The 54,751-nt window shown below is 71.8% G+C and carries 49 protein-coding genes, 1 pseudogene and 1 riboswitch; of the genes and pseudogenes, 28 read left to right on the top strand and 22 right to left on the bottom strand.

All coding sequences use genetic code 11. The features are described 5' to 3' along the window. Nucleotides 1-9 precede the first annotated feature (9 nt). From FV218_RS08565 to FV218_RS08545, 5 genes are all read left to right on the top strand, one after another. Nucleotides 10-2,355, top strand: coding sequence for a PAS domain S-box protein (locus tag FV218_RS08565; RefSeq protein WP_147709411.1), 2,346 nt, complete (start codon nucleotides 10-12; stop codon nucleotides 2,353-2,355). Between the two features lie 139 nt (nucleotides 2,356-2,494). Further along, complete coding sequence (locus FV218_RS08560; RefSeq protein WP_147709410.1) at nucleotides 2,495-3,256, top strand: heme ABC transporter permease; 762 nt, start codon at nucleotides 2,495-2,497, stop codon at nucleotides 3,254-3,256. 5 nt (nucleotides 3,257-3,261) lie between these two features. Then, on the top strand, nucleotides 3,262-3,453 hold the full coding sequence (gene ccmD, locus FV218_RS08555; protein ID WP_147709409.1) for a heme exporter protein CcmD: 192 nt from the start codon (nucleotides 3,262-3,264) through the stop codon (nucleotides 3,451-3,453). Further along, nucleotides 3,450-4,040 carry a DsbE family thiol:disulfide interchange protein gene (locus tag FV218_RS08550; protein WP_147709408.1) on the top strand — a complete coding sequence of 197 codons (591 nt, stop codon included), beginning with the start codon at nucleotides 3,450-3,452 and terminating at the stop codon, nucleotides 4,038-4,040. The genes ccmD and FV218_RS08550 overlap by 4 nt, the downstream gene beginning before the upstream one ends. 696 nt (nucleotides 4,041-4,736) lie before the next feature. Further along, on the top strand, nucleotides 4,737-5,276 hold the full coding sequence (locus FV218_RS08545; protein WP_244474982.1) for a Crp/Fnr family transcriptional regulator: 540 nt from the start codon (nucleotides 4,737-4,739) through the stop codon (nucleotides 5,274-5,276). Nucleotides 5,277-5,303: 27 nt separating this feature from the next. On the opposite strand, the gene FV218_RS08540 is transcribed toward FV218_RS08545, so the two are convergent. Beyond that, nucleotides 5,304-5,921, bottom strand: coding sequence for a septation protein A (locus FV218_RS08540; RefSeq protein ID WP_147709407.1), 618 nt, complete (start codon nucleotides 5,919-5,921; stop codon nucleotides 5,304-5,306). A gap of 75 nt (nucleotides 5,922-5,996) precedes the next feature. Next, nucleotides 5,997-7,457, bottom strand: coding sequence for a signal recognition particle-docking protein FtsY (gene ftsY, locus FV218_RS08535; RefSeq protein WP_147709406.1), 1,461 nt, complete (start codon nucleotides 7,455-7,457; stop codon nucleotides 5,997-5,999). A 24-nt stretch (nucleotides 7,458-7,481) separates the two neighbouring features. Between ftsY and FV218_RS08530 the strand changes: the two genes are divergently transcribed. Further along, entirely contained in the window at nucleotides 7,482-8,207 is a 726-nt protein-coding gene (locus FV218_RS08530; protein WP_246685041.1) for an RluA family pseudouridine synthase, read from the top strand. Nucleotides 8,208-8,946: 739 nt separating this feature from the next. Here the strand turns inward: FV218_RS08530 and cbiE are convergent. Next, nucleotides 8,947-10,173: a precorrin-6y C5,15-methyltransferase (decarboxylating) subunit CbiE gene (gene cbiE / locus FV218_RS08525; protein ID WP_147709405.1), complete on the bottom strand. Its 1,227-nt coding sequence runs from the start codon at nucleotides 10,171-10,173 to the stop codon at nucleotides 8,947-8,949. 14 nt (nucleotides 10,174-10,187) lie between these two features. Here cbiE and FV218_RS08520 point away from each other — a divergent pair, with 14 nt between their 5' ends. Beyond that, nucleotides 10,188-10,916: a cobalt-precorrin-6A reductase gene (locus FV218_RS08520; protein ID WP_147709404.1), complete on the top strand. Its 729-nt coding sequence runs from the start codon at nucleotides 10,188-10,190 to the stop codon at nucleotides 10,914-10,916. A 458-nt stretch (nucleotides 10,917-11,374) separates the two neighbouring features. On the opposite strand, the gene cobJ is transcribed toward FV218_RS08520, so the two are convergent. From cobJ to FV218_RS08470, 10 genes are all read right to left on the bottom strand, one after another. After that, nucleotides 11,375-12,130: a precorrin-3B C(17)-methyltransferase gene (cobJ, locus tag FV218_RS08515; protein WP_147709403.1), complete on the bottom strand. Its 756-nt coding sequence runs from the start codon at nucleotides 12,128-12,130 to the stop codon at nucleotides 11,375-11,377. Continuing rightward, on the bottom strand, nucleotides 12,127-12,921 hold the full coding sequence (locus tag FV218_RS08510; RefSeq protein ID WP_147709402.1) for a precorrin-2 C(20)-methyltransferase: 795 nt from the start codon (nucleotides 12,919-12,921) through the stop codon (nucleotides 12,127-12,129). The genes cobJ and FV218_RS08510 overlap by 4 nt, the downstream gene beginning before the upstream one ends. Further along, nucleotides 12,921-13,553 carry a precorrin-8X methylmutase gene (locus tag FV218_RS08505; RefSeq protein WP_056088990.1) on the bottom strand — a complete coding sequence of 211 codons (633 nt, stop codon included), beginning with the start codon at nucleotides 13,551-13,553 and terminating at the stop codon, nucleotides 12,921-12,923. The genes FV218_RS08510 and FV218_RS08505 overlap by 1 nt, the downstream gene beginning before the upstream one ends. Beyond that, complete coding sequence (locus FV218_RS08500; RefSeq protein ID WP_246685040.1) at nucleotides 13,550-14,797, bottom strand: hypothetical protein; 1,248 nt, start codon at nucleotides 14,795-14,797, stop codon at nucleotides 13,550-13,552. The genes FV218_RS08505 and FV218_RS08500 overlap by 4 nt, the downstream gene beginning before the upstream one ends. Beyond that, complete coding sequence (gene cobN / locus FV218_RS08495) at nucleotides 14,794-18,360, bottom strand: cobaltochelatase subunit CobN (protein ID WP_147709401.1); 3,567 nt, start codon at nucleotides 18,358-18,360, stop codon at nucleotides 14,794-14,796. Before cobN ends, FV218_RS08500 begins: the two co-directional genes overlap by 4 nt. A gap of 16 nt (nucleotides 18,361-18,376) precedes the next feature. Next, the gene (locus FV218_RS08490; protein WP_147709400.1) at nucleotides 18,377-19,138 is read right to left on the bottom strand and encodes a DUF4349 domain-containing protein; all 762 of its coding nucleotides are present in this window, start codon (nucleotides 19,136-19,138) and stop codon (nucleotides 18,377-18,379) included. 117 nt (nucleotides 19,139-19,255) lie between these two features. After that, a complete protein-coding gene (cobW, locus tag FV218_RS08485; RefSeq protein ID WP_147709399.1) occupies nucleotides 19,256-20,290 on the bottom strand; it encodes a cobalamin biosynthesis protein CobW in 1,035 nt (344 codons plus the stop codon). Next, on the bottom strand, nucleotides 20,287-20,679 hold the full coding sequence (locus FV218_RS08480; RefSeq protein WP_147709398.1) for a DUF1636 domain-containing protein: 393 nt from the start codon (nucleotides 20,677-20,679) through the stop codon (nucleotides 20,287-20,289). The genes cobW and FV218_RS08480 overlap by 4 nt, the downstream gene beginning before the upstream one ends. Beyond that, a complete protein-coding gene (locus FV218_RS08475) occupies nucleotides 20,672-21,421 on the bottom strand; it encodes a CbtA family protein (RefSeq protein WP_147709397.1) in 750 nt (249 codons plus the stop codon). Before FV218_RS08475 ends, FV218_RS08480 begins: the two co-directional genes overlap by 8 nt. A 26-nt stretch (nucleotides 21,422-21,447) precedes the next feature. Beyond that, nucleotides 21,448-21,624 carry a CbtB-domain containing protein gene (locus tag FV218_RS08470; RefSeq protein WP_056088970.1) on the bottom strand — a complete coding sequence of 59 codons (177 nt, stop codon included), beginning with the start codon at nucleotides 21,622-21,624 and terminating at the stop codon, nucleotides 21,448-21,450. Between the two features lie 52 nt (nucleotides 21,625-21,676). Further along, nucleotides 21,677-21,874: riboswitch (cobalamin riboswitch) on the bottom strand. 88 nt (nucleotides 21,875-21,962) lie between these two features. Between FV218_RS08470 and cobU the strand changes: the two genes are divergently transcribed. The 5 genes from cobU (at nucleotide 21,963) to FV218_RS08445 (ending at nucleotide 26,532) form a co-directional block, all read left to right on the top strand. Continuing rightward, on the top strand, nucleotides 21,963-22,511 hold the full coding sequence (cobU, locus tag FV218_RS08465; RefSeq protein WP_147709396.1) for a bifunctional adenosylcobinamide kinase/adenosylcobinamide-phosphate guanylyltransferase: 549 nt from the start codon (nucleotides 21,963-21,965) through the stop codon (nucleotides 22,509-22,511). Then, nucleotides 22,508-23,107 carry a cob(I)yrinic acid a,c-diamide adenosyltransferase gene (cobO, locus tag FV218_RS08460; protein ID WP_056088965.1) on the top strand — a complete coding sequence of 200 codons (600 nt, stop codon included), beginning with the start codon at nucleotides 22,508-22,510 and terminating at the stop codon, nucleotides 23,105-23,107. The genes cobU and cobO overlap by 4 nt, the downstream gene beginning before the upstream one ends. A 150-nt stretch (nucleotides 23,108-23,257) precedes the next feature. After that, nucleotides 23,258-23,596, top strand: coding sequence for a hypothetical protein (locus FV218_RS08455; protein ID WP_147709395.1), 339 nt, complete (start codon nucleotides 23,258-23,260; stop codon nucleotides 23,594-23,596). 53 nt (nucleotides 23,597-23,649) lie between these two features. After that, nucleotides 23,650-25,104, top strand: a complete 1,455-nt coding sequence (locus tag FV218_RS08450; RefSeq protein ID WP_187273002.1) for a cobyric acid synthase — start codon at nucleotides 23,650-23,652, stop codon at nucleotides 25,102-25,104. Between the two features lie 63 nt (nucleotides 25,105-25,167). After that, nucleotides 25,168-26,532: an MFS transporter gene (locus tag FV218_RS08445; RefSeq protein ID WP_147709394.1), complete on the top strand. Its 1,365-nt coding sequence runs from the start codon at nucleotides 25,168-25,170 to the stop codon at nucleotides 26,530-26,532. A gap of 9 nt (nucleotides 26,533-26,541) precedes the next feature. Here the strand turns inward: FV218_RS08445 and FV218_RS08440 are convergent, their stop codons facing one another. Together FV218_RS08440 and cbiB are read right to left on the bottom strand one after the other, a co-directional pair. Next, complete coding sequence (locus FV218_RS08440) at nucleotides 26,542-27,609, bottom strand: DUF3616 domain-containing protein (protein ID WP_147709393.1); 1,068 nt, start codon at nucleotides 27,607-27,609, stop codon at nucleotides 26,542-26,544. Between the two features lie 35 nt (nucleotides 27,610-27,644). Beyond that, nucleotides 27,645-28,646 carry an adenosylcobinamide-phosphate synthase CbiB gene (gene cbiB, locus FV218_RS08435; protein WP_147709392.1) on the bottom strand — a complete coding sequence of 334 codons (1,002 nt, stop codon included), beginning with the start codon at nucleotides 28,644-28,646 and terminating at the stop codon, nucleotides 27,645-27,647. Between cbiB and cobD the strand changes: the two genes are divergently transcribed. Beyond that, nucleotides 28,623-29,642 carry a threonine-phosphate decarboxylase CobD gene (gene cobD / locus FV218_RS08430; protein WP_147709391.1) on the top strand — a complete coding sequence of 340 codons (1,020 nt, stop codon included), beginning with the start codon at nucleotides 28,623-28,625 and terminating at the stop codon, nucleotides 29,640-29,642. The genes cbiB and cobD overlap by 24 nt on opposite strands. On the opposite strand, the gene FV218_RS08425 is transcribed toward cobD, so the two are convergent. Next, entirely contained in the window at nucleotides 29,635-30,819 is a 1,185-nt protein-coding gene (locus FV218_RS08425) for an MFS transporter (protein ID WP_147709390.1), read from the bottom strand. The genes cobD and FV218_RS08425 overlap by 8 nt on opposite strands. 367 nt (nucleotides 30,820-31,186) lie before the next feature. Here FV218_RS08425 and FV218_RS08420 point away from each other — a divergent pair, with 367 nt between their 5' ends. The 12 genes from FV218_RS08420 (at nucleotide 31,187) to metH (ending at nucleotide 46,229) form a co-directional block, all read left to right on the top strand. Next, nucleotides 31,187-31,387, top strand: a complete 201-nt coding sequence (locus tag FV218_RS08420) for a hypothetical protein (protein ID WP_056088951.1) — start codon at nucleotides 31,187-31,189, stop codon at nucleotides 31,385-31,387. Nucleotides 31,388-31,624: 237 nt separating this feature from the next. After that, a complete protein-coding gene (locus FV218_RS08415; RefSeq protein WP_147709389.1) occupies nucleotides 31,625-33,031 on the top strand; it encodes a malonyl-CoA decarboxylase in 1,407 nt (468 codons plus the stop codon). Nucleotides 33,032-33,049: 18 nt separating this feature from the next. Beyond that, nucleotides 33,050-34,570: a malonyl-CoA synthase gene (locus FV218_RS08410; RefSeq protein WP_147709388.1), complete on the top strand. Its 1,521-nt coding sequence runs from the start codon at nucleotides 33,050-33,052 to the stop codon at nucleotides 34,568-34,570. 108 nt (nucleotides 34,571-34,678) lie between these two features. Further along, nucleotides 34,679-35,833, top strand: coding sequence for a YihY/virulence factor BrkB family protein (locus FV218_RS08405; protein WP_147709387.1), 1,155 nt, complete (start codon nucleotides 34,679-34,681; stop codon nucleotides 35,831-35,833). Nucleotides 35,834-35,941: 108 nt separating this feature from the next. Further along, nucleotides 35,942-36,343 (top strand): peptide-methionine (R)-S-oxide reductase MsrB, encoded by a 402-nt coding sequence (gene msrB, locus FV218_RS08400; RefSeq protein ID WP_056088937.1) that lies wholly within the window; start codon nucleotides 35,942-35,944, stop codon nucleotides 36,341-36,343. A 294-nt stretch (nucleotides 36,344-36,637) separates the two neighbouring features. Next, nucleotides 36,638-37,519: a hypothetical protein gene (locus tag FV218_RS08395; RefSeq protein ID WP_056088934.1), complete on the top strand. Its 882-nt coding sequence runs from the start codon at nucleotides 36,638-36,640 to the stop codon at nucleotides 37,517-37,519. Nucleotides 37,520-37,669: 150 nt separating this feature from the next. Then, on the top strand, nucleotides 37,670-39,070 hold the full coding sequence (locus FV218_RS08390) for a dicarboxylate/amino acid:cation symporter (RefSeq protein WP_246685039.1): 1,401 nt from the start codon (nucleotides 37,670-37,672) through the stop codon (nucleotides 39,068-39,070). 9 nt (nucleotides 39,071-39,079) lie between these two features. Then, on the top strand, nucleotides 39,080-39,985 hold the full coding sequence (locus FV218_RS08385; protein WP_147709386.1) for an ROK family protein: 906 nt from the start codon (nucleotides 39,080-39,082) through the stop codon (nucleotides 39,983-39,985). Between the two features lie 59 nt (nucleotides 39,986-40,044). After that, nucleotides 40,045-41,052, top strand: a complete 1,008-nt coding sequence (locus FV218_RS08380) for a metalloregulator ArsR/SmtB family transcription factor (RefSeq protein WP_056088924.1) — start codon at nucleotides 40,045-40,047, stop codon at nucleotides 41,050-41,052. Between the two features lie 56 nt (nucleotides 41,053-41,108). Beyond that, nucleotides 41,109-42,032, top strand: a complete 924-nt coding sequence (metF, locus tag FV218_RS08375; RefSeq protein ID WP_056088921.1) for a methylenetetrahydrofolate reductase [NAD(P)H] — start codon at nucleotides 41,109-41,111, stop codon at nucleotides 42,030-42,032. A gap of 29 nt (nucleotides 42,033-42,061) precedes the next feature. Then, on the top strand, nucleotides 42,062-42,313 hold the full coding sequence (locus FV218_RS08370; RefSeq protein WP_147709385.1) for a hypothetical protein: 252 nt from the start codon (nucleotides 42,062-42,064) through the stop codon (nucleotides 42,311-42,313). Between the two features lie 163 nt (nucleotides 42,314-42,476). Then, nucleotides 42,477-46,229, top strand: a complete 3,753-nt coding sequence (gene metH, locus FV218_RS08365; RefSeq protein ID WP_147709384.1) for a methionine synthase — start codon at nucleotides 42,477-42,479, stop codon at nucleotides 46,227-46,229. A 56-nt stretch (nucleotides 46,230-46,285) separates the two neighbouring features. On the opposite strand, the gene FV218_RS08360 is transcribed toward metH, so the two are convergent. Then, nucleotides 46,286-47,068: a VOC family protein gene (locus FV218_RS08360; protein WP_147709383.1), complete on the bottom strand. Its 783-nt coding sequence runs from the start codon at nucleotides 47,066-47,068 to the stop codon at nucleotides 46,286-46,288. Nucleotides 47,069-47,152: 84 nt separating this feature from the next. Between FV218_RS08360 and FV218_RS08355 the strand changes: the two genes are divergently transcribed. Then, nucleotides 47,153-47,608: a MarR family winged helix-turn-helix transcriptional regulator gene (locus FV218_RS08355; RefSeq protein ID WP_056088912.1), complete on the top strand. Its 456-nt coding sequence runs from the start codon at nucleotides 47,153-47,155 to the stop codon at nucleotides 47,606-47,608. Nucleotides 47,609-47,741: 133 nt separating this feature from the next. After that, on the top strand, nucleotides 47,742-48,191 hold the full coding sequence (locus tag FV218_RS08350; RefSeq protein ID WP_056088909.1) for a hypothetical protein: 450 nt from the start codon (nucleotides 47,742-47,744) through the stop codon (nucleotides 48,189-48,191). Nucleotides 48,192-48,209: 18 nt separating this feature from the next. On the opposite strand, the gene FV218_RS08345 is transcribed toward FV218_RS08350, so the two are convergent. Continuing rightward, on the bottom strand, nucleotides 48,210-48,425 hold the full coding sequence (locus FV218_RS08345; RefSeq protein WP_147709382.1) for a hypothetical protein: 216 nt from the start codon (nucleotides 48,423-48,425) through the stop codon (nucleotides 48,210-48,212). 189 nt (nucleotides 48,426-48,614) lie between these two features. Here FV218_RS08345 and fae point away from each other — a divergent pair, with 189 nt between their 5' ends. Further along, a complete protein-coding gene (fae, locus tag FV218_RS08340; RefSeq protein WP_056088899.1) occupies nucleotides 48,615-49,154 on the top strand; it encodes a formaldehyde-activating enzyme in 540 nt (179 codons plus the stop codon). On the opposite strand, the gene FV218_RS08335 is transcribed toward fae, so the two are convergent. The 4 genes and pseudogenes from FV218_RS08335 to FV218_RS22700 form a co-directional block, all read right to left on the bottom strand. Beyond that, nucleotides 49,155-49,781, bottom strand: a complete 627-nt coding sequence (locus tag FV218_RS08335) for a Uma2 family endonuclease (RefSeq protein WP_147709381.1) — start codon at nucleotides 49,779-49,781, stop codon at nucleotides 49,155-49,157. 68 nt (nucleotides 49,782-49,849) lie between these two features. Then, nucleotides 49,850-50,287, bottom strand: coding sequence for a hypothetical protein (locus tag FV218_RS08330; RefSeq protein WP_147709380.1), 438 nt, complete (start codon nucleotides 50,285-50,287; stop codon nucleotides 49,850-49,852). Between the two features lie 45 nt (nucleotides 50,288-50,332). Continuing rightward, on the bottom strand, nucleotides 50,333-53,650 hold the full coding sequence (locus tag FV218_RS08325; protein ID WP_147709379.1) for an error-prone DNA polymerase: 3,318 nt from the start codon (nucleotides 53,648-53,650) through the stop codon (nucleotides 50,333-50,335). 25 nt (nucleotides 53,651-53,675) lie between these two features. Beyond that, nucleotides 53,676-54,751 (bottom strand): annotated as a pseudogene (locus tag FV218_RS22700) (DNA polymerase Y family protein); the annotation flags it as partial.

Raw genomic sequence — 54,751 nt, 5'->3', positions numbered from 1 at the left:
CCCCCGACGATGACGAACCCCGCCGCCCATCCTTCGCCGCCGTCGCGCGCGACCGAACACCGGACGGGACCGGTCTCGACCGCCGTGGCGCCGCCGGACGGGACGGTGCCCGAAATGGCGGACCCGACCGAGAGCGCCGTCCTCCTGCGCCTGGCCGTCGAGGCCACGGGCATCGGCATCTTCGACTACGACCTCGCCACCACGACCCTGCGCTGGGATGCCCGCACCCGTGCCCTGTTCGGCGTGGCGCCCGACGGTGCGGTCACCTATGCGGAGACCTTCCTGCAGGGACTGCACCCCGAGGATCGCCAACGGGTCGACGCCGCCCTGCAGGCCGCCCTCGACCCGGCCGGGACCGGCCTGTTCGACAGCGAGTACCGCGTCCTCCCGGCCGGGGGCGGCCCCTTGCGCTGGATCGCGGCACGGGGCCAGCTCATCGTCAGCGGGGGCTACGCCAGCCGGATGGTCGGCACCGTGCGCGACGTCACGCAGGCCAAGCGGGCCGAGATCGCCCTGCGGGCCACGGAGGAGCGCTATCGCCTCGTCACCCGCGCCACCAACGACGCCATCTGGGACTGGGACCTGACCACCGACACGGTCCTGTGGAACGAGGCCCTGGCCACCGCCTACGGATGGACGCCCGACCGCGTCGTGCCGAGCGGGGCGTGGTGGATCGATCATGTCCACCCGGACGACCGGGCCGCCGTCGAGGCCGACATCCACGCGGTGATCGCGGGCGAGGCCGGCGACTGGGACCACGAGTACCGGTTCCAGCGCGCCGACGGCACCTACGCCGAGGTGCTCGACCGCGGCTACATGGTCCGCGATGCCGCCGGCGCGCCCCAGCGGATGATCGGCGCCATGCTCGACGTGACCGAGCGCAACCGGGCTTCCGCCCAGTTCCGCGCGGTGTTCCAGGGCGCCAATATCGGCATCGTCCAGTTCGATCCGCGCAGCGTCCGGGCCCTCGCGGTCAATGCCAAGCTGTGCGAGATCTGGGGCGCGCCGGAATCCGAGATTCTCGGCCATTCCCTGGCGCGCTGGACACCCCCCGAGGACGATGCCGAGCGCGCCGACCTGCACCGGCGCCTCGCCAAGGGGGAGACCATGCAGGAGCGCCTGGAGAAGCGCTACCGCCGCCTCGACGGGCGCATCATCTGGGCCCGGGTCAACCTCGTGTCGCAGACCCTGGGCGACAGCGTCCATGCCACGGCGATGATCGAGGACATCACCAACGAGAAGCTCGCCGACACCCGGCGCGAGGCTCTGATCGCCCTGGGCGACCGCCTGCGCGACCTCAACACCAATGCGGCGGTGGTGCGGGCCACGGCCGAGAGCCTCGGGCGCACCCTGAGGGTGGCTCGGGCCGGCTACGCCCTCGTCGATCCCGCCGGGAACCTGTCGGCGGTCGCGCCGGACTGGATCGCCGCCGGCCTCGGACCGCAGGCCGGAACGCAGACCCTGGCCACCGTGGCGGCGAGCGTCGTCCGCCTGCAGCGCGGCGAGACCCTGGCGGTGGCCGACATCGCCGCGACCCCCGAGCGGGTCGATGACGCGGCCGGCTATGCCCAGATCGGCATGCGGGCCGTGGTCAAGGTGCCGATCCTTCAGCGCGGGCGCCTCGTCGGCATCCTCTACGTCCTCGACGCGGTCGCCCACGACTGGACGCCGGGGGAAATCGCGTTCGCCCGCGAGGTCGCCGAGCGCGCCTGGGGCGGCCTCACCCGGATCGAGGCCGACGAGCAGCAGCGCATTCTCAACCGCGAACTCAGCCACCGGCTCAAGAACACCCTCGCGGTGGTCCAGGCCATCGTGTCGCAGACCCTGAGGAACGTCACCGACGTCGAGGCCGCCAAGGAGGCCCTGGCGGCGCGCCTCATCGCCCTCGGCAAGGCCCACGACATCCTGCTCTCCGGCGAGGGGGAGAGCGCGGATTTCGAGGCGGTGCTCGCCAGCGCCCTCGCCATCCACGACGACCGCCAGCCCGACCGGTTCCGTATTTCCGGGCCCCCCATCGAACTCGGCGCCAAGGCGGCCCTGTCCCTCGCCCTCATGCTGCACGAACTCGCCACCAACGCGGCGAAGTACGGCGCCCTGTCGGTGCCCGACGGCCGCGTCGCCGTGACGTGGGATGTCACCGCCCCGATGGGCGGCGAGCCCATGGTGCGGATGACCTGGCGGGAATCCGGCGGCCCGACGGTCGCGATACCCTCGCGAAAGGGATTCGGCTCGCGGCTGATCGAGCGCGGTCTCGTCGGGGCCGTCGGCGGCACCGTCGGTCTCGATTACGATCCCGCCGGCGTGGTCTGCCGCGTCACCGCCCCCCTGGCGGGGTTCCAGGCCGGAAGCGTGTAGGCGGAGCGGTGCCGTGGCGCACCGGGCGCCGCCCCGCGCGCCCTGCCGGATCCTCGGCGAACCCTTCGGAACTCTTCGGGACCCTTGCGCGCAACGCCCGCATTGCCGCTGCACCGCACCCTGGGCTAAATCCCGGCTCATGTGGACACGCCTCGCCCATCCCGGCCATTTCCTGCGCTGGACCGCCCCCCTGATGCCCTGGCTCGCCGGGCTCTCCGGGGTGCTCCTGGCCTTCGGCCTCTACCTGACCTGGTTCACGGTGCCGCCCGACTACCAGCAGGGCGAGACCGTGCGGATCATGTACATCCACGTGCCGGCGGCCTGGCTCGGGGTGTTCTTCTACGGGGCCATGGCGGTCTCGGCCCTCGGCACCCTGGTCTGGCGCCATCCCCTGGCGGATGTCGCCCAGCGCGCCGCCGCCCCCATCGGCGCGGCCTTCACTCTGATCTGCCTCGTCACCGGTTCCCTGTGGGGCAAGCCCATGTGGGGCACCTACTGGGTCTGGGACGCGCGCCTGACCTCCATGCTGGTGCTGTTCCTCATCTACTGCGGCATCATCGCCCTGTGGCGCACCATCGAGGACCCGAACCGGGCCGCGCGCGCCATCGCGATCCTCACCCTGGTCGGCGCCGTGAACCTGCCGATCATCAAGTTCTCGGTGAACTGGTGGTCGACCCTGCACCAGCCGGCCTCGATCATGCGCATGGGCGGCTCGTCCATCGATCCCTCCATGCTCTACCCGCTCCTCGAGATGATTCTCGCCTTCACCCTGCTGGGGATCACCCTGCATCTGAACGCCATGCGCACGGAGATCCTGCGCCGCCGCGTGCGGGCGCTGACGATCCGCGAAGCCGAGCGCCTCGATGCCGGCCTCCCCCTCGGGGCGGTCCAGGGTCTGTGACGATCATGACTCTCGGACCCCTTGATCTCGGGCCCCATGCGGGCTTCATCCTCGGCGCCTACGCCTTCACGGCCCTCGTCATCGCCGGCCTGATCGGACATGCGATGCGTGACCGGCGGGCACAGACGCGGGCCCTGGCCGCGCTGCAGGATCCGTCCCAACCGGCGTCCCGGTCTTCGGCGGAACGGCGCGCGTGAGCACCTCCGAGCCGGCCCGGCGCTCCCTCCTCCTCATCGTCCCCCTCGTCGCCTTCGTGGCGCTCGCTGGATTGTTCTTCGTGCGCCTGCGTTCGGGCGCCGACCCGTCGGCCATCCCCTCCGCGCTGATCGGGCGGCCGGCCCCGGCCTTCGATCTGGCCGCCCTCCCCGGCCTCGCGGCCGATGGCGCGCCCCTCCCCGGCCTGTCCCGCGACGACTTCAAGGGGCGGGTCACCCTCGTCAATTTCTGGGCGTCGTGGTGCGCGCCGTGCCAGATCGAGCACCCGCAGCTCATGCGGCTCGCCCGCGAGCCCGGCCTGCGCCTCGTGGGCATCGCCTACAAGGATGCGCCCGAGAACGCCCGCCGCTTCCTGGCCCGCAACGGCGTGCCGTTCCGGGCGGTGGGAATGGATTCCACCGGCCGCACCGCCATCGATTTCGGAGTCTACGGCGTGCCCGAAAGCTTCATCATCGGGCCGGACGGCACCATCCGCGACAAGCTGGTCGGGATCGTAACCCCGGAGAACTACAGGGCCGTCCTCGACAAGATCCGCGCCGCCGGTGCCGTGGCGGACGCCGCGCAGTGAGGCCGGGGCAACGCCCGGGGGCCTGCCGCCGGGCCGCGTCGTCCAGGCCGCGTCGTTCCTGATCGCCACCATCGCGACCTGCAGGTTCCGAGGGGCGCTTTTCCATTCCTGGCCGGCTGAGGCCGGGGTTCCTGTAGGCGCACGTCATCCTGCGAAGCCCGTTCGACCGCGCTGCCGATCGGCGTCGGACTCGGGCGCCGATACCCGAGGCGGATGGAACTCTCATTCCCGTGTGATCCAAGGACAGCATCCGGGTGGGTCCGTCGGAAGTTTTTCATCCCCATTAAATTTAAGTCGAGTTCATCATTGCAGAGAATGGGACAGGAGGACTTTTTGTAAATAAAAGATCAGAGTCCTTGATGGATTCTCGATATTCTATAAATTGTACGGTAGCGTACTTAGATGCGCAAAGATATTCCATTCACAGCTTTGTCTATCGGTGATATAGATGTCTGATCGCTCATTGGTGACAATGAGTCTCAGGTGTCGAGTTTCAGTTGCTCATGCCTGCAGATCGGCAGGGTCGTGGCGTCGTTCATCGTTCAACATGGAATTCGCAACCGCATCCTCGGGTTGCTGCCGCCGGATGAGTTCGCTCGCCTTCAGCCAGGACTGGAGCGATGCTCGTTCGAGCAGGGCGTCATCTTGGAGTCGCCCGAAACCGCGATCACGAAGGTCTGCTTTCCCGAGCCCGGAATGATCTCCGTGATGGCGCGCACGGCCGACGGGATGCAGGCCGAGGCCGGCATCATCGGTCCCGAAGGGATGACGGGCATCCCCCTCCTCCACGGAATCGACAGCTGGCCGCACGTGACCATCGTCCAGATCCCGTGCCGGGCCCTGTGCATCGGCGCGGATGCCTTCCGGACCGTGCTGCACGAGTGCCGCCCCCTGCACGACCGCCTGCTGCGCTACGCCCAGGTCTTCGCCGTCCAACTGGCGCAGGGCAGCCTGTGCAGCGGCCGCTTCACCATCGAGCAGCGTCTCGCGCGCTGGCTGCTCATGTGCCACGACCGCACCGACCGCGAAGATCTGCCGCTGACGCACGAGCTCCTGTCGATGATGCTCGGCGTCCGCCGGGCGGGCATCACCACGGCCCTGCGCAGCCTCGAGGATGCGGGGGCCGTCAAGACGCGGCGTGGCGGCATCGGCATCCGCGATCGGGACCGGATGCGCGACATCGCCGGCGATGCCTACGGCGTGCCGGAGGCCGAGTACGCCCGCGTCCTGGCCTGACCTCGGCGTTCGCTCGGGCCGCGCCTGTCAGGCGCGGCCGGCATCCTCGCCCTTGCGCTCGTGGCGCAGGAGCAAGGGCGTCTGCGCCAGGGCGAACAGGATCGTCAGCGGCATGATGCCGAACACCTTGAAGCTCACCCAGAAATCCTCCGTCTGCGTGCGCCAGACCACCTCGTTGATCACCGCGAGGAGGAGGAAGAACATCCCCCAGCGGAAGGTGAGCTTGCGCCAGCCCTCCTCGGTCAGGGTGAACATGCTGTCGAGCACCACCGAGAGCAGGGATTTGCCGAAGGCGAGGCCGCCGAGCAGCACGAGCCCGAACAGGGTGTTCACGATGGTGGGCTTCATCATGATGAAGGTCTTGTCCTGCAGGGCCAGGGTCAGGCCGCCGAACACCACCACCACCACGCCCGAGACCAGGGGCATGATCGGCAGGCGCCGCACCAGGGCGAAGTGGATGGCCAGCGCCACCACCGTCGCGGCGATGAACACGCCGGTGGCCACGAACAGCTTCTGCTCGGGGGCGACCCCGAACCGCTCGGCATAGGCGTTGCCGAGGAAGAAGATCACCAGGGGCCCGAGTTCGAGGGCGAGCTTGAGCAGGGGCGGCAGGTGGCGGCGTGGGGGAACGGCTTCGATCTGCATGGTGTCCGTCATAGAGGGCCGCGCGCGGCGCGTCGCGGTCTTTGAGGGGAGGGCTCGGTTCCGGCGGACGCGCCCCTAGTCCTTGTCCAGGCCCGCGATGGCGCGGGCGAAGTCGCGGGCCTCGAACGGCTCGAGGTCCTCGACGCCCTCGCCGACGCCGATGAAGTGCACCGGCAGGCCGAATTTCGCGGCGAGCGCCACGAGGATGCCGCCGCGCGCGGTGCCGTCGAGCTTGGTCATCACCAGGCCGGTGACCTGGGCGGCCTTCGAGAACAGCTCGACCTGGCTGAGGGCGTTCTGGCCAACGGTGGCGTCGAGGACGAGGAGCACCGCGTGGGGCGCCTCAGGGTCGATCTTGCGGATCACCCGCAGGATCTTCTCCAGCTCGGCCATGAGCCCGGCCTTGTTCTGGAGCCGGCCGGCCGTGTCGATGAGCAGCACGTCGGTGCCCTGCTGCTTCGCCGCCTCGTAGGCGTCGTAGGCGAGGCCCGCCGCGTCGGCGCCCTGCGCCCGGGCGATGACCGGCGTGCCCGTGCGCTGGCCCCAGACCTTGAGCTGCTCGATGGCCGCCGCCCGGAAGGTGTCGCCGGCCGCCAGCATCAGGGAATGGCCCTCCGCCTTCAGCTTCATGGCGAGCTTGCCGATGGTGGTGGTCTTGCCGGCGCCGTTGACGCCGATCATCAGGATGACGAACGGCTTCTTCGTGGTGTCGATGGTGAAGGGGATCGCCACCGGGGCGAGCGCGCGCTCGACTTCCGTCGCCAGGATTTCCCGGACGGCGTCGGGCGAGAGGCCCTTCTCGTAGCGGCCCTTGCCGACGGCCTCCGAGATGCGCGTGGCGGTCTCGATGCCGAAATCGGCCTGGATCAGGGCGTCCTCCAGCTCCTCCAGGGTGTCGGCGTCGAGCTTGCGCTTGGTGAACAGGCCGGTGACGCGCTCGGTGAGCGCCGAGGAGGTGCGCTTCATGCCCCCCGTGAGCCGGCTCCACCAGCCGCGCTTCTCGCCCTCGGGTTCGGCCTCCGGCTCCGGCATGAAGATCTGGGTCGCGACCTCCGGCTCCGGCGCCACGTCGGGCGTGAAGGCCCGGGAGGTGGTGTCGGCCGCCTCGGCGCCGCGCGTCGGATCATCGCCCGCCGTGCCGGCGGGCGGGCGCTCCTCGGCCCCCTCGACGGGCTGGAGGTCGGCGCCCTCGATCGCGTCCGGGACCGCGTTCTTGCCGGGCGTCCCCTCCCCGGGCTCAGCCGGGGGGGCCGGCACGTGGGACACGTCCGTCGCGGCGGTGGCGAAATCCGGCTGGCCCTCGGAGAACGAGGCCGGGGATTCCGGCGGCGGGGCCACGGGCTCGTTCACCCGAGACTCGACCATCGAAGACTCGACTACCGGAGCCTCGATCACCGGAGACTCGGCCACCGGCCGGGGCGCGGGGGGCACCGGCTTCGGATCGGGCGGCTGCACGGGCACCGGCTCGGGGCGCGGCTCCTCCTTGGTGCCGAACATCTTGCGCAGCAGCCAGCCCGGCCTCTTGTCTTCGCTCATTCCCGCTTGCTCCCCGGACCCGGCATGGTAAGCGCCAAGGCCATGCCCCCAGCCGATGCCCTCGTAACAGACATAGGTGCGCGCCTCCTCTACCGCGATGCCCTCGTCCTCGTCATCGACAAGCCGGCGGGTTTGCCGGTCCATCCCGGCCCGAAGGGCGGCGAGACCCTCACCGATCACCTCGACGCCCTGCGCTTCGGCCTGCCCCGGCGCCCGGAGGCGGCCCACCGCCTCGACCGCGACACCTCGGGCTGCCTCGCCCTCGGGCGCCACGCCAAGGCGCTGGCCCGGCTGAACAAGCTGTTCGCCGCGAGCGGCAGCGTCGGCAAGACCTACTGGGCCCTGGTGGAGGGCGGCCCGGACGCCGACACCGGCAGCATCGACCTGGCGCTCGCCCGCCGTTCCGACGATCCGCGCTCATGGTGGATGAAGGCCGACCCATCGGGCGATCCGTCCCTGACCCATTGGCAGGTGCTCGGACGCGGCGCCGGCCTCGCCTGGCTCGCCCTCACCCCCGTCACCGGCCGGACCCACCAGCTGCGGGTCCACTGCGCCGAATCCGGGTTTCCAATCCTCGGCGACCCGATCTACGGCTCGGGTCCGCGTAGCGGCGGACCGGGCCTGCAGCTCCATGCGCGGGCGCTCACCCTACCGCTCTATCCGAAGAAGCCCCCCATCGTCGTGGAGGCGCCGGCACCCGCGCATATGCGGGCGGGTCTCGTGACCTGCGGGTGCGACGGGTCCGAGTAGGGCGGTTCCGTCTCCGTCCAGGACGAAGCGCCCATCGCGCACGGCTGCGGCCCCGCCGCCGGTGGCGCGGGGGATGGCCGGGAAACGGGAGACGCGGGACGCCGCGAAACCACGTTTTTGAAAGTTTTGCCGGTCTCCCGGCGTCCCTCGGCCCGGCCCGTTTCGGGGCCGGTCCGTTTTTCGTCACGATGTCTTCACGGCGTCGGCGACTCGGCTAGTGGCGGCCCACCTCCGCTCGACGCGACGCCCCTTGCGGAAGCGCCGGTGCGGCAGCCGACTAATCAGGGCGCTGGGCCCCGAGCCCGCCTCGTAGTGGGCGGACCGTCCGTTCTCTCGGTGCGCCCCAGGGTCCCGGAGCCAGCCTCAGCACGGCCTCCCCGTCCAGGGCACCTTGCGTCGCCGGCGCGGCCCGGGGCGATGGCGACCGGGCCATCGACGCGGGGCACCGTCTCCTCCCCCCGAGCCCCCCGACCCGGTCCGCCGGGGGGCCTCCCGTGTGGGAGGCGAGTGACCGGAGACAACCACGGAATAGGAATATTGTCAAGACATTTCGGTGTTCGGGCGCGGGCACCGCGGCGAAAAATCCTTCTCCCCCCTGCGGGAGAAGGTGGCCCGCGAAGCGGGTCGGATGAGGGGAGCACTGCCTTATCCTGGAAAGTCGCGCTGCCCCTCTCCCGGTCGCTCCGCGACCGCCCTCCCCCGCAGAGGGGGGAGGGTTTGTTAGGCGACGGTTCGCCCTTCACGGCTTGACCCAGGTCCATTGCGTCACCGGCATCGCGCTGCGCCAGCCGTGGAGGTGGCCGACGGGATCGGCTTTGGCGACGGTGAGGCGCTTGAGGCCGCCGCCGTGGCGGGCGAAGGCGGCGAGCAGCACGGTCTCGCCTTCCAGGGTCACGACGTTCGAGACGAGGCGGCCCCCGGACGGCAGGGCGGCCATGGCCCGCTCCAGGAGGCCCGCCGCCGTGACGCCGCCGCCGATGAAGACCGCGTCGGGTCGCTCCAGACCGTCGAGGGCATCGGGGGCGGCGCCCTCCACCACGACGAGGCCCGGCACCCCGAGATGCGCGGCGTTGCGTCGGATGCGGGCGGCGCGGGCCGGGTTGGCCTCAACGGCGAATGCCCTGAGGCCGGGACGGCGCAGCATCCACTCGATGGAGACGGAGCCGGCCCCGGCGCCGATGTCCCACAGCACTTGCCCCGCGCGCGGGCGCAGGGCCGCCAGGGTCACGGCGCGGATGTCGGACTTGGTGAGCTGGCCGTCATTCTCGAACCAGGCGTCGTCGAGGCCCGGCGCCAGGGGCACCACCCGCGCGTCGGGCGCGGCCGCCACGGCGACGGCGAGGGTGTTGAGGGGATCGATGTCCTGCAGATCGAACGCGATGGCGCGGGCGCTGCGGCGGCGTTCCCGTGCGCCGCCCATGGCTTCCAGCACCGTCAGGGTCGACGCGCCGAACCCCCGCTCGGTGAGCAGGGCGGCCACGGCCGCCGGCGTCGCGCCGTCCCAGCTCAGGACGAGGAGGCGGGCGCCGGGCTGCAGATGGGGGATGAGGTTGGGCAGGGCCCGGCCGTGCAGGGTCAGGCACCCGGTCTCGGCCACCGCCCAGCCGAGCCGCGCGCAGGCGAGGCTGAAGGCGGAGGGCTGGGCGAACACCCGCAACTCGTCCGCCGGCACGAGGCGGGCGATCTCGGCGCCGATGCCGAAGTGGAACGGATCGCCCGTGGCGAGGATGCAGGTCGGCCGGCCGCGCCGGGCCAGGATGCCCGGATAGGCGTCCGCGATGGGGCTCGGCCAGATCCGCGCCTTGGCGGAGAGGGGGCCGGCGAGGGCGAAGTGCCGGCGCCCACCATAGACGCATTCGGCCGCGTCGAGGGCGGCGCCAGCCGCCGGACTCAGGCCGGCGCGGCCATCCTCGCCGATGCCCACCAGGGTGAGCCACGGCCGGCTCGACACGGGCTCAGGGCTCATGGACAACGCATCCCATGGTCAAGCGTCTCCTCATCCTCGGCGGCACCGGCGAGGCGAGCGCCCTGGTGCGGGGCCTGCCCCCCGGCGTCGAGCCCACCCTGTCGCTCGCCGGCCGCACCGCCGCGCCGAAGGCCGAGCCCGTGCCGACCCGCGTCGGCGGGTTCGGCGGGGTCGACGGGCTCGCGGACTGGATCGAGGGCAACCGCATCACCCACGTCATCGACGCGACCCATCCGTTCGCCGCCCGCATGAGCGCCAACGCCGCCGGGGCTTGCGCCCGCACCGGCACGAAGCTGCTCGCCATCCGCCGCCCGGCCTGGGGGCCGGTGCCGGGGGATCGCTGGCTGGCGGTCGCCGACATGGCGGCCGCCGTCACCGCCCTCGGGGCCGCGCCGTGCCGGGTCTTCCTCACGGTGGGGCGCCAGGAGGTCGGGGTTTTCGCGGCGGCGCCGCAGCACGATTACGTCGTCCGCTCCATCGAGCCCGTGGCTCTGGCCGTCCCGCGCCTCACGGCGATTGTTGCGCGCGGCCCCTTCGCGGAGGCCGACGAGGCGGCCTTCCTGCGCGATCAGGCGATCGCCGTCGTGGTGAGCAAGAATTCCGGCGGGGCGGCCACGTACGGCAAGATCACCGCGGCGCGGGGGTTGGGCCTTCCGGTGGTGATGGTCGCCCGGCCGCCGAAGCCCGACGTGCCGAGCGTGGCCGACGCGGCCGGGGCCCTGGCGTGGCTGGCGACCCCATAGGCAGCAGATTCGAACGTAAACAGGGGTCTCTGACGGTGGAGATGTGAGCGCGTGACCCGCGCGCTGCCCCCTCTCCTGGAAGGCGACCGGATTCACACAACTGCGAACGGGCCGATTCCGTGCAGCGGCAGGCATCCGGATGCGGGTGGGAGGCGCACAGGGGCTCCCTCTCCTGGAAGGAGAGGGCTGGGGTGAGGTGTGTAGACTCTCCGAAAAGGTCCCACACCTCACCCTGTCCCTCTCCTTCCAGGAGAGGGGACCTGCGCTGCCCGCGAGATGTGTGAATGCCGTAGCCTGGAAGGAGAGGGTTGGGGTGAGGGTCGTGGACTCTCCGAAAAGTTCGCACACCTCACCCTGTCCCCCTCCTTTCAGGAGAGGGGACCCGCGCTCGATCCCGATCCGCGTGGGAATGACCGCACCCGTTTCGGCGTCGCGACACGTCCGAAGTACGGCTCGCCTCACGCCGGCACGCTGCGGGGGGTGTAGACGTAGGGCACCCCGTCCCCCCGCGAAATCAGGCGGGTCGCCGAGGCGCCGATGATCACCAGGGTGGCCATGTCGGCCGTGGTCTCGCGGGCCTCCGCCAGGGTGAGGACGCGGAGCGCCTCGTCGGGGCGCGAGACCGCGCGGGCGAAGATCACCGGCGTGTCGGGCGCGCGGATCTCGGCCGCCAGCGCCAGGGCGCGGCCGAGCTGCCACGGGCGGGCCTTCGAGATCGGGTTGTACAGGCTCACCACGAAATCGGCTCGCAGGACCGCCTCCAGCCGGGCGGTGATGACCGCCCAGGGCTTGAGGTTGTCCGACAGGGACATGGCGCAGAAATCGCCGCCCAGCGGCGCGCCGAGGCGAGCGGCAGCGGCCAGCATGGCGGTGATGCCGGGCTCGACGGTGATCTCCAGCGTCCGCCACAGCGGATCGCCGGCCTCCACCGCCTCGAAGATCGCCGCCGCCATGGCGAAGACGCCGGGATCGCCGCCCGAGACCACGGCGACGTGGCGGCCGGCGGCGGCGAGTTCGAGGGCGTGGCGGGCGCGGTCGACCTCGACGCGGTTGTCGGTGGCGTGCCGGATCAGGCCCGGCCGCTCGGGCACCCGGGCGACGTAGGGGATGTAGCCGATGAGGTCCTCCGCTCGCGCCAGGGCCGCCTCCGCCGAGCGGGTCAGCAGGTCCGGGTCGCCGGGTCCGAGGCCGACGACGGTGACGGAGCCGGTCACGGCCGGCGGCCTTCGCCGGGCAGGAGCACCATGGAGAAGTAGGGCGCCACGTCGTCGGTCTTGTCCTTGAGCGCGATCACACGCTCGCCCGCCATGGTGCCGCGCTCGACGTAGACCGCGCGCTCCAGCACGCCGGCCTCGCCGAGCGCCGCCCGGACCTTGGGCAGGTGGCGGCCGAGCTTCATGATCACGGCGGCGTCGGTCTGCGCCAGACGCGCGACGAGGGCCGCGTGCGGCAGGGTCGCGGGCAGGATCGTGAGCACGTCGTCGCCCCAGGTGATGGGGGTGCCGGCCCGGGTCCAGCAGCCGGACATGCCGGTGACGCCCGGCACCACCTCCACGGGGAAGCGGTCCTTGAGGCGGCGCCACAGGTGCATAAACGAGCCGTAGAAGAACGGATCGCCCTCGGACAGGATCGCGACGTCGCGCCCCGCCCCGAGGTGGTCGGCGAGCTGCGCCGCCGCGTCGTCGTAGAAGGCGGCCAGAGCCGCGACGTAGTCGGGATGATCGGGGTGCAGTTCGGTGGTGTAGGGGTAGGCGAGGGGGAATTCGCGCGCCGGCTCCGATGTCAGCACCGCGTCCGCGATGGTGCGGGCGTTGCCGCGTCGGCCCTTCTTGCAGAAATGCACGAGCACGGGCGCCGCCTGCAGAACCTTCATGGCCCGCACGGTGAGGTAGTCGGGTTCGCCCGGCCCCATGCCGACGCCGAACAGGGTGCCGGTGGTCTTCGCCACGGGGCTTGCGGTCTCTTCCAGGGGATCGACCGGGGGGAGGGGGGCGCCCGCCTCCATCACTCGATCTCCTGCGCCAGGGCGTTGACGGCGGCGGCCGTCATGGCGCTGCCGCCACGCCGGCCGTGAACGACGATGAACGGCACGCGCCCGTCGCGGGCGAGGGCCTCCTTCGATTCGGCCGCCCCGACGAAGCCGACGGGGATGCCGATGATCGCGGCCGGCGGCGACACGCCCTCGTCCAGGAGTTCGAGGAGGCGGAACAGGGAGGTCGGGGCGTTGCCCACCGCCACGATACTGCCGGGCAGGTGCTCGCGCCACAATTCCATGGCGGCGGCCGAGCGCGTGGTGCCCATGGCGGCGGCCATCTCGGGGACGCGCGGGTCGCTCAGGGTACAGATCACCCGGTTGTTTGCCGGCAGGCGCGACCGGGTGACGCCGTCGGCGACCATGCGGACGTCGCACAGGATCGGCGCGCCCGCCTTCAGGGCGGCCTCGCCGCGTGCCGCGAAATCGTCCGACGCTTCCACGTCGCCGGGGAGGTCGGTCATGCCGCAGGCGTGGATCATCCGCACCACCACCCGCTCGGCGGTGCCGTGGAAGCGGGCGAGGTCCGCCTCGGCGCGGATCATCGCGAAGGAGCGGGCGTAGATCGCCTGCCCGTCGCGCAGGTAATCGAGGCGCGAACTCATGGTGTCGTGGTCCTGAAGGCGTGAGCGAGGATGTGGGCCGGATCGGCCCTCCTTACGCGGTCCAGCGCGGCCTCGAAAGTGAGTTGCATCGCCGGCTCGCCATCGGGGCGGCCATGGAGGACGATGCCGTAGCGTCCGGCGCGGCCGACGAGGGTGAGGGCGGCGGGGCCCGGATGGGCGCAGCCCTTGGCGCAGCCCGAGACGTGGGCGTCGATGCCCGTGCCGCGAAGCGCCTCGGCGAGGCGGGCGGCGTCGAGCAGCGTCGGCGTCGAGCCCGAGGCGCAGGCGGGCGCGCCGGGGCAGGCGGCGACCTGCCCGCGCGGATCGTCGGCGGCGTGGAGGAACCCGTTTTTGCCGAGGGCGTCGAGGGCGCGCCGGGTGCCGTCACGGTCCCGGGCCACGAGGACGAAGCCCCGGGTCGGACTGAGGGTGAGGTGGAGCGCTCCGAGCCGGTCGCTCCACTCCGCCAAGCGGTCGAGGCCGTCCGCCGTGCAGCGGCCGAAGGCGGCCGCGACGGCGAGCGCCGTGCGGTCGTCGTCGACATCGTGCAGGCCCGGCGCCAGGGCGGGGAGAGGTGAGGGGGCCGGCATCGCCGTGCCCCCGAGGCTGTCGCGGGTTGCGGCGTCGAGGTCGCGCATGCGCCGGGCGCCGCTTTCGCCCAGGGCGCGCAGGGCGTCGGAGACCGCCGCGAGAGCTCGGGCCGTCGTCACCGGCGCGAACCAGACCGGCCCGTCCGGCCCGGCCAGCGCCCAGGCGACGCCGTCCGGGGCAACGACCCGGAGGTGGATGTCGGCCTCGGCCTCCCCGAGGCCGAAGCGCCCGTCCTCCTCGATGGCCACCAGGGTCTTGGGCGGCAGGCCGGGCACCGCGCGGCCGATCGCCTCCACGGCCTCCGCCAGGGTGTCGAGGCCGAACAGCGGCGCGGTGAGCGTCAGGCGCTGCGGGCCGCCATCGGCGCGGACATCCCCGAGGCCGACCCCCCCGAGATGCCCGGCGAGGGGCCCCTGCGTCTCCGGCGCGACGCCGCGGATCTGGAGGTTGGCCCGTGCGGTGACGTCGACATGGCCGTTGCCGAACCGGCGCGCACCCGCGGCCACGGCGCGGGCCTGGGCGGCGGTGAGGCGCCCGAGCGGCGGATGGACCCGGGCCAGGAGGCCGTCGCCCGTCGGCATCGGCCGGGCGAGGCTCGGGCACCAGCCGCGCCGGTTCGGCGCCTCGGGCGGGACGCGGCGGGCGAGGCTCACTCGGCCGCCTCCGGCATGGGTTCACCGGGCATCAGTTCGTCGGCCGCCATGGCGTTGCGGCGGGTGGTCCACAGGCCACGGCGTCGGGCCTCGTCGAACCGCTCGAGGATGGCGCGGGCCGCCTCCGGGTTGGCGGCGCGCAGGGCGTCGAACGTCTCGGGATCGGCGATCATGGCGCCGTAGAGCCGGTCGAGGTCGGCATCGGACACGGCGTCCGTGGTGGCGGCGAGGACGAAGACCGCGTCGATCCCCTGCGCCAGCTCCTGGGCGCCGCGATAGCCGTGGCGCAGCTGCGCCGCGATCCAGCGCGGATGGCCGAGTTTTCCGCGAATGAGCCGGGCCGCGTCCTCGCGCGCCGTCCGGGCTTTCGGCGAATCGGGCGTGCCGACATCGAGGCTGTAGAGGGTGGGGCGGGCGCCGGTGAGGCCGGCCGCGGCGGAAAACCCGCCCATGGCTTCCGCGGCGGCGTCGCCGTCGAGGAGGTCGCGCTCGGCCACGTCGAAGGCGTGGACATAGGCATCGGCCTGGGCGACGCGGGCGGCGAAGCCGGCATCGGCGACGTCCTCGGCGCCGCCATAGGCGTGCGAGGTGGCCTCCAGATAGGCGCGGCCGAGGTCGTCCCGGCCGTCCCAGGCGCCGTCGAGGGCGAGGCCGCCGGCCCCGGCGCCGTAGCGGCCGGGGGCCGCGCCGTAGACGCGGGGCGTCGCCTCGCCCCGCCGCCGGGCGGCGGCCAGGGGATTCTCGGCGTCCTCCTCGTCGCGGGACGCGACGGATTCCGCCGCGCGGGCGAGGAGCGCCAGGGTGTCGGGAAAGGTGTCGCGAAAGGCACCCGAGACCCGCACGGTCACGTCGATGCGCGGGCGGTCGAGGAGCGCCAGGGGCAGCACCTCGAAGCCGGTGACGCGGGTCGAGGCGTGGTCCCAGACCGGGCGCACGCCCATGAGCGCCAGGGCGTGGGCGACGTCCTCGCCGCCGGTGCGCAGCGTCGGCGAGGCCCACAGGTCCATGACGATGCGGGCCGGGTACTCGCCCTCGTCCTGCAGGTAGCGCCGGACCACGGCATCGGCGGCCTTGGCGCCGAGGGTCGTCGCGGCGCGGGTCGGCAGGCTGCGCGGATCGAGGGTGGTGAGGTTGCGTCCCGTCGGCATCACGTCCGTGCGCCCGCGCGACGGCGAGCCGGCGGGACCGGGGGGAACGAAGCGACCGTCGAGGGCGGCGATGAGGCCGTCCCGCTCGGCCGTGGCGCAGGCGGCCACCGCCTCCGAGGCATCGGGCGCGGCCCGGCCGAAGACGTGGAGCCCGTCGCGGGAGGTGACCTCGCCGAGATCGCACAGGTGCGCGTCCAGCGCCGCCAGGGCGTCCGGCATGGCGGTGCCGGCATCGATCCCGGCGGAGGCTAGGAGCCCGGCCGACTCCGCCTCGTCCAGGATGGTGCGGGCGATGATCGCGGCCCGGCGCGGGTCGAGGACGCTCGCCGCCGAATATTCCTCCACGAGTTCGCGCAGGTGGGCTGCCGCCGGGTCGAGGCCCGCGCACTCCGTCTGCGGCGTGAGGTGGCCGAGCGCCACGCCGCCGAGGCGGCGCTTGAGGGGGGCGGCCTCGCCGGGATCGTCGACGATGAACGGGTACACCACCGGCAGGGCGCCCACGGCTCGGGCCGGCCAGCACCCGGGTGACAGGGCCACGGCCTTGCCCGGCAGCCACTCGGTGGTGCCGTGGGTGCCGAGGTGGATCAGGGCGTCGAAGTTTCGGCGCAGGCCGAGGTGGAAGGCGAGGTAGGCGTGGGTCGGGACCGCGTCGGGATCGTGATAGCCGGCCTTGCGGTCGGCGGCCCGGCCGCGGTCGGGCTGGAGGAAGAGGGCGACGCGGCCGCTCGGGCTTCTTTCCCGCTCACCCTCACCCGGAGGTACATTCGGGCGGGCAGCCGGATCAGTCGCGGGTCCCCTCTCCTGGAAGGAGAGGGACAGGGTGAGGTGTGTGGATTCTCCGGAGATGTCCCACACCTCACCCCAACCCTCTCCTTCCAGGAGAGGGGGCCTGTCGCGGGTGCCCCCCGCTTCGGGGATTCCACTTGCTGCGTGATGATGGGAGGTCGAACGGACTACGGGGAAGCGAAACGCGCCGTCGACGCAGAGCGGATCGGCCTCGGGCTCGCCCCAGCTCGCGACCAGATCGGTCCGATCCGCCTCCGGCAAGCCAGCCAGCCAAGCTCGGTACGCGTCGAGGCCCACCACGAAATCGCGCGGTCCGTGGGTGAGGGCGCGCATCACCGCGTCGGCCTCCGGCAGGGGGCCGGTGGCGTAGCCGGCCGCCGCCAGGTCCGACACCATGGCCCGTGCGCTCTCGGGCGTGTCGAGGCCGACGGCGAAGCCGGCCCGGCCGCCGCGGGCCGGGTAGTCGGAGAGCACCACGGCGAGCTTGCGCTCCGATGGGGGCAGGCGGGCGAGGCGCATCCAGGCCGCCGCCCGGTCGGCCAAGGCCGCGATGCCCTCGGCATAGGGGCGGGCGCGGCGCTCGGAGAAGCCGTCGATCTCCGGGCCGTCCTCCTTGAACGAGATCGGGAAGCCCGAGAGCCGCGCGTCGAATTCCGGCAGGGCCACCTGCATGGCGAGGTCGGCCGCCGACATGCCCCGAGCCGAGGCGTCCCAGGCGGCCTGGGCCGCGCCGATGGTGTAGGCCTGGATCACCGGGCAGTCGGCGCCGTCCAGCACGAAGCCCGCATCCTCGCGGGCCGAGAAGGCGGTGGCGGCGACGACGAGGTCGGGTTTTTGCGCCGCGATGGCGTCGCGCAAGGCTCCCACGGCCGCCGGGTCCTTGAGGCTCGACACGGCGACGAGGAGCACCTGCAGACCGCGGGCCTGGAGGGCGTCGCCGAGGGCCGCGAGGGGGGCGGTGTCGCCCGACAGGATCGCCGAGCGGTAGACGACGAGGAGGGCGAGGGGCGCCGCGCCGGACGACAGGGGGCGCCCGGCGGCGAGGGCCCGGTCGCGGTCGATGGGGCCGCAGCCGGGGCAGCAGACGAAGCCGCGCGGCAGGGCCCGGGGCTCTTCGATCGCGACGGGAAACCCGATCTCGGCGGCGAGCCGCCCGAGCATCCGGCGCAGGTTGTCCGCGCCCCCGGCCCGGAAATAGGCGTCGAGGACCGGCGCCAGTTCCGGCGCCGTCGAGAAGGCGTCGAGGCGGGTGTCGGGCCGGTCGTCGCCCGGCAGGACCACGAGCCGGACGCCGTTCGCCCGCGCGGCGGCGGCGGCGCGCTCGATGCCGTAGCGCCAGTAATCGAGGCCGCCGAGGCAGCGGATCACGACGATCTTCGAGCGCGCGATCACGCCGTCGACGTAGAGGTCCACCGACATGGGGTGGCGGAGTTTTGCCAGTTTCGCGAGGCGCAGGGTCGGTGCTGGACTCTCAGCGCCCTGCGGAAACGCCGTCGCGAACGCGCCTGCGACGCCGAACAGGTCGGAATCCGTGAACGACAGAAACACGATGTCCCCCGGTGCCTGACCGAGATCGATGGCGGCCTCGCCCTCGTCGAGGGAGACCGTGTCGATGCGGATCAGGTGCATGGCGGAACGCGCGGCCTCACGGCTGCGCCTCCGTGAGGGGCCGGCCGATGCGGGCCCGCCGGCGCGGGCGCAGGCGCCACAGGACGCGGACGAGGAGGAGCCCGATGGCCGCCACGGGAAGCCAGGGCAGGCTGGCGACGGCAAAGCGCAGGGCGTCGGCCGCGCTGGCGCCGAAGGTCTGGCCGGCCTGGCTCCAGGCGTCCTCCACCGGGGCGAAGGCGCCCGACCGGGCCCCGTCCGAATGGAAGGAGACGGACACGATCTCGGTGTCGACGCGCCGCTGCAGGCCGCGCTGCCGGGCCTCGCCCTCTTCGATCTGGGACTGGACCTTGGACAGTTCGCCGGCGATGCGGATGAGGTCTTCCACCCGCGTGTCCGATTTCGCCGCCAGCTCGTCGAGGCGGGCGCGATAGGCGGTGAGCTGCGCCAGCCGGCGGTCTCCGTCCTCCAGGGGCGTGGTCAGGTCGTCGGCCCGCGTCGCCTGACGGCGCAGGACGACATCGCCCGCCGCCTCGCCCGGCAGGGGAGCGGTGAGGAACGCCACGTAGGGGGCGACGGATTCGTGCGGCAGGCGGACCTGGATCTGCGCCTGCGGGCGTCCCGAGGGGCGCGCGCCGTCTTCGAGGGAGGACGAGACCAGAACGCAGCCGAGGCCCGTATCGGACAGGCAACGGTCGCGCGCCGCCGCGAAGTGCGGCGCCACCCGGTCGGGCGGCAGGCCGAGGGCGAGATCGTGCGTGAAGGCGAGCTTGGCGGCGGCGCTCCGGTTGGCCTGCATCGACGGCAGCGGGCTGGCGACTTCGGGGGCGGGCGGACGCGCGTCGGAGCAGCCCCCCGAGGAGGGCGGCGAGCCCCAGGGCCGCCGCGACGAGGCTGCGCCGTCCCGCCATGCCGCTCATCCCGCCAGGGCGGCGGCGACCGCACCCTGGTCGAAGCCCTTGAGGCCGATGACCACGAGGCGGCCGTCGCGGGCTTCCGTACCCTTCCAGGGCCGGTCGTAATGGTGCGCGATGCGGGTGCCGACGCCCTGGACCACGAGGCGCATGGGCTTGCCGGTGACTTCGGCGAAGCCCTTGATCCGCAGCACCCCGGCGGTCTCGGCGGCCCGGGCCACGCGGATCGCCAGATCCTCGGCGGTGGCGGTGGCGGGGACCGGCAGAGCCACGGAGTCGAAATCGTCGTGGTCGTGGTCCTCGCCCTCGCCGTGGTGGGAGGGGCGGGCGTCGAGGTCGTCCTCGGCCGCGGCGCCGAGGCCGAGGATGACGCGCGGGTCGAGGCGGCCGTGCTCGGCCTCCACCATCTTCACGGCGCGGGGCAGGTGAGCCTGGACCTCGGCGCGGACTTTTTCGCGGCCGGCGGCGTCGAGGAGGTCGGCCTTGTTCATCACCACGAGGTCGGCGCAGAGGATCTGGTCCTCGAACACCTCTTCGAGGGGGTTGTCGTGATCGACGTTCGTGTCCTCGGCGCGCTGGGCGGCGGAGGCCGCCGGATCGTCGGCGAAGAACCCCGCCGCCACGGCCGGGCCGTCGATGACCGCGATGACGCCGTCGACGGTCACCCGCGAGCGGATCGCCGGCCACTGGAACGCCTGGACCAGGGGTTTCGGCAGGGCGAGGCCCGAGGTCTCGATGAGGATGTGGGTCGGCGGGTCGGCCCGGTCGAGGAGCTTGTTCAAGGCCGGCACGAAATCGTCGGCGACGGTGCAGCAGATGCAGCCGTTGGCGAGCTCGACGATGTCCTCGTCCCGGCAGCCCTCGATGCCGCAGGCGGCGAGGAACGAGCCGTCGAAGCCGAGATCGCCGAACTCGTTGACGATGATGGCGAGCCGCCGGCCGTTCGCGTTCTCCACGAGGTGGCGCACGAGCGTCGTCTTGCCGGCCCCGAGAAAGCCGGTGACGATGGTGCAGGGGATTTTTTCGACGAGGCTCATTCGGCGGCGTCCGGAATGGGGTGCGCCGCGAGCGGCGGGATGCGGGCGACGACGCCCTTGCGGAATTCGGGGGGCCGCGCCTTCCACGGCACGATGCCGTCGGGCGTCTCGCCGTAGAGGCCGACGCCCTCCAGGATGGTGCGCGCGGATTCGGTGGCGTCGAGGTCGCCGTAGACGTAGGTCCAACGTCCTTCCGAGGCGACGGCGACGGTGCAGGGCCGCTTGCACACGGACAGGCACTCGACGCCCTCGATGCGCAGGCCGGGCCGGCCGTGCTCGCCCACCGCGTCGCGGAGCGCACTCAGCAGTCGGGCGCCGGCGCGGGGCTCGGCCGGGTCGCCGGCCGCGCGGCAGGCGGTGCAGACGTAGAGGGTGACGTCCTCAGCCATGGGACGCCGCCTTCCGGCCGAACAGGCTCCAGGCCCAGCCATAGGCCAGCCCGATCACCGCCCAGAACACGAAGGCGATGCCGAGGGAGCGCGCGGCGAACTGCGCCGCGTAGCCCGCCGGCAGGGCCGAAGCGGCGTGGCTCGTCTCCGGCGCCCCGGCGAGGTGCGGCGCCACGAGGAGGACGAGGCCGCCGGCGATGGAGATCGGCGTGCGCCGGACTGCGATGAGGTAGAGCCCCATGGCCGTGGCGGTGGCGGTCATCACCCACCAGAACTGACGGTCGGCCAGCGGCGCCGCCTCCATGCCCGGCAGTTCCGGCGGCAGGCCGAGGGCGGGTGCGAGGGCGACCGCGAGGAAGCCGGCTACGGCGAAGCGCAGGCCGGTCTCGGGGGTCGGCTCGCGGCCGACGGCGAGGAGGACCGCGCCGAGCAGCAGGGCGTAGCCGACGCCGCCGACCAGGGTGGCGAGGGCCGTGAACGCCATGCGGGGCAGGCCGGGACCCGGCTGCCACTCGGGCGCGGTTTCGCCGCCGGAGACGGCCGGGTCCTTCGCGCCGTGGTCGTGCCCGCCGTGAACCCGCACGACGAGGGACGCGAAAGTAGGAGCGGAGGCAGAAGCCTGCGTCTCGTAGCGCTCGGCCACGATGATGAGCGGCGAGGTGAGCGCGAGCTGCAGGCCCGTCGCGACCACAGCCGCGAGGAAGCCGGCGACCAGGGCCGCCGACACGAGCCGGATGATCATGGGGGGTCTACCCTGGCGCTAAACGCTCAGTGGCAGGGGAAATTCTGGGTGTGGCGGAAATCGTGTGCCGCGTTGTGCAGCGCCATCGCCGGGGCGAAGCCCGCCATGAACACGAGGCCGAGGCCGAGGAACGCGGCGACCATCACGGCGCCGAGGCGCTCGTTGGTGCGGGTGCCGGTGAGAACGAGGGTGTTGGTGGTCATCGGTTGATCTCCTGGCCGCCCCGCCGGCGGCCGTGGTCGAAGGTGAGGACGGAAGTCCCCGGTGCCGGACGGCAGGTCTCCTGGCTCGCGGGTCGTCCGGTTCATGCCGCCTTCCCGGATCGCTCCAGTGGCCGATGGCAGGCCCGTCGCCGCTCACAGTTGCGGGGGCAGCCGCGGTTTCAAGGCGCTCGCCCCTCACCGCATTCCCTTTTCACCCCGTCGCCGGGGCACCGTCCGATCCCAGCTTCTACGCGGTCGCACGATCCCTGACAACGCGCCGCCCCGCCGTTTCGCGCGCCTTTGACCACACGATGACGTTTCGGGCTAAAGGATGCGCCATGCCCCAGCCCCCTCCCCACACCACCCTGGTTCTCGGCGGCGCGCGCTCGGGCAAGAGCGTCCATGCCGAGGGCCTGATCGAGGCCTGCCCGGCGCCGTGGCTCTACCTCGCCACCGCCCAGGCCTGGGACAGCGAGATGCGCGGCCGCATCGCGCTTCATCGCGACCGGCGGTCCGCCGACTGGATCACCCGGGACGTGCCGATGGACTTGGCCCAGGCCGTCGCCGCCTCGCAAGGCCCAGTGCTCGTCGATTGCCTCACCCTGTGGCTCACCAACCTCATCCTGGCGGAGGCCGATGTCGAGGCTGCGACCGTACAACTGCTCGCCGCCTGCGCCGGGGCGCCGGGGCCGGTGGTGCTGGTCGGCAGCGAGGTCGGCCTCGGCATCGTGCCGGACAACGCCCTCGCCCGCCGGTTCCGCGACGCGGCGGGGCGCCTGCACCAGCGCCTGGCGGCGCAGGCCGACCGCGTCGTGTTCATGGTGGCGGGCCTGCCGATGATCGTGAAACCTCAACTCCCGAATCCCTCGCCCGGAGCGACCCCATGACCGAAGCCGACCGCCATCGCGAAAAGATGGAGAAGCGCAAAGCCGTGCAGGATGCCGAGGTGGCGGAGAAAACCATCGAGAAGGGCCTCCTCATCGTCAACACCGGCCCCGGCAAGGGCAAGACCACGGCGGCCCTCGGGCTGATGCTGCGGGCGCTCGGCCACGGCTGGCGGGTCGGCGTGGTGCAGTTCATCAAGGGCGCCTGGGACACGGGCGAGAAGCACGCGCTGAAAGCCTTCGGCGACCGGATCGACTGGCACACCCTCGGCGAAGGCTTCACCTGGGAGACCCAGGACAAGGCCCGCGACATCGCCGCCGCCGAGCACGCCTGGGCCAAGGCGCTAGACCTCATGGCCGACCCGACCATCCGCCTCGTTGTGCTGGACGAGCTCAACATCGCCCTGCGCTACGACTACCTGCCCCTCGACGCCGTGGTGGCGGCGTTCCGGGCCCGTCGGCCCGACCTCCACGTCATCGTCACCGGCCGCAACGCCAAACCCGCCCTCATCGAGGCCGCCGACCTCGTCACCGAGATGGTCTCGGTGAAGCACCACTTCGCGGCGGGGGTGAAGGCGCAGGAGGGGATCGAGTTCTAGGCACAAGCCGCCGGCGTCGGTGCTTTCCGCTTGATCCCGCGCCGGGGACGTTGCGTAATCAGTCCGATGCAATTCGGAGTTGAAGCGATGCGCCTCAGGACGGTTCTCATGCCGCTTCTCGCGGGTTCCCTTCTCGTGGGTCCCTTGGCAATGCCCGCGCCTGCAAGCGCGGAAGCCCTGTGCGGCCACGAGGTCGTGTCCATCGAGCAGATGGTGCGGGACATCCAGGCGAAGGCCGGCGGCCGCGTAAGTCTGGACAACGCAAGTTTCGTCGCCGTCGACGATCCGGCCAACATGATTCTGTGGACGTTCGCCAAGCCGAGCGGCGGCCGGTTTCCCGCCTACATCTGCCGCAAGGTCGTCCAGGAGGATGGCAAGGTCGTCGTCCAGCTGAGGGCTCTGTGCCGGGGCCCGAAGCCGGAATGCGACGCGTTGATTGCCAGCGTCCTCGATCAGCAGCAGAAGGCGACCCAGTCTATCCGGCGCTGATCTGATCACGTCCCCGATCCGACGAAGCCCGCCCCCAGTCGCAGGACCCTCCGATGACCCGCGCCATCATGATCCAGGGCACGGGCTCGGATGTCGGCAAGTCCCTCGTCGTCGCCGGCCTGTGCCGGGCCTTCGTCCGGCGCGGGCTCGCCGTGCGCCCGTTCAAGCCGCAGAACATGTCGAACAACGCCGCCGTCACCGCCGATGGCGGCGAGATCGGCCGGGCGCAGGCGCTCCAGGCGCGGGCGGCCGGGGTGGCGCCGTCCGTCCACATGAATCCGGTGCTGTTGAAACCCCAGAGCGAGACCGGCAGCCAGATCGTGGTTCAGGGCCGCATGGTCGGCCAGGCCACGGCCCGCGACTACCAGGGCTGGAAGCCGCGCCTCCTCGCCGCCGTGCTGGAGAGCTTTTCGCAGTTGAAGGCCGAGGCCGACCTCGTCGTCGTCGAGGGTGCGGGCTCGGCCTCCGAGGTGAACCTGCGGGCCGGCGACATCGCCAACATGGGCTTTGCCCGCGCTTCGAACACGCCGGTGATCCTGCTCGGCGACATCGACCGGGGCGGGGTCATCGCCAGCCTCGTCGGAACGAAGGCGGTGATCGATCCGGCCGACGCGGCGATGATCCGGGGCTTCCTCGTCAACCGGTTTCGCGGCGACCCGAGCCTGTTCTCCGACGGGATGGACCTCATCGCCCGCCACACGGGCTGGCCGAGCCTCGGCCTGATCCCGCATTTCCCGCAGGCCGCCCGCCTGCCGGCCGAGGATGTTCTGGGCCTCGTCGGGTCCGAGGGGAGCGCCGCCGGTCGCAAGGTCGTGGCCGTGCCCGTCCTGCCGCGCATCGCCAATTTCGACGACCTCGATCCCCTCCGGGGCGAGCCGAACGTATCCGTGGTGCTGGTGCGTCCGGGTGAGCCGATCCCGGTCTGCGACCTCGTGCTCCTGCCGGGCTCGAAGACCACCATCACGGACCTCGATTTTTTCCGGGCCCAGGGCTGGGATACCGATCTTCTGGCGCACGTCCGCCGGGGCGGCCGGGTGCTCGGCCTCTGCGGCGGCTACCAGATGCTCGGTCGGTCCCTCGCCGACCCGCACGGGATCGAGGGCACGCCCCGCACCGTGCCGGGCCTCGGACTCCTCGACGTCGCGACGGTGATGAATCCGGTCAAGCGCCTGGAGGCCGTCACCGGCACCTCGCTCCCCGACGGCGTGCCGTTCTCCGGCTACGAGATGCATGTCGGCGACACCCATGGCCCCGACGCCGCGCGCCCGCTCCTCGCCTTCGCCGACGGCCGACGCGATGGCGCGGTCTCGGCCGACGGGCGGGTCGCCGGCACCTACGTCCACGGCCTGTTCGCCGACGATGCCCAGCGCGCCGCCTGGCTCGCGCGCCTCGGCGCCGCGGCCGGCGGCGGGGCCTACGAGGCCGGGATCGAGACGGTGCTCGATGCGCTCGCCGACCACCTCGAAGCCCACGTGGATTGCGACCGCCTGTTCACCCTGGCGTTGTAGCGCTCACCCGTCGTAGGCTCGGGATCGAAGCCCGGCCAGAACGGGCACGGGAGAATCCGCCCGATGACGACGCCGCCCCCGCAGGTCGATGCGCGCCTGGCGCACGACACGGTCCGCACGGTCACCCTCCGGCTGATGCCCCTGCTCGGGCTGATGTACCTCATCGCCTATATCGACCGGCAGAACATTTCCTACGCCAAGCTGCAGATGGTCGGCGACCTCGGCCTGAGCGAGACCGCCTACGGCCTCGGGGCGTCGCTGTTCTTCCTCGGCTACTTCCTGTTCGAGGTGCCGTCGAACGTGATCCTGGAGCGGGTCGGCGCGCGGCGCTGGTTCGCCCGGATCATGCTGACCTGGGGGCTCATCACGATCGGGCTCGGCTTCACCCAGAACACGGCGATGTTCTACGCCCTGCGCTTCCTCCTCGGGGTGGCGGAGGCCGGCTTCTTTCCGGGCGTCCTGTTCGCCCTGACCCTGTGGTTCCCGCAATCCCACCGCGCCCGGATGATCGGCTGGTTCATGATCGCGAGCGCGGTGGCCAACGCCGTGGGCGCGGCCATCGGCGGCGCCCTCCTCGACCTCGACGGCCTGCTCGGCCTGAAGGGCTGGCAATGGGTGTTCGTCGCCACCGGCTTGCCCGCCCTGGCGCTGGCCGTCGTGGTCCTGCGCATCCTGCCGGACGGGCCGGAGCGGGCGCCCTGGCTCTCCCGCGAAGGGCGCGACTGGCTCGCCCGCACCCTCGCCTTCGAGCGCAAGGCCGGGGGGCAGGTGGAGCACGGCAATCCGTTCGCCGCCCTCCTCGACCGGCGGGTCTGGATGCTGGCGTCGGTCTACATCGCGTTTCCGCTCGCCGCCTACGGGTTGAGCTACTGGCTGCCGACGGTGGTGCGCAGCTTCGACGTCTCGAACACCCTCAACGGTCTCATCAACATCATCCCTTGGGTGGTGACCGCCTTCGCCCTGTGGTGGGTGCCGCGCCGCGCGGCCCGCTCCGGCGATCAGGTCTGGCACGTGGTGGTGCCGGGGCTCGTGGCGGCGGCCGCCCTCGTGCTCAGCGTCGTGCTGCCGGGGGCGGCGCTGAAGTTCGCCTGCCTGTGCGTAGCGGCGGCCGGGGTGTTCTCGGCCCAGCCGGTGTTCTGGTCCCTGCCGGCGACCTTCCTCAAGGGCGCGAGTGCCGCCGCCGGGATCGCGGCCATCAATTCGGTCGGCAACCTCGGCGGTTTCATCGCGCAGAACGCCGTGCCGCTCATCCGCGACCGTACCGGCAGCGACCTCGCCCCGATGTATTTTCTGGCGGCCAGTCTCGCACTTGGGGCGAGCCTGATGTTCGTGGTGCTCTCGGCGCTCCGCCGCGACGCCGCGCGGCGGAGCGCGCAATCGGGCCTTCGCGCGGAGCCGGTGCCCGGTCCGTCCGTGGAAGCGCGCTGAAGTTACAGCCTACGGGATCGCCACCGCGTACTCGCGCGGGCTCCCGTCGAGAACGCTGTCGAACACCACCAGCACCCGGCCGGGGCCGAGGCGCACGATCCCTTCGGGCTTGCCCCGGGCCTCGTCGCCGTCCAGCGGCGCGAGGGTGCCGAGCGGCGTGACCTTGCCGGAGGGCAGTTCGGCGAGGAACAGGCCGTAGGGCACGGCCAGCCCGTTGCGGGTCGGGCCGGACAGCACGAGGAGCCGCCCGTCGGGCAGGGCCGTGAGGTCGCGGATGCCGGCCTCCGGCCCGAGGGCGAGGGGGATCGTCGTGGGCTTGGCGCCGAGGGGCCCGTCGCCGGGGGCGAACAGGGCGGCGACGGGCACCGAGACGAGGAAGGCCCGGCCGTCGAGGACCGGCGCGCGGAGGCCGGCATAGAGGGTGTCGCCGACCACCGCGAGGCCCTCGACGTTGAGGCCAGAGAGCGGCTTGCCGCCCTCGCGCGGTTCCAGATCCTTCAGGAAATACGGGCCCACCGTGTCGGCGGTCCGAAGGGCGTCGCCGAGGCGGTAGGTGGTCTCGACGCGCGCCCCCGTGCCGGCGGCGTCCGGGCGCAGGCGGGCCAGGAGGGCGGTGGAGAGCTTGAACTCGCGTCCCCGCCGGCTGCAGCCATGGGAGCCGGTGACGTAGAAGTCGGGTGCTTCATAGGCCACGGCCTCGCCGTCCATCTCCCGGTACGCGCCCTGGCCGAGGGTGCAGTCGCCCGTGGCCGGGGGGGACCCGAGGGCGGCGGCGGGCGGCTTGCGGCCGGCGATGTCGACGACGGCGCCCGGATTCAGCGTCGTGCCGTCCAGGGTGACGAACTGGGCGCCCGCCGCCTCGTCGTCCACCACCATGCAGGTGCGCGGCCCGGCCCCGGCCGGTGCGCAGGCGATGCCGGAGATGTCCTCGGCCGGCTTGGTCTGCTTCTTCGTGATCTCGCCCGCCAGCCCCGCGCCGACGGTGTAGGATCTGTCCACGGGATGCAGCACCTGCGCGCGGACCGGAGACAGCAGGGCCAGTCCCGAGGCGGCGGCGAGGAGGGAACGGCGGATCATGGCGGAGCTCCGGGGGACGGGCGGCATGGTCGCGCTCATAGCAGCGCGACCGTGAGGAGGGCGAATGTCAGGGCGGCGAGGCCGAACAGCAGGCGGCAGGCGGTGCGGTAGAGGGCGAGCGACCGCTCCACGTCGCCAGGGCCCGCCGCGGTCCTCCCATCGCCCATCCAGGCATCCTCGACCCGGGTCGCGCCGTAGACGCGCGGACCGGCGAGGCGCAGGCCGAGGGCCCCGGCCATGGCGGCCTCGGGCCAGCCGGCATTGGGCGAGCGGTGGCGGCCGGCGTCGCGCAGGAGGGTGCGCCAGGCCGCGCCCGGCGAAGCACCCCGGTGGAACAGGGCCGCCGCGACGATGAGGCCGCCGGCCAGCCGCGAGGCGGGCAGGTTGACGAGGTCGTCGAGGCGGGCGGCGGCCCAGCCATAGGCTTCGTGGCGCGGGGTGCGGTGGCCGATCATGCTGTCGGCGGTGTTGATGGCCTTGTAGAGGGCGCCGCCCGGCAGGCCGCCGACGCCGATCCAGAACGCCGGCGCCACGATCCCGTCGGAAAAGTTTTCGGCGAGACTCTCGATGGCGGCCCGGCAGATGCCGGCCTCGTCGAGGCTGTCGGGGTCGCGCCCGACGATCATCGACACGGCGACGCGCCCGCCCGCCAAGCCATCGCTCCGCAGGTCCGCCGCCACGCGGGCGACGTGGTCGTGCAGGCTGCGCTGGGCCGGTAGGCTGGCGCAGAGGAGGGCGAGGATAATGGGGCCGCCCCACGGGCCGAGCAGGGATGCGCCCGCCGTCAGCCCGAAGGCGACGGCGGCGACCACGGCGAGCAGCGTGAGGGTCGCCAGCACGCCCATGGCGCGGCGACGGGCCGGGCCGCCGCGGTTCAGGCGCCCGTCGAGCCGGCCGATGACGGCGCCGATCCAGGTGACAGGGTGGCCGAGGGCCCTGTAGAGCCGGTCGGGATAGCCGGCGGCCGCCTCGACGGTCAGCGCGAGCAGCAGGACGACGAGCGTATCGGGCGGATGGGTGAGGGCGGTCCAGGGCATTCGGGTTCGGTGAGCGGGTCTCTCCCCATCGCGCATGGCGGCGATCTTCACGCGGCGCGCGCCCTGTTTCCGGAGGCGCCCGCGCCGTGGGTCGATCTCTCGACGGGGATCAATCCGGTGCCCTACCCGTGTCCGCCCCTGGAGGCCAGCGCGTTCCGGCGCCTGCCGTCCCCGGCCGACCTCGCGGCGCTGAACGCGGCGGCGGCGCGGGCCTACGGCGTCGCCGATCCGGCCGGCATCGTGGCGGCGCCCGGCACCCAGATCCTCATCGAGACCCTGCCGCGCCTGTGGCCCCCCGCCCGCGTCGCCGTGGTCGGGCCGACCTACGCCGAGCACGCCGCCGCGTGGGGCCGGGCCGGCCATGCCGTTGCCGCGGTGACGGACCTCGGTGCGGACGCCGACGTGATGGTGGTGGTCAATCCCAACAACCCCGACGGGCGGACCTGGGACGCCGCCGCGCTCCTCGCCTGCGCGGAACGGCTCGCCCTGCGCGGCGGCCTCCTCGTGGTGGACGAAGCCTTCGCCGACCTCGAGGCGGTTGCGTCCCTTGGGCCCCACCTGCGGCCGGGCCTCGTGGTCCTGCGCTCCTTCGGCAAGACCTACGGGCTCGCCGGACTCCGCCTCGGTTTCGCCCTGGCCGAGCCCGCCTTCGCCGCCCGCATCGCCGAGGCCCTGGGCCCCTGGGCGGTGTCCGGCCCGGCGCTGGCCATCGGCCGCGCGGCGCTGGCCGATGCCGACTGGCGCCGGACCGCCGCCGCCGCGCGGAGCGCCGATGCGGGCCGCCTCGACCGGATGATCGCCCGGGCCGGCGGCCGGGTGGTCGGCGGCACCTGCCTGTTCCGCACCGCCGACTTTTCGGACGGGCCGGGCCTGTTCGGGCGTCTCGGCGCGGCCGGCATCTACGTCCGGCGCTTCGAAGCGGCGCCCGGGCGCCTGCGCTTCGGCCTGCCGGCGGACAAGACCGAATGGTGCCGGCTCTCGCGGGTGCTCAGGTAGCCTTCGGCGTCCCGCGCTCGAGGAGCGCCACGAGGAGGCCGGCGCCCGAGAGGACGAGGCCGACGGCGCAGACGCCGGGCCAGCCGGCCATGAGGAAGGCCTGGCTGCCGGCGAACGCCCCGATCGCCCCGAACACGAACATCACCGTGAACAGCACCGTGTTGACCCGTCCGCGCGCGCCCGGGACCAGGGCGTAGACCCGGGTCTGGTTGGCGATGAGCGCGCCGTTGAGGCCGATGTCGATGAGGAGCACGCCGAGACCGACGGCCACGAGTGAGACGGCGCCGCCGGCCCACAGGACCACGAAGGCCGCCACCACGAACAGGCTGCCCACTACCACCACGGGCCGGGCGCCGCGCCGGTCGGTGTAGCGGCCCGATACCGGGGCGATGAAGGCACCCACCACGCCGATGACGCCGAACAGGCCGGCCCCCGCCGCCGTGAGGTCGAAGGGCGGCGCTTCCACCAGGAGGGCCAGCGTCGTCCAGAACGCGTTGAAGCTCGCGAACAGCAGCCCCTGGCACAGGCTGGCGCGGCGCAGGGCCGGCTGGGTCCGCGTGAGGTGGAGGATCGACACCATCAGGGCGCGGTAGCGCAGGGGCCGGGTCTGGGCCGTGCGCGGCAGGGTCGCGGCGGCGACGCCCGCGATGATCAGCGCCACGGCGCTGGCGGCGAAGAACACCGCGCGCCAGCCGTACTGGGCGCCGACGAAGCCGCTCGCCGTCCGCGCCAGCAGGATGCCGCTGAGCAGCCCGGTCATCACCTGACCGACCATGCGGCCCCGGGTGGCGTCGGGGGCGAGCTCGGCGGCGAACGGCACCGCCTGCTGTGCGGCCGAGGCGAGGAAGCCGATGGCGAGGCTCGCCGCCGCGAGCGATCCGAGGCTCGGGCTCAGCGCCGCCGCCAGGAGGGCCACGGCGAGGCCGAGCATCTGCGCCAGGATGAGGCCGCGCCGGGGCAGGCTGTCGCCGATGGGCACGAGGCAGAGGATGCCGAGGCCGTAGCCGACGAGCGACGCCGTCGGCACGAGGACGGCCGCGCGGTCGCCGAACTCCGCCACCAGCAGGGCCAGCAGGGGCTGGTTGTAGTAGATGTTGGCGACCGCGCCCCCGGCGATGAGGGTGAGGCCGAGGCGCGCCTTCAGGGTGAAGCCGTGGCCCGGTGCCGCCCCGCTCATGCCGCGCGCCGGGGTGCCGCCGGGGGGACGTCGCGCGTCGCTGTCAGGCCGGGTGTCGTCATGGTCTGGTGCTGTCCCGGTGGGAATCGAACGGGTGAGTAGGGCGGTGTGCACCGTGCCCGCAAGGCCGGTCGGGCCGGCGGGCCGGACGCGTCGTCGCAGGTGCGTACCTCTCGGGCAGGCCCGATCGCATCTGTTTGAACGAGGGCCCGCACGTTTTGGCGGCCGAGGGACCCGGAATCGGGCTGACAAGCCGGGCCAACCCCTTGGAAAACGCGAGATTTTGCGGTCTGATCGCAGCCATGGCCCGGCGAATCGCGCTCCGTTCCACGGGAGCGGCCCGCCGGGTCCGACGACGGAGCTTCGAATGCCGAACTATCGTGTCGAGTTTGCCAAGGAAATCCTGGGCGTTCCCTTCCCCGTCGGCTCCGTCGCCATCGTCCGGGCCCGCGATCCCGTGCGGGCGCTCCGGGCGGCGGAACTGCGCTTCGCCCGCCAGCACGGCGTCGAGGACTGGCGGGAGCGGGCCGACCGGGCCGAGATCATCGCCGCCGGCGGCGCGAGCTGACGGACGCGGCCTCCGGCCGTCCCGGACCCGTGGTGCGACCGAGGCCGCCGGTTTCGCGGCGTGAATCTGCGATACGCCGAGGAGCGGGGCACTGCGCCGCGTCGGCGTGCCCAAGCGAACCGGCCTAGGTCTCTGGTCCTTCGCGCGGGGCCGTCATAGAGTGTTCGTCGAGCCGTGCGCGGATGCGCGTGGCGGGACCGCCCGGTTCGGGCGCCAGTACGGGGACAGGCGGCTTCCATGGCGGCGATCTCTTTCTTCGGCGATCTGCTGCAGACCATCAGCGACCGGGGCCGCGACCTCATCGGGTTCGGGCGCGGGGATCTCGCCGCCCGCGCCAACGCGCAGGAACTGGTCAAGCTGTGCGAGGACCTGATCTCCCGGCGCGGCGAGGCCTCCGGCGTCGCCCTCGCCCGGCTCATCCTCGACCGGTATGCCAGCCTCGCCCGGCCCGAGCGGGCGAGCTTCCTGCGCATGGTCGCCACCGAGTTCGCCGCCGACCACGCCGCCGTCGACGAGGCCATCGCGGCGTACCGCGCCGCGCCGTCGCGGGCGGCCCTCGGCGTCCTGCACGACGCCGCCGAGCCGCGCAGCCAGGAACTGATCCGGCGCCTGAACCTCGCCCGGGACGGCACCCTCGCCCTGGTCCGCATGCGTGAGGACCTGTTCGGCCTGCGCCGGTCCCTGCGCGACGAGGAGGCCGACCCCGACCTCGTCGACGCCGCCGACAGCCTCGACAGCGATTTCGAGCACCTGTTCGCCTCGTGGTTCAACCGCGGCTTCCTCGTGCTGCGCCACATCGACTGGACCACGCCGGCCCACATCCTGGAAAAGATAATCCGCTACGAGGCGGTCCACGCCATCGCCGACTGGGACGACCTGCGCCGTCGCATCGAGCCGCGGGACCGGCGCTGCTTCGCCTTCTTCCACCCGGCCCTCGTCGACGAGCCGCTGATCTTCGTCGAGGTGGCGCTGACCGCCGCCATCGCCCCCGCCATCGCGCCGATCCTCGCCCACGAGCGCGACCTGCTGCCGCCGCGCGCGGCCACCACGGCGATCTTCTATTCCATCTCCAACTGCCAGAAGGGTCTGGCCGGCGTCACCTTCGGCAACTTCCTCATCAAGCAGGTGGTGGAGGATCTGGCCCGCGAGATCCCCACCCTCAAGACCTTCGTCACCCTGTCGCCGGTGCCGGGCTTCGCGACCTGGCTCGACCGCGAGCGCCGGGCCGACGCGCCGCAGGGGCTCACCCACGAGGATGTCGAGGCCCTGCGCGCCATCGACGAGCCGGACTGGTTCTCGGACAAGGCCAAGGCCGAGGCCGTGCGCAAGGCGATGATCCCGGCGGCGGCCGCCTATTTCTTCCGCGCCAAGAACGAGCGCGGCAAGCCGCTCGATCCCGTCGCCCGGTTCCACCTCGGCAACGGCGCCCGCCTGGAGCGCCTGAACTTCCTCGGCGACGTCTCGCCCAAGGGGTTGGGCCAGTCGCGCGGGCTGATGGTCAACTACCTCTACGACCTCTCGGCCATCGAGAAGAACCACGAGACCTACGCCAACCTCGGCACCGTCGCGGCCTCCAGCGCGGTCAGCCGCGAGTTGCGCAACAACCTGCCGCCCGCCCGCGCGGTGGCCCTGGCCGACGCCTGAAAGCAATCCGAAGCCCGCATGCCCAATCACCTCTTCGACCTCGTCCGCGCGAGCCTGCCCGCCGATCCGGCCACGAAAACCTTCGTCGAGACGGGGGACGGCACGCGGTTCACCTATGCCGACCTCCTGGCGCAGTCGGGCGCCTATGCGGCGGCCCTGGTCGGGCTGGGGGTGAAGCCCGGTGACCGGGTTGCGGTGCAGGCCGAGAAGAGCCCTGAATTCCTGTTCCTGTACCTCGGCACCGTCCGGGCGGGGGCCGTGTTCCTGCCCCTGAACACCGCCTACACCGCCCACGAGGTCGCCTACTTCCTCGGCGATGCGGAGCCCACCGTGTTCGTGTGCGATCCGGGCAAGCAGGAGGCCCTGGAGCCGGTGGCGCAGGGGGCCGGCGTGGCCGCAATGCGGACCCTCGACGCGACCGGGCGCGGCAGCCTGGTCGCGGCGGCGGATGCGGCTCCGGGCGACTTCGCCGACGTGGAGCGCGGCCCCGACGATCTCGCGGCGATCCTGTACACCTCGGGTACCACCGGGCGCTCCAAGGGCGCCATGCTCACCCACGACAACCTCGCGTCGAACGCCCGGACGCTCGCCGAAGTCTGGCGCTTCACGGCCGACGACGTGCTCATCCACGCCCTGCCGGTGTTCCACACCCACGGCCTGTTCGTGGCGACCAACACCGTGCTGGCCACGGGCGGCACGATGCTGTTCCTGGCAAAGTTCGACGCGCGGCAGGTGCTGGGCCTGATGCCGCGCGCCACCGCGATGATGGGCGTGCCGACCTTCTACACCCGCCTGCTCAAGGAGCCGGGCCTCGATGCTGCCATCGCGAAAACTATCCGTCTGTTCGTCTCCGGCTCGGCGCCGCTGCTCGCCGAGACCCACCGCGACTGGGAGGCCCGCACGGGCCACGCCATCCTCGAACGCTACGGCATGACCGAGACCAACATGAACACCTCGAACCCCTACGCGGGGGCGCGGGTGGCCGGTACCGTGGGGCCGGCGCTCCCGGGCGTCGCCGTGCGGGTGGTGGATCCCGAGACGGGGGCGCACCTCGGGACCGATGCCGTCGGAATGATCGAGGTGAAGGGCGCCAACGTGTTCCGGGGCTACTGGCGCATGCCGGAGAAGACGGCGGCCGAGTTCAAGGCCGACGGGTTCTTCGTCACCGGCGACCTCGGTAAGATCGACGCCGACGGCTACGTCCACATCGTCGGGCGCGGCAAGGATCTCATCATCACCGGCGGCTACAACGTCTACCCGAAGGAGGTCGAGAACGAGATCGACGCCCTGCCGGGCGTGGTCGAGTCGGCGGTCATCGGGGTGCCGCACGCCGATTTCGGCGAGGGCGTGACGGCGGTGGTGGTGGCCGGCGACGGCGCCCCCGACGAGGCCGCGATCCTGCGCACCCTCGAGGCGCGGCTCGCCCGCTACAAGTGCCCCAAGCGCGTGCTGTTCGTCGACGACCTGCCCCGCAACGCCATGGGCAAGGTCCAGAAGAACGTCCTGCGGGAGACGCATGCGGGGCTCTACCGTGCCTGAACCCGGCGCGGACCGCCCGGAGGGGCGGAACGCCCCGCACGCCCTGGCGTTCTGCTCAGCGTAAGCTCAAGCTTGGCACCTCCCGCCGCCCGAACGGTCCCCGCCGCGATGCCTTCCTCCCCCGAACCGGCGCCCGCCCAGAATGGCGCCGCCTCCGTGCTGTGGACCCTGGCCATGGGGGCGGCCCTCGTGGCCCTGGCGGCGGGGACCCGCGGCCGGACGCGGAGGGACGGACCCGTCGCGTCGCCCGAGCCCGACCGGAACCGGGACGGGGGGGCGCGCTCCCATAGCGGGCGCTCCGCCGAATGGGTCGCCGCCACGCAGGCCGGACGCGGGCGCGCCGCCCGCACGCCCCTGGAGATCACCGCCAGCGGCTGGAAGGACATCCTGTTTCGCGTCTACCTCGAGTTCAACAAGGACCGGGTGCTGTCGGTGGCCGCCGGGGTCACGTTCTACACCCTCCTGTCCCTGTTCCCGGCCATCGCCGCCCTGGTCTCCTGCTACGGCCTCGTCGCCGATGTCGGGTCCATCAACGACCATCTCGCGAGCCTGCAGGGCGTGCTGCCGTCGGGCGCCATCGAGATCGTCGGCGATCAGGTCAAGCGCATCGCCGCCAAGGGCGGGGGCTCCCTGGGACTGACCTTCTTCACCAGCCTCGTCATCTCCCTGTGGAGCGCCAACGCCGCCATGAAGGCGATGTTCGACGCCCTCAACGTGGTCTACGAGGAGGAGGAGAAGCGCTCGTTCGTGATGCTCAACCTGCGCTCCCTCACCTTCACCATCGGCGCCCTGCTGTTCACGATCTTCGCCCTGTCGAGCATCGTCGTGCTGCCCCTCGTGTTCACCTTCGTGGGCTTCAGCGACACCGCTTGGCTGCTGGCCCAGCTGCGCTGGCCCGCCCTGCTGGTGGTGGTGCTCGGCGGCCTGTCGCTGCTCTACCGCTACGGGCCGAGCCGGGAGCGGCCGCGCTGGCGCTGGGTCGGCGTCGGGGGCGCCGTGGCGGGCGTGCTGTGGCTCGTCGCCTCGATCCTGTTCTCCTGGTACGTGTCGAGCTTCGGCAACTACAACGAGACCTACGGCTCCCTCGGCGCCGCCATCGGCTTCATGACCTGGATCTGGATCTCCACCACCATCGTGCTGCTCGGTGGCGAGATCAACGCCGAGATGGAACACCAGACCGCCCACGACACCACCACGGGCGCTCCCCTGCCCATGGGTGCGCGCCGGGCCCGGATGGCCGACACCCTCGGCGCCGTGGCCTAGCGTCGGGGCCATCGGACGAGCCGAAGCGGTCGGCTGGCCTCCACGGGATGGCTCCGGGACCCTATCTAGGGGGAAACCACACCGTTTCCCTCGCGATGGATCCGACCCATGACCGCACCGACCGCCGACACCCGCACCGACGCCGAGTGGCGCGAGATTCTGTCCCCCGAGCAGTACCGGGTGCTGCGCCAGCACGGCACCGAGCGCGCCGGCACGAGCTGCCTCAACGCCGAGAAGCGCCCGGGCGTGTTCCACTGCGCCGGCTGCGATGCGCCGCTGTTCGAGAACGGCACCAAGTTCGAGTCCGGCACCGGCTGGCCGAGCTTCTTCGCACCGTTCCCCGAGGCCGTGGAGACCCAGGTCGACCGCAGCCACTGGATGACCCGGACGGAGGCGCACTGCGCCCGCTGCAAGGGCCATCTCGGCCACGTCTTCGACGACGGTCCGGCCCCCACCGGCCTGCGCTACTGCATGAACGGGATCTCCCTGCGGTTCGAGCCGCGCGGATGAGACGGGGGGCGTCGCGCGACAGTCGCCGCGGCGGCCATCAGACGAGGGATCGAGCAAGGGATCGAGCAAGGGATCGAGATGGGGACGGAGCGGTGGATCGCGGGCGTAATCCGGCGCACCACCTTGATTTCTGCGGTGTTTTGCTTAGTCCCGGAATGGTAATTCTCTGACGAATACCGCGGCGCCCGCTGATGGGCGCTGCGCAGACCGCATCGTTCGAAAGATCGAGGCGCCCGTGAATGTCAGTCCGGCGGAGCCTCGACCGTGGGACGCACAGACCCCCGGAGACTCCGCATGAGCATCGTTCGCCGGTTCCTCGTCGCCCCCTCCCTCGTGCGCCTCATCCGCAAGGAGCGGGGCGGTGCCCGGATCACTGAAGGCTACTTCGCGCCCCAGGCCGGACGCGTCTCCTACGTCCGGGTCGACGGCCAGCAATGCCACCTCGTCCTTGTCAGTACGGACCAGGACGGGGCCTCGACCGAGGAGCGCACGGACGTGCCGCGCGCCCACGGCGACGCCCTGCTCGACGTCTGCAGCGGCAAGGCCCAGTACGACCGCACCGCCATCGCCCTGGGCGCCGGCCGGGAGGCGCGCATCGACCGCTACGTCGCCCCGGGCAACCTCGACCTCGTCAGCGTGACCTTCGACGAGATCGGCGACGCCAACGCCTTCCCGGTGCCGGTGTGGTTCGGCCCCGAGGTCTCGGGCGACGCGGCCTACGAGCGTCACGCCGTCGCCCTCCAGGGCGCGCCCCAGCCGGGCGAGATCGCCCTGAGCAACGCCGCCCTCGAGGCAGTCCTCGACCTCGTCGAGCCCCGCTTCGGCTTCGGCCGGTACGGCGCCGCCTCCGGTGCGGCGGCCGCCAAGCCGGCGGACGAGGACGGCATGATGAAGGCCCTGCGCCGTGTCGCCGGCGGCGGCGCTCAGCCGGTTCCCCCGGCACCGGCCCCCGTGCCGGTCGCGGCGCCCGAGGCCGTACCCCATGAGGCCACGACCCAGGAGGCCGGCGGCCCCAACGACGCCCGGATCGACGACGTGATCGAGAGCCTGTCGCAGGCCCTCGGCAACCCGCAGCCCCTCCCGCCCGAGGGCGAGGCCGCCCAGCCCGCGCGGGCCGAGGAGGCCGGGGCCGAATTCGAGCGCTGGACCGTCCGCCCGCGCCGCAACCAGACCTGATCGGGGCCCGATCGAGGCACGTGCGGCCGCGCCCCGTTCGGGATGCGGCCGCACGTGCGAGAATGTCACTTTCATCCCCGCCTGCGCGATTGAGTGGTGCCCACAACTTCGCTAGCGTCGCGAGCAAGAAACACGACGGGCGAGGGAACGATGTCCCAGGCGATGACCCACGGCACGGTGGCCGAGCCCCCACGGGTGGCCGAACCCTGGTACAAGGTCCTCTACATCCAGGTGCTGATTGCCATCGCGCTCGGCATCCTGCTCGGCTACCTCCATCCGGAATGGGGCAAGTCGGTCAAGTGGCTGGGTGACGCCTTCATCGCCCTGATCAAGATGATGATCGCGCCGATCATCTTCTGTACCATCGTGCACGGCATCGCCTCCATCGGTGACCTGAAGAAGGTCGGCCGCGTCGGCCTGAAGGCCCTGGTCTACTTCGAGGTGGTCTCCACCATCGCCCTGCTCATCGGCATCCTCGTCGGCGAGGTGGTCAAGCCCGGCGCCGGCTTCAACGCCGACGTGACGAAGCTCGACGGCAAGTCGGTGGAGAAGTACGCCAAGATGGCCGCCGACGATTCGGTGACCGGCCACATCATGGCGCTGATCCCGAAGAGCTTCTTCGACGCCTTCGCCACCGGCGATCTGCTCCAGGTGCTGCTGATCTCGATCCTCACCGGCGTCGTCGTCACCGGCATGGGCAAGCGCGGCGAGGTCATCACCCACGCCATCGACACGATGGGGCAGATCTTCTTCCGCATCATCGGCCTCGTGGTGAAGCTGGCGCCCATCGGCGCCTTCGGCGCCATGGCCTTCACCATCGGCCAGTACGGCATCGGTAAGGTGGTCGACCTCGCCTGGCTGGTGGGCACCTTCTACGTCACGGCATTCCTGTTCGTCGTCGTCGTGCTCGGCGGCATCGCCCGGGTGGCCGGCTTCTCGATCTTCCGCTTCCTCGCCTACATCAAGGACGAGCTCCTCATCGTCCTCGGCACCTCGTCGTCCGAGACGGTGCTGCCGCACATGATGACGAAGATGCGCCGCCTCGGCGCCTCGGATTCCGTGGTCGGCCTCGTGATCCCCACGGGCTACTCGTTCAACCTCGACGGCACCAACATCTACATGACCCTGGCGACCCTGTTCCTCGCCCAGGCGGTGGGCGCGGACCTGTCGTTCGGCCAGTACGCCACCATCATCCTCGTGGCGATGCTGACCTCGAAGGGCGCCTCGGGCGTCACGGGGGCGGGCTTCATCACCCTGGCGGCGACGCTCTCGGCCATCCCCAACAACCCGGTGCCGGTGGCCGCCATGACGCTGATCCTCGGCGTCGACAAGTTCATGTCGGAGTGCCGGGCCATCACCAACCTCATCGGCAACGGTGTCGCCACCGTCGTGGTCAGCCGCTGGGAGGGCGAGCTCGACCGGGAGAAGCTGCGCCAGGTGATGGAGCACCCCTTCTCCATCGGCACGGACATCTCGGATCACGCGCCCAACATGGACCCGGCCACCACGCAGTCCGCGGCGGCGGCTCCCATCCCCGCGCCCGCGCGCTGATCCAAAACCTTGCGCCTCGGAATCGACCTCGGCGGCACCAAGATCGCCGGGATCGTCCTCGATGATACCGGGGCGACGCGGGCGGAGGCCCGCATCGCCACACCGCGTGAGGATTACGCCGGCACCCTCGGCGCCATCGCTGCCCTCGTGGCCGACCTCGAAGCCCGCACCGGACCCGCCTGCAGCGTCGGCGTGGGCATGCCGGGCGCCATCGCGCCGGCCACGGGTCTCGTCAAGAACGCCAACTCGACCTGGCTCAACGGCCGGCCCTTCGCCGCCGACCTCGCCCACGCCCTCGGCCGCCCCGTGCGGGTCGAGAACGACGCCAATTGCCTCGCCGTGTCCGAGGCCGTCGACGGAGCGGGCGCCGGTGCCGCCGTCGTCTGGGCGATCATCCTCGGCACCGGCGTCGGCTCCGGCATCGCGCTCCACGGCCGCGCCCTGTCGGGCCGGGGCCGCATCGCCGGCGAGTGGGGCCACAATCCGCTGCCGGCGCCGCGCGACGACGAGCGTCCGGGGGCGGCCTGCTATTGCGGCCGCACCGGCTGCATCGAGACCTGGCTGTCGGGGCCGGGGCTGGCCGCCGACCACGCTCGCCATACCGGAAACGCCCTCACCGCCGAGGCCGTCGTGGCGGCGATGCGCACGGGCGACGTGATCGCGCAAAGAACCTTCGCGCGCTACCGCGACCGCCTTGGCCGGGCGCTTGCCCACGTGGTCAACATCCTCGATCCCGACACCATCGTCATCGGCGGCGGCCTCTCGCGCCTGCCCGAACTGTTCGAGGGTCTCGCCGACCTGACGGCGCCCCACGTGTTCTCGGACCGGTTCGACACCCCCATCCGCCCGAGCCTGCACGGCGACGCCTCCGGGGTCAGGGGCGCGGCGTGGCTGTGGAGCGGGGACGGGCCCTGACGCCGGTTCCCGCGCGGAGCCCCTTGCCAGGGCCCGGGATTGCACATAAACATATCTTTATGTCTCATGCGGGTGCCTCAGCAGAACCATCGGTGCCGTTCGCGCACGCCCTCGGCGTGCTGCGCGCGGCGGCCGAGGAAACGCGCCTGCGCATCCTCGCCCTCCTGGCGGAAGGCGAGCTGTCGGTCTCCGACCTGACCGACATTTTGGGCCAGTCGCAGCCCCGCATCTCGCGCCACCTGAAGCTCCTAGTCGAAGCCGGCCTCGTCGAGCGTCACCGCGAGGGGGCCTGGGCGTTCTTCCGCCTCCTCGACGGCCGGGCCGGCCTCGTCGATCCCCTCATCGCCGGGCTTGATGCGGGGAGCCCGCCGCTCTCGGAGGACCGGGCGCGGCGCGAGGCCGTGCGCGCCCAGCGCGCCGAGGCCGCCCAGACCTTCTTCGCCCGCCTCGCCCCGAAATGGGATCACCTGCGCTCGCTCCACGTGCCGGAGGCCACCGTCGAGGCCGCCGTCCTCGACGCGCTGGGCAACCGGCCGATCCGCAACCTCATCGACCTCGGCACCGGCACCGGCCGGATGCTCGGACTGCTCGCCGGCCGCGCCACCCGCGCCACGGGCCTCGATTCCAGCCACGCCATGCTGTCCGTCGCCCGGGCCAACCTGGAGCGGGCCGGCCTGTCGCGGGTGGACCTGCGCCAGGGCGACATCCACGCCCCGCCCTTCGGCAGGGGCAGCTTCGACCTCGTGCTGGTGCATCAGGTGCTGCACTACCTCGACGATCCGGCGCGGGCGCTGCGCGAGGCCGCCCGCCTCGTGGCGCCGGGCGGGCGCCTCCTCGTGGTCGATTTCGCGCCCCACGGCCTCGAGTTCCTGCGCGAGACCCAGGCCCATCGCCGCCTCGGCTTCGCGCCCGAGCAGGTGACGGGCTGGCTCAACGATGCGGGCCTCGCCACCGTCACCACCCGCGACCTCGCCCCCCCGGCGGCGGAGGCCGATCACCAGCTCACCGTCACCCTCTGGCTCGGGGCGGATGCCGCCGAGGCCGGACTGGAACTGGCCGTCGCCTGACCGGCCCATCCGCTTTCGCGATCCGTCTGAACCGACCGACATTGAGGACGTCCCCGATGCCCACCGCCTCCCAACACCGCGCCAGCCGCGACGGCTACCGCCCGATCCGGGTCTCCATCGAGTTCTTCCCGCCGAAGACCGACGAGATGGAGCAGATCCTGTGGAAGTCCATCGAGCGCCTCGCGCCGCTCCAGCCGAAATTCGTCTCGGTGACCTACGGGGCCGGCGGCTCGACGCGTGAGCGCACCCACAACACCGTGGCCCGCATGGTCCGCGAGACCGGCCTGAAGCCCGCCGCCCACCTCACCTGCGTCGACGCCACCCGCGAGGAGATCGACGCCGTCGTGCAGTCCTACTGGGATGCCGGCGTGCGCCACATCGTGGCCCTGCGCGGCGACCCGCAGGACGGGGTCGGCACGACCTATCGTCCGCATCCGGGCGGCTACGCCCAGACGGCGGACCTCGTCGCCGGCATCAAGCGCATCGGCGACTTCAAGGTCTCGGTCTCGGCCTATCCCGAGAAGCACCCGGAGGCCGCCTCCCTCGACGCCGACATCGACGCCCTGAAGGCCAAGGTCGATGCCGGGGCCGATCAGGCGATCACGCAGTTCTTCTTCGAGAACGACATCTACCTGCGCTACGTCGACAAGGTGCGGGCGGCGGGCATCGACATCCCCATCATCCCCGGCATTCTCCCCGTCCAGAACTTCAAGCAATCGGCCAACTTCGCCCGCCGCACCGGCGCCTCGGTGCCGTACTGGCTCGCCGCCCGGTTCGAGGGCCTCGAGAACGACCCCGACACCCGCCGCCTCGTGGCGGCGGCGGTGGCGGCCGAACAGGTGCTCGATCTGGTCGATCAGGGCGTCAACGATTTCCACTTCTACTCGATGAACCGCTCCGACCTCGTCTACGCCATCTGCCACCTGCTCGGCCTGCGTGCGCCGGCACCCAAGGTGGAAGCCGCGAAGGCGGCCGCCTAGATATCAGGGGTGGGAGCAGGAGGCGTGCCGTGGCCGAACCGCAGGATACAATCCTTCCTTTGTTGCGTGAAATACGTGCGGACCTGAAAGCCGGCTTCGATCGTGTTGATCGGAAACTGGAACAGCACGATGCACGCTTTGACAAGCTTGAGCGCCGTTTCGACAATCTGCGCGAGGCCGTGAACGGCGAATCCGTCCTCGGTCGCTATGCTGCCGCTCAGTTTGAGGAGCGGCTCGAGGTCATCGAGAAGCGCCTCGCTGTGCTGGAGACCGGGTCCTGAAGCCCGGCGGGCCCTTCCCAGACAGTGCCTCTCCTCCCCCTTGCGGGGAGGAGCCGGAGGTGGGGGTGGTGCCGGATACGGCGCGACACCTTCGCAACTACCCCCACCCCTGACCCCTCCCCGCAAGGGGGAGGGGACCTCCGTGACGAGACATGAGAAACCCATGACCGACCTGCGCCCCGTCGACGGAAAAGAGATCGAAGCGGCCCTGCGCCAGCGCGCCGCCGAAAAAATCCTCGTCCTCGACGGGGCGATGGGCACCGTGATCCAGCGCCTCGGCTACGGCGAGGCCGATTTTCGCGGGCACCGGTTCACCGATCACGGCCACGATCAGAAGGGCAACAACGACCTTCTGATCCTGACGCAACCCGACGCGATCCGGCAGATCCACCTCGACTACTTCCTCGCCGGCGCCGACATGTGCGAGACCAACACGTTCTCCGGCACCACCATCGCCCAGGCCGATTACGGCATGGAATCAATCATCCACGAGTTGAACCTGCAGGGCGCGCGCCTCGCCCGCGAGGCCGCACAGCTCGCCGAGGCGCAGGATGGCCGCCGCCGCTTCGTCGCCGGCGCCATCGGCCCGACGAACCGGACCCTGTCGATCTCGCCCGACGTCAACAATCCGGGCTACCGGGCCGTCACCTTCGACGAGGTCAAGCAGGCCTATGTCGAGCAGGTCCGCGGCCTCATGGATGGCGGCGCCGAACTCATCCTCATCGAGACGATCTTCGACACGCTCAACGCCAAGGCGGCGGTGGCGGCGGCCTGGGCCGTGTTCGACGAGCGCGGCGTCACCCTGCCGATCATGATCTCGGGCACGATCACGGATCTCTCCGGCCGGACCCTGTCGGGCCAGACCCCGGAGGCGTTCTGGAACGCCCTGCGCCACTCCGCCCCGCTCACCATCGGCCTTAACTGTGCGCTGGGCGCCAAGGAAATGCGGGGCCACATCTCGGAGCTGTCGCGCATCGCCGACACCCTGGTCTGCGCCTACCCGAATGCGGGCCTGCCCAACGAATTCGGTCTTTACGACGAGAGCCCCGAGGCCATGGGCAAGCTGGTCGGCGAATTCGCGGCCGGCGGCATCGTCAACATGGTCGGCGGCTGCTGCGGCACCACGCCGGACCACATCCGCGCCATCGCTGAAGCCGTCGCCGGGTGCAAGCCGCGGGTCATTCCCGACGTGCCGCGCCTCATGCGCCTGTCGGGCCTGGAGCCGTTCACGCTGACGAAGGAGATCCCCTTCGTGAACGTCGGCGAGCGCACCAACGTCACCGGCTCGGCCAAGTTCAGGAAGCTCGTCACCGCCGGCGACTACGCGGCGGCCCTGGACGTCGCCCGCGATCAGGTGGCGGCGGGCGCCAGCATCATCGACATCAACATGGACGAGGGCCTGCTCGATTCCGAGAAGGCCATGGTGGAGTTCCTCAACCTCGTCGCCGCCGAGCCCGACATCGCCCGGGTGCCGGTGATGATCGATTCCTCGAAATTCCACGTCATCGAGGCCGGCCTGAAGTGCGTCCAGGGCAAGGCCATCGTGAACTCCATCTCCATGAAGGAGGGCGTGGACAAGTTCATCGCCGACGCGCGTGTCTGCCGCTCCTACGGCGCGGCGGTGGTGGTCATGGCCTTCGACGAGCAGGGCCAGGCCGACACCCTGGAGCGCAAGGTCGAGATCTGCACCAAGGCCTACCGGGTCCTGACCGAGGAGATCGGCTTCCCGCCGGAAGACATCATCTTCGACCCCAACGTCTTTGCCGTCGCCACCGGCATCGAGGAGCATAACGGCTACGGCGTCGCCTTCATCGAGGCGACCCGGATCATCCGCGAGACCCTGCCCCACGCCCACATCTCGGGCGGCATCTCGAACCTCAGCTTCGCCTTCCGCGGCAACGAGCCCGTGCGCGAGGCCATGCACGCGGTGTTCCTGTACCACGCGATCCAGGTCGGCATGGACATGGGCATCGTGAATGCCGGCCAGCTCGCCATCTACGACGAGCTGCCGGCGGAGCTGCGCGAGCTGTGCGAGGACGTGGTCCTCAACCGCCGCGACGATTCCACCGACCGGCTGCTGGAAGCGGCGGCGCGCTTCAAGTCCGGCGGCGGCGTCCAGGCCAAGACCGCCGACCTGTCCTGGCGCGAGGCGCCGGTGGAGAAGCGCATCGAGCACGCGCTGGTCAACGGCATCACCGAGTACATCCTCGCCGACACGGAAGAGGCGCGGCTCCAATCCGCCCGGCCCCTCCACGTCATCGAAGGCCCGCTCATGGCCGGCATGAACGTGGTCGGAGACCTGTTCGGCTCGGGCAAGATGTTCCTGCCGCAGGTGGTGAAGTCCGCCCGCGTGATGAAGCAGGCGGTCGCCCATCTCGAGCCGTTCATGGAGGCGGAGAAGCTCGCCAATGGCGGCGACGGCAAGCGTCAGGCCGCGGGCAAGATCCTGATGGCGACGGTGAAGGGCGACGTCCACGACATCGGCAAGAACATCGTCGGCGTCGTGCTCGCCTGCAACAACTACGAGATCATCGATCTCGGCGTGATGGTCTCGGCCGCCAAGATCCTCGATGTCGCCCGCAAGGAAAACGTCGACATCGTCGGCCTGTCCGGCCTCATCACCCCGTCCCTCGACGAGATGGTGCACGTCGCCGCCGAGATGGAGCGCGAGGGCTTTTCGGTGCCCCTGCTCATCGGTGGCGCCACGACGAGCCGCGTCCACACGGCGGTGAAGATCCACCCGTCCTACGCCCGCGGCCAGACCGTCTACGTCACCGATGCGAGCCGCGCGGTGGGCGTGGTGTCGAGCCTGCTCTCGAAGGAGACGCGGGATTCGACCATCGAGAAGGTCCGGGCCGAGTACAGGAAGGTCGCCGACGCCCACGCCCGCTCGGAACTCGACAAGCAGCGCCTGCCGCTCGCCAAGGCCCGCGCCAACCCGTTCCGGATCGACTGGTCGGGCTACGCGCCACATAAGCCGACCTTCACCGGGGCGCGCGTCTTCGCCTCCTACGAGGTCGCCGATCTCGTGCCCTATATCGACTGGACGCCGTTCCTGCAGACCTACGAGTTCAAGGGCCGCTATCCGGCGATCTTCGAGGACCCGAACCAGGGACCGGCGGCGAAAGCCCTGTTCGATGACGCGCAGGAGATGCTGGCCCAGATCGTCGCCGAGCGCTGGTTCAACCCGAAGGCGATCATCGGTTTCTGGCCGGCGAACTCCGTCGGCGACGACATCGCCCTCTACACCGGAGAGAGCCGGTCGGAGAAACTCGCGACCTTCCACGGCCTGCGCCAGCAATTGTCGAAGCGCGACGGCCGCGCCAACACCTGCCTGTCCGACTTCGTGGCGCCGGAAGGCTCCGGCGTCGCCGATTACGTAGGCGGCTTCGTGGTCACGGCCGGGTTGGAGGAAGTCCGCATCGCCGAGCGCTTCGAGCGGGCCAACGACGATTACCGCTCGATCCTGGTGAAGGCGCTCGCCGACCGCATCGCCGAGGCCCTGGCCGAGCGCATGCACGAGCGCGTGCGCAAGGAGTTCTGGGGCTACGCCGCCGACGAGACCACCGCCCCCGAGGATCTGGTCCGCGAAGAGTATGCCGGCATCCGCCCGGCGCCCGGCTATCCGTCCCAGCCCGACCACACCGAGAAGGTGACGCTGTTCGATCTGCTGAAGGCCGAGCCGCGCATCGGGGTGAAGCTCACGGAATCCTACGCCATGTGGCCGGGCTCGTCGGTGTCGGGCCTCTACATCGCCCACCCGGACTCGCATTACTTCGGCGTCGCCAAGGTCGAGCGCGATCAGGTCGAGGATTACGCCGCCCGCAAGGGCATGGACCTGGCGCAGGTGGAGCGCTGGCTCGGTCCGATCCTGAACTATGACCCGGCCCGCTACCTCGCGGCGGCGGCGGAGTAGCTTTTTGGATCTCGCGGGGCGGCGGTGCTCCTGGCGCCTCCGCCCCGCGGGGGAACCTATCGCTCCGCCGCCGTCAGGGCGAACAGCGCGCCCTGCGGGTCGAGCCCGTGCAGGATCCAGGCGCCGCCCGGCACCTGATGCGGCCCGTTGAGCACCTGTCCGCCGGCCTGGGCGATGCGCGCGGCGGCTGCATCGATTGCCGAGACCGTGAAGTAGTAGAGCCAGGCCGGTGGCCCCTGCATCTGCGGCGGCTTGGTCATCAGGCCGCCCACCGCCGGGCCGTCGCCCGTGGCGAAGAGCTGGTAGATGCCCATCGGTCCGAGATCGATGGCCTCCCTCGGCGTCCAGCCGAACAGGCCGGCGTAGAAGGCGAAGGCCGTCTCGCGGTCGCCGGCGTGCAGCTCGCGCCAGCCGACATGGCCGGGGGCCGTGGAGCCGGCCGGCGGCGGGGCGCAAGCCTCGTCCGAGGGTGGTCCGGCTGCGAACAGCAGGAAGACGGCGCCGTGCGGGTCGGCGACCCCGGCGAAGCGGCCGATGCCGGGGATTTCGGTGGGCGGGCAGTGGACGGCGCCACCGGCCCGCTTCACTGCCGCGGCGGAGGCGTCGACATCCGTCACTGCGATGGAGCCGGTCCAGGCCGGTCGGCCGTCGGTCCCCTCGGACAGGGTCGTCAGCCCGGCCACCGGCACCGTGCCGGCGCGGAACTGGGTGTAGTCCACACCGTCGATGCCCGCCGGGCTCGCGTCCCAACCGACGACGCGGCGGTAGAACGCCTCCGCGGCGACCGTGTCGGTGGTCATGAGTTCGTACCAGATGAACTGTCCGTCGGGTGCGGCCATGCGCGAGTCTCCCCCTGATCGGTCGCGGCCCTGACGCGCCACGAGTCGCCTTGACATTTAGGTTGATATCAACCTAAATCGCGTATGTCAAAGTCTGAGGCCGCTCCCCTGGTGCCGTTCGCCGCGACCCTGATGGTGCGCGACACCTGCCTGTGCCTCCACGTGCAGCGCGCCGCCCGCGCCCTGGCACGTCACTTCGACGAAGTGATGCGGCCGTTAAGTCTCACCCACGGGCAGTTCTCCCTGCTGATGGCCCTCAATCGGCCGGATCCCGCGGGGCTCGGCGCCGTGGCGGCCCTGCTCGCCATGGACCGCACCACCCTGACGGCGGCCCTGAAGCCCCTGGAGCGGCGCGGCCTCGTCGCGGTGTCCCCCGATCCGAAGGACCGGCGCGGTCGCCGCCTCGCCCTCACGCCCGCCGGCCTGGCGCTCCTCGCCGACGCCTTACCCCTGTGGGTATCGGCGCACGCGGCCGTCGAGGCGCGGATGCCGGAGGCCGGGCCGGAGCGGCTTCGGGCGGGCCTGCGCGCCCTGGCCTGAGGCCGGAGCGGCGGAAACGCGCGGGAGTGTGGCCCGGTGAGGCTTGACCGTGGGGCCGCCTGCGCTTCAATGCCGTCGAGACTTTGGCGAGGCCAGACGCAAGGGCGCCCCGATCGTGTACCGGACCAGCCCCATGCCCGTATCCAACACGGCGGCCGTGATCCTGGCCGTCACCGCCCTCGGTCTCCTGGCCTCGGGCTGCACCGGCTTCGCCTACGTGTCGAAGACCTATGTCAGCCTGACCCCACAGGTGGTGACCATCGGCTGTAAGGACCCCTACGAGGTCTACGACCAGCGCCGCATCCGCAAGATGCTCATCGTCTCGAATTCCCTGCGGGAGATCACCGGCTGCGGGATCGACGACCGCCTCGACGGCGGCGACCCGTCCCTCACCCGCGCCAAGCGCTTTCGCGAGGCGGCGCGCACCTACCTCGACGAGACCGTGCGGGAGGATTGCAAGATCACCGGCGAGACGGTGTTCACCGATCTCCAGACCGAGTTCACCTATTCCTGCGCCGGCCCCATCGAGCCGCGCGGCACCAAGGTTCCGCGCCTGCCGGGCCGCAACCGCGTCGGGCTGTAACCCTCGAGACTTCGAGGATCAGGCGTCGGGCGGCTGCGAAAAGGTCCGCTCGATGGCGTCGCCCGAGGCGGCGAGCAGGGCGCGGGCGAGGGTGCGGGCCTCGTCCCGGTCGAGGGCGAGGATCGCGGTGAACGGCTGACCGGCGACGTCGGGCAGGCCGATCTCGACCCGGACGCCGTCGTCCGCCGCCGCGACCGACAGGCTCCAGTCCCGGTCGTGTGACCCTGCGCTCATCGCCTCATGACCCTTTTCGCGGTGACGTTCCGCCCGTGTTGCATGACCGATCCCGCTCGGCGAGGCCAGCGCCACTTGCTGCGCCCCTCGCGGCGTCCTCTCGCGATTGACGGCGCGCCGCCCGGTGGTGTTTGTGCGCCCCGACCCGCCCGGCCCGTCGCCGGGCTCTCAAGCCTGAGAAAGAGACCCATGTCCGAGATCTGGTTCCGCACCGGCGAGGCCACCGTGCTCGCCGCCGAGGGGCAATACACCGACGCCATGCCGGAGGTGCTCATCGGCTCCACCCGCGGACCCGCCGGTCAGGCGTTCGCCGGCATGATGGGCCAGGTCCAGGGCCACACCCGGATGTTCGTGGTGCGCGACCTCAACCAGCTCGTGCGCCCGGCCACGATGATGACCACCAAGGCCACCATCCACACGGCCGAGTACGTCGAGCTCCTCGGCGGCGTGGTCCAGGCCGCCACGGGCGACGCCATCATCGACTGCGTCATCGAGGGCGTGCTGCCGAAGGACGGCCTCGACGACCTGTGCATGATCATCATGATCTGGCTCGACCCGCGCTGCGCCGAGGACGGCAACCTCGACCGCAAGGACCTCTACCGCACCAACTACGAGGCGACGAAGCTCGCCATCGGCCGCGCCATGAAGGGCGAGCCGTCCATCGACGAACTCATCGCCAACCGCAAGACGGTGAAGCACTACGCCCTGGAAGACGTGATCGAGTATTGATCAAACCCGCCCCTGCGCGCGCACCAGCGAGGTGCGCGCGTAGAGGGCCTCGAGCGGGCAATCGAGCCCGAGGGTCGGCAGGACGATACGGGCGTCGCGGTCGGTGAACCGCCGACGGACCCACGCGCCGTCGCGCCGCGTCGCCACGGTGACGTCGAAGGCCGCCTGCTCGATCATCAGGATCGCCTCGCAGGTGGCCAGCCCCTCGTAGCCGTCGATTTTGATGGCGATCTTCTGGCGCGTCTGCCCGGAGGGGAAACGCCGGTCGCTGCGCGAGACGATCTCGGCGACGGCGTACCCGGTCCGCACGACGTTGCGGCCGGGTGCGATGTCGGCCACGTCGAGAACCAGGACATCGGGCACGTAAGCATGGCCCTCGATGGCGGGCCGCAGGTCGAGGGCGGCGTTCTGGATCGCGATCCGAGGGGCGCCGATCCGCTCGATCCCGTCGTTCAGCAGGCGCTCCAGGTTCCCCGCGATGATCTGGTGATCGATGTTGGGTGTCGCCTGCATGATGACGTGCCCATCGATGAGTTCCCACTTTTCCTCGTCGGGGCGCGAGGCCACGAACGCCTCGAAGCCGAGATGGGCGTCGTGCGCAGGGGGGGGCGTCCGTAGGGCCGGCATGGCTGGCTCCGAGACTCGTCGATGAGGTCTCCGCGAAAATCGATGGCCCGTCGGGACCCGTCAAGGGCTTAACCCGGCGGGATGCGCCCCACGGAGCACAGGGTGCGGATCGATCCGGTCCGGTCGGTGTAGCAGCTCGCCGACCAGCCGTTCTGCTGGATGAAGGATTTTTTACCCTCTCGGAATGCCGTGGCATGGGCCGTGGCGAGGGCCGCCTGAACGGCATCGGCGGAGACGCCCACCACGATCTGCCCGGCGACGGCGAGGTCCTGGAAATAGGCCGCCGAGGGAGTCGGGTCGCCGGAGGCCGCCTGGACGATGGGCTCGGCCCGGCAGGTGAGGTCGATCCGGATGCCGCCCGGAACCCGGATCTCGACGCCCGGCCCCTGCCGCCGCCCGGCCTTGCCGCCGATGGCGGATGCCACCTGAGCGGCGAGGCCGTCGCACTCGTCGGCGCGGGATGCCACGGTGGTGAGGAGCAGGAGGGCGAGGGCGGGGCGCAGCATGGCCGCACTCTCGTTCAGCCACCCGATCCTGTCGAGGTCTGGAACTCAATGAAAATCCCGGCTGCGATAGACACGCCGGTCGGGCGGCGCGGAAAAATCCGTGGTCTCGGGGGGCAGGCGCAGGCCGCCCTCGCGCAGGCTCCGCAATTCGGCACTGAGATCGCGGAACTGTTCGGCGAGGAGATGGACCACGAGACCCTGGCGCTGCACCCGCCCGCGCACGGCGAGGAAGCGCGCTCCCATGGCGACGGCCCGGTGGGCCTCGAACACCTTGGCCCAGACGATGACGTTGGCGATGCCGGTCTCGTCCTCGAGGGTCAGGAACACCGTGCCGCGGGCCGTGCCGGGGCGCTGGCGGGTGAGCACGAGGCCCGCCACGGTGACGCGGGCGTTGTTGGGGACGCGGGCCGGGTCGTGGTGGTCGCGGGCGGGAATCGCGCCGATCCGGGCGAGGCGCGCCCGAAAGAACGCCACCGGATGGCCCTTCAGGGAGAGGCCCGTAGCGGCGTAATCCTCGGCCACGTGTTCGGACGCCGCCATTTCGGGCAGCGCCACGGCGGGTTCGGTGCGGAACAGCCCGTCATCGGCGTGGAAGGCGAAGAGCGGCATCGGCGTCTCCAGGAGATGCGCGCGCCGGTCGGTGCCCTGGCGCGACGCGGCCTTGCGGCTCGACGTGCCCTCCAGGGTCCGCACCGCCCACAGGGCCGCGCGCCGGTCGAGGTCGAGGGAGCGGAAGGCGTCGGCCTCGGCCAGCCGCTCCAGGGCGTTGCGCGGCAGGGTGAGGGCCGCCTGCAAGCCCTCGATGCTGGCGTAGCCGTTGCCGCGCAGGGCCACGAGGCGGCGCATGGCCGCCTCCGGCGCGCCGCTCACCTGGCGCAGGCCGATCCGCACGGCGAGGCGCCGGGGAACGCCCGGGGGCGGGGGCTCGGAGGCCGGCTCCAGGGTGCAGTCCCAGGCGCTGGCGTTCACGTCGACGCCGCGCACCTCGACGCCGTGGGCGCGGGCGTCGCGGACGAGCTGGGCCGGCTGGTAGAACCCCATGGGCTGGGCGTTGAGGATCGCCGCCAGGAAGACGTCGGGGTGGCGGCACTTCATCCAGGCCGAGGCGTAGACCAGCAGGGCGAAGCTCGCCGCGTGGCTCTCGGGAAAGCCGTAGGTGGAGAACCCCTCGATCTGCTTGAAGCAGCGCTCGGTGAAGTCGCGCGGGTAGCCGCGCGCCACCATGCCCTCGACGAATTTCGTCCGGAAGTTCACGATCTCGCCGTTGTGCCGGAAGGTCGCCATGGCCCGGCGCAGGCCGTCGGCCTCGGACGGCAGGAACCCCGCCGCCGTGATGGCGATCTGCATGGCGTGTTCCTGGAACAGGGGCACGCCGTAGGTCCGCTTCAGGACGCTTTCCAACTCGTCGGCATCTCCATGCTCGGGAGCCGGGGACGGGTAGACGACAGGCTCCAGCCCCTGGCGGCGGCGCAGGTACGGATGCACCATGTCGCCCTGGATCGGGCCGGGGCGGACGATGGCAACCTGCACCACGAGGTCGTAGAATTCCTGCGGCTTCAGGCGCGGCAGCATCGACATCTGTGCCCGGCTCTCGACCTGGAACACGCCGACAGAGTCGGCCCTCGACAGCATGGCGTAGACGGCCGGGTCCTCGCGCGGCAGGTCGGCTAGGGTCGGGTAGTCGTGGCCGTAGTCGCGGGCCAGGAAGTCGACGCCGCGCTTGAGGCAGCTCAGCATGCCGAGCGCCAGCACATCGACCTTCATCAGGCCGAGGACGTCGATGTCGTCCTTGTCCCACTCGATGAAGGTCCGGTCCGCCATGGCGGCGTTGCCCACCGGCACGGTCTCGTCGAGGCGCCCGCGGGTGAGCACGAACCCGCCGACATGCTGCGACAGGTGACGGGGGAAACCGATGAGGGCGTGGGCGAGATCGAGGGCCTGCCGGATCGCCGGGTTTTTGGGGTCGAGGCCGGCCTGCTCGACATGGGCGTCGGGCAGGTCGGCGCCCCAGGAGCCCCAGACGGTGTCGGCCATCACGCCGGTGATGTCGGGGGTGAGGCCCAAAACCTTGCCGACCTCGCGGATGGCGCTGCGCGGCCGGTAGTGGATCACCGTGGCGCAGATGGCGGCGCGGTCGCGGCCGTAGCGGTCGTAGAGGTGCTGGATCACCTCCTCGCGGCGCTCGTGCTCGAAATCGACGTCGATGTCGGGCGGCTCGGCCCGGTTCTCCGAGATGAACCGCGCGAACAGCAGGCGGATCTCGGTGGGGTCCACCGCCGTGATGCCGAGGCAGTAGCACACCACGGAATTGGCGGCCGACCCCCGGCCCTGGCACAGGATGCCCTTGTCGCGGGCGAACTCGACGATGTCGAACAGGGTGAGGAAGTAGCGCGCGTAATCCATCTTCGCGATGAGGCGGAGTTCCTCCGCGATGGTGTTCGCGATGGCCTCGGGGATGCCGTCCGGGTAGCGCCACCGGGCGCGCTCGTGGACCTTGTCGGCGAGATAGCCCTGCGCGGTCCGGCCCGGTGGCACCGGCTCGTCGGGGTATTCGTAGCGCAGCTGATCGAGGGAGAAGCCGCAGGCCTGCGCGATCTCCACCGTCCGGGCCAGCGCGTCCGGGTGGTCGGCGAACAGCCGCGCCATCATGCTGGGCGGCTTGAGATGGCGTTCGGCGTTGGCCTCCAGCCGGTAGCCCGCCTCCCGCAGGGTGCAGCCGGCGCGGATGCAGGCGAGGATGTCCTGCAGGGGGCGCCGGTCGGGGACGTGGTAGAGGGCGTCCGACACCGCCACCAGGGGCGTGCCGAGGCGCTTTCCCCATTCGGCGAGGCTGCCGAGGCGCCGGCGTTCGTCGCCGCGATGGTGGTGGCTGCCGGCGAGGAACGTCCGCCCCGGCGCGGCCTCGGCGAGGGCCGCGAGGTGGTCGGCGAAGGCCTGATCCAGGTCCTCCGGCGGCATGTTTCCGGGAGGCATGGCGATCAGCATCTGGCCCTCGCTCGCCGCCAGCATCTCGGGAAAGGAGAACCGGCAGGCGCCCTTCTCCGAGCGGCGGTTGCCGAGGGTGAGGAGGCGGCAGAGCCGGCCGTAGGCCGCCCGGTCCATGGGATAGGCGACCGCCTCGAACCCGTCTTCCGTCACGAGGCGCACGCCCACGAGGGTGCGGATGGGGGGCTCCCCGGCTTTCGCCCGACGCAACCCCTCCGCATAGGCGCGCACCACGCCCGAAAGCGTGTTGCGGTCGGCGATGCCGATGGCGGCGAACCCGAACGCGGCCGCCGTCGCCACCATCTCCTCCGGGTGGGAGGCCCCGCGCAGGAAGGAGAAGTTCGTGGTGACCGCGAGCTCGGCGTAGGGCGGCGTCATGCCCCCGCCCACAGGGACGCTGCCCTCACGCGAACATCCCGTGGATGAACCAGCCCGCCGTTTGCGATGGGGCAAGGGGTTGCGACGGGGCAGGAGTTTGCGCCGGCGCAGGCGCCTGCCGGTAGACCCACAGGCGCCGGCCGCCCTCGTCCTCGACCACGTAATAGTCGCGGGTGGGGGTGGCTCCCGACCACCACTCCCCGGCGATGCGCTCGGGGCCGTCCGCATGGGCGACCCGGTGCAGGCGCCGGCGCCAGCGGAAGCGCTGGGGCGGGCCGTCGGGGGCGAGCATGTCCTCGGCCGCCTCGCTGCGGGTGAGGAGGACGAGGGGGCGGGGCAGCCCCGTGCCGGCCCGGACCGGATGGTGCGGGTCGACGCGGGTCACCCGCCACGGTTCGACGGCCTCGGCCCGCTCGGGCACGTGGCTCGCGTGCGGGGCGAGGCGCAGGATGCCGCGCCCCAGGCGCTGGCGCAGGGCATCGGCGAGGCCGGACGCGCTCGTCGCCGCGCGGCCGCCCCCCGAAAAATCCACCTGCCGGGCGGTGATCGGGCCGGTGCCGACGACATCGAGGCGCACGGTCTCGAAGCCGAAGCCGGCGTCCAGGGCGGGGCCGAGGCGGTCGAGGCGCAGGTCGAGGAGGCGCCCCACCTGGACCGGGCAGCGGGTCGGCTCGCTCAACGCGAGGGCGAGGGTGCGGATCACGCCGTCGACCCGGTGCAGGGTGAGGCGGAGCGCCCGCGCGCCGAGGCCGGCCGCCTCCAGGCGCGGGGCCAGGGTCTCCATGAGGCGCGCCGCCGTTGCGACGATGACGGCCTGATGGCCGATGGGGTCGAGGAACCCGCGCGCGGCACCGAGCGCCGCCGGTTCGTCCAGGGGCACCAGGGGTTCGGGCCGGTGCCCGAGGGCCTGGTCGAGGCGCCGGATCAGCCCCTCGCCGAAGCGTCGGGCCAGGGGCGCGCGGGGGGCGTCCATCAGCTCGCCGATCCGGCGCAGGCCGAGGCGTCCGAGGGTGACGGCCATCTCCGGTTCGATGCGCAGGGCGAGGACGGGCCGGTCGCGCAGGGCGGCGGCCTCGCCCTGCGCATCGAACCGGAGATGGC

The sequence above is a fragment of the Methylobacterium sp. WL69 genome (genome assembly GCF_008039485.1).
Lineage (GTDB): Bacteria > Pseudomonadota > Alphaproteobacteria > Rhizobiales > Beijerinckiaceae > Methylobacterium.
The sequence above is the reverse complement of the archived record's forward strand: the minus strand, read 5'-3'. Positions and strand labels throughout refer to the sequence as shown.

Excerpts from the sequence above, each read along its gene's own strand:
- FV218_RS08565 (WP_147709411.1), top strand. The coding sequence starts at position 10 with ATGACGAACCCCGCCGCCCATCCTTCGCCGCCGTCGCGCGCGACCGAA.
- FV218_RS08560 (WP_147709410.1), top strand. The coding sequence starts at position 2,495 with ATGTGGACACGCCTCGCCCATCCCGGCCATTTCCTGCGCTGGACCGCC.
- ccmD (WP_147709409.1), top strand. The coding sequence starts at position 3,262 with ATGACTCTCGGACCCCTTGATCTCGGGCCCCATGCGGGCTTCATCCTC.
- FV218_RS08545 (WP_244474982.1), top strand. The coding sequence starts at position 4,737 with ATGATCTCCGTGATGGCGCGCACGGCCGACGGGATGCAGGCCGAGGCC.
- FV218_RS08540 (WP_147709407.1), bottom strand. The coding sequence starts at position 5,921 with ATGCAGATCGAAGCCGTTCCCCCACGCCGCCACCTGCCGCCCCTGCTC.
- ftsY (WP_147709406.1), bottom strand. The coding sequence starts at position 7,457 with ATGAGCGAAGACAAGAGGCCGGGCTGGCTGCTGCGCAAGATGTTCGGC.
- FV218_RS08530 (WP_246685041.1), top strand. The coding sequence starts at position 7,482 with ATGGTAAGCGCCAAGGCCATGCCCCCAGCCGATGCCCTCGTAACAGAC.
- cbiE (WP_147709405.1), bottom strand. The coding sequence starts at position 10,173 with ATGAGCCCTGAGCCCGTGTCGAGCCGGCCGTGGCTCACCCTGGTGGGC.
- FV218_RS08520 (WP_147709404.1), top strand. The coding sequence starts at position 10,188 with ATGGTCAAGCGTCTCCTCATCCTCGGCGGCACCGGCGAGGCGAGCGCC.
- FV218_RS08510 (WP_147709402.1), bottom strand. The coding sequence starts at position 12,921 with ATGGAGGCGGGCGCCCCCCTCCCCCCGGTCGATCCCCTGGAAGAGACC.
- FV218_RS08505 (WP_056088990.1), bottom strand. The coding sequence starts at position 13,553 with ATGAGTTCGCGCCTCGATTACCTGCGCGACGGGCAGGCGATCTACGCC.
- cobN (WP_147709401.1), bottom strand. The coding sequence starts at position 18,360 with ATGCACCTGATCCGCATCGACACGGTCTCCCTCGACGAGGGCGAGGCC.
- FV218_RS08490 (WP_147709400.1), bottom strand. The coding sequence starts at position 19,138 with ATGCAGGCCAACCGGAGCGCCGCCGCCAAGCTCGCCTTCACGCACGAT.
- cobW (WP_147709399.1), bottom strand. The coding sequence starts at position 20,290 with ATGAGCCTCGTCGAAAAAATCCCCTGCACCATCGTCACCGGCTTTCTC.
- FV218_RS08480 (WP_147709398.1), bottom strand. The coding sequence starts at position 20,679 with ATGGCTGAGGACGTCACCCTCTACGTCTGCACCGCCTGCCGCGCGGCC.
- FV218_RS08475 (WP_147709397.1), bottom strand. The coding sequence starts at position 21,421 with ATGATCATCCGGCTCGTGTCGGCGGCCCTGGTCGCCGGCTTCCTCGCG.
- FV218_RS08470 (WP_056088970.1), bottom strand. The coding sequence starts at position 21,624 with ATGACCACCAACACCCTCGTTCTCACCGGCACCCGCACCAACGAGCGC.
- cobU (WP_147709396.1), top strand. The coding sequence starts at position 21,963 with ATGCCCCAGCCCCCTCCCCACACCACCCTGGTTCTCGGCGGCGCGCGC.
- cobO (WP_056088965.1), top strand. The coding sequence starts at position 22,508 with ATGACCGAAGCCGACCGCCATCGCGAAAAGATGGAGAAGCGCAAAGCC.
- FV218_RS08455 (WP_147709395.1), top strand. The coding sequence starts at position 23,258 with ATGCCCGCGCCTGCAAGCGCGGAAGCCCTGTGCGGCCACGAGGTCGTG.
- FV218_RS08450 (WP_187273002.1), top strand. The coding sequence starts at position 23,650 with ATGACCCGCGCCATCATGATCCAGGGCACGGGCTCGGATGTCGGCAAG.
- FV218_RS08445 (WP_147709394.1), top strand. The coding sequence starts at position 25,168 with ATGACGACGCCGCCCCCGCAGGTCGATGCGCGCCTGGCGCACGACACG.
- FV218_RS08440 (WP_147709393.1), bottom strand. The coding sequence starts at position 27,609 with ATGATCCGCCGTTCCCTCCTCGCCGCCGCCTCGGGACTGGCCCTGCTG.
- cobD (WP_147709391.1), top strand. The coding sequence starts at position 28,623 with ATGGGTGAGGGCGGTCCAGGGCATTCGGGTTCGGTGAGCGGGTCTCTC.
- cbiB (WP_147709392.1), bottom strand. The coding sequence starts at position 28,646 with ATGCCCTGGACCGCCCTCACCCATCCGCCCGATACGCTCGTCGTCCTG.
- FV218_RS08425 (WP_147709390.1), bottom strand. The coding sequence starts at position 30,819 with ATGAGCGGGGCGGCACCGGGCCACGGCTTCACCCTGAAGGCGCGCCTC.
- FV218_RS08420 (WP_056088951.1), top strand. The coding sequence starts at position 31,187 with ATGCCGAACTATCGTGTCGAGTTTGCCAAGGAAATCCTGGGCGTTCCC.
- FV218_RS08415 (WP_147709389.1), top strand. The coding sequence starts at position 31,625 with ATGGCGGCGATCTCTTTCTTCGGCGATCTGCTGCAGACCATCAGCGAC.
- FV218_RS08410 (WP_147709388.1), top strand. The coding sequence starts at position 33,050 with ATGCCCAATCACCTCTTCGACCTCGTCCGCGCGAGCCTGCCCGCCGAT.
- FV218_RS08405 (WP_147709387.1), top strand. The coding sequence starts at position 34,679 with ATGCCTTCCTCCCCCGAACCGGCGCCCGCCCAGAATGGCGCCGCCTCC.
- msrB (WP_056088937.1), top strand. The coding sequence starts at position 35,942 with ATGACCGCACCGACCGCCGACACCCGCACCGACGCCGAGTGGCGCGAG.
- FV218_RS08395 (WP_056088934.1), top strand. The coding sequence starts at position 36,638 with ATGAGCATCGTTCGCCGGTTCCTCGTCGCCCCCTCCCTCGTGCGCCTC.
- FV218_RS08390 (WP_246685039.1), top strand. The coding sequence starts at position 37,670 with ATGTCCCAGGCGATGACCCACGGCACGGTGGCCGAGCCCCCACGGGTG.
- FV218_RS08380 (WP_056088924.1), top strand. The coding sequence starts at position 40,045 with ATGTCTCATGCGGGTGCCTCAGCAGAACCATCGGTGCCGTTCGCGCAC.
- metF (WP_056088921.1), top strand. The coding sequence starts at position 41,109 with ATGCCCACCGCCTCCCAACACCGCGCCAGCCGCGACGGCTACCGCCCG.
- metH (WP_147709384.1), top strand. The coding sequence starts at position 42,477 with ATGACCGACCTGCGCCCCGTCGACGGAAAAGAGATCGAAGCGGCCCTG.
- FV218_RS08360 (WP_147709383.1), bottom strand. The coding sequence starts at position 47,068 with ATGGCCGCACCCGACGGACAGTTCATCTGGTACGAACTCATGACCACC.
- FV218_RS08355 (WP_056088912.1), top strand. The coding sequence starts at position 47,153 with ATGTCAAAGTCTGAGGCCGCTCCCCTGGTGCCGTTCGCCGCGACCCTG.
- FV218_RS08350 (WP_056088909.1), top strand. The coding sequence starts at position 47,742 with ATGCCCGTATCCAACACGGCGGCCGTGATCCTGGCCGTCACCGCCCTC.
- FV218_RS08345 (WP_147709382.1), bottom strand. The coding sequence starts at position 48,425 with ATGAGCGCAGGGTCACACGACCGGGACTGGAGCCTGTCGGTCGCGGCG.
- fae (WP_056088899.1), top strand. The coding sequence starts at position 48,615 with ATGTCCGAGATCTGGTTCCGCACCGGCGAGGCCACCGTGCTCGCCGCC.
- FV218_RS08335 (WP_147709381.1), bottom strand. The coding sequence starts at position 49,781 with ATGCCGGCCCTACGGACGCCCCCCCCTGCGCACGACGCCCATCTCGGC.
- FV218_RS08330 (WP_147709380.1), bottom strand. The coding sequence starts at position 50,287 with ATGCTGCGCCCCGCCCTCGCCCTCCTGCTCCTCACCACCGTGGCATCC.
- FV218_RS08325 (WP_147709379.1), bottom strand. The coding sequence starts at position 53,650 with ATGACGCCGCCCTACGCCGAGCTCGCGGTCACCACGAACTTCTCCTTC.